Genomic DNA, 40,801 nt, shown 5'->3' with positions numbered 1-40,801 from the left:
CCGGACTCCGGGGCGGGCACGCCGCGGTGGGCCAGCGCGTCCCGGGTGTGCGCGGCGGAGAAGCGGATCGAGCCGGACCGCGAACGGATCTCGATGTCCTCGCTCACCGCGGCCGCGGCGGTGAAGCCGACCCCGAACCGGCCGACCCCGCCGGTCTTGCTCGACGCCCGCAGCGCCGTCAGCGCCTGCACGCCGGCTTCGTCGAGCGGCGCGCCGGTGTTCGCGACGTGCAGGTCGTCGCCGTCGCGCCACAGGCACAGCGCGCCCGGCACGCCCGCGCGCGCGGCCGCGTCGGCGGCGTTCTGCGCGAGTTCGGTGAGCACCCGGTCCCGGTAGCCGGCCCGGACGAGATCGGCCTCGGTGGCGGCATCCTCCCGCAGCCGCGTCGGGGACGACGCCCAGGCCAGCAGGGTGCCCTCGCGCAGCGCCGCGGTCCCGAAGGGGTCGGCGGGGTCGGGGCGCGGCATCCTCAGTCGGTCTGTTCCGGCGGCGCGACCGCGGCCGGCTCGGCAGTCGTGTCCTCGGTGCTCTCGGTGTTCTCGGTGCTCTCGGTGTTCTCGGTGCTCTCGGTGTTCTCGGCGCTCTCCGTGTCCCCGGCGCTCCCGGACCCGGTCTCCTCCGAGGCCTCCGGGACCGTGCCTTCCGCGTCCGCCGGGGCGTGCGCCTCCGCACCCGCCTCGGCCGGCGGCAGGGCGACGACCTCCACAGCGGAGTCGTCGTACGCCTCGTGGACCGGGGAGCCCGCGCCGGTCGGCAGGGTGGTGTCCGAGTGGGCGCCGCACCCGTACGCCGAGTGCACCACGTGGCCGTCGGCGGCGAACTCGTTGCCGCACACCCCGAACGCTGCCCGCAGGGAACCCGCGAGGGGAAGGTAGAACCCGCACAGCCGACACGTCGAGGGCGCGGCCTTGGCCATCTCCGAGTCGGGGCCGTAGTCGCCGTCGTACCAGCGCTGGGCTGCCTCGAGGCGGCCCTCGAGGCTCATGACCTGCGTGCGGCCGAGGCCGATCTCGAGGGCCGTCTCGTCGATCTCGGGGTCGCCGGTGGCGACGTAGCCGGGCACGAGGCGCGGATCCCCCGCCGGGGGCGCGAGCAGGTCGCCGGGACCGAGGTCGCCGGGCCGGATCCGCTCGTTCCACGGCACCCACCGCGGCGCGACGAGCGCGTCCGGTCCGGGCAGCAGCGCCAGCTCGCTCACCGTCACCCGGTCCGAGCCGGGTGCGGCGGCGACGACGACGGCCCACTGCCAGCCCCGGTACCCGGGCAGTTCCGCGGCGAACCGGTGGGTGGCAGCGCAGTCGTCCTCGGCCGCGACGCCGAGGTACGCGCCGACGCCGGTCTCGCCCGCGTCCAGCAGCGCGGCCCGCGCGACGTCGACGGCGTCGGCCAGCAGAGGCTGCACGAGCTGTTCGGTAGAGGCGGACGCGGAGCCGGACGCAACTGAGGAAGGCACACCACTCACGGACCCCATTCTGCCGCACGGAACCGCCACCGCGACCCTCGGCTGCCATCATGTGGGCATGCGCCGCCGTCCGCTCTCCGTCGCGGCCGCGGTCGCCGCCTGCGTCGCGGCGGCCGCGTGCGACTCCGCCCCGGCGGATCCGGGTCCGCCGCCCGAGCGCCTGCGGGCCGAGCTCGTGGCCGTGCATCCGCACGATCCCGCCGCGTTCACGCAGGGCCTCGAGGTGTCCGGCGACGAGTTGCTCGAAGGCACCGGCCTGTCCGGCCGGTCGTGGATCGCGGCGCGGTCGCTGGCCACCGGCGCCGAACGGGTCCGGGTGCCGGTGCCGGACGGCATGTTCGGCGAGGGCATCACCGTCGCCGGCACCACGGTGTGGCAGCTGACGTGGCGTGACGGGGTCGCGGTCGCCCGCGACCGGGACACCCTGGCCGAACGCGGCCGCGCCGGCTACGACGGGGAGGGCTGGGGGTTGTGCGCCCAGGACGACCGGCTGGTGATGAGCGACGGCACCGCGGAGCTGACGTTCCGGCACCCCGGGACCTTCGCGGAGACGGGCCGGGTGACGGTCCTGCGCGAGGGCCGCGCCGTCACCCGCCTCAACGAACTCGAATGCACCGACGACGGTGCCGTGTACGCCAACGTGTGGAAGACCGACGAGATCCTGCGCATCGACCCGGACGAGGGCCGGGTGACCGCCGTGGTGGACGCCGGGGCGCTGCGCGAGCGGCTCACCGACGGGCAGCGCGAGCGCATCGACGTGCTCAACGGAATCGCGCACCTGCCCGGTACCGATCGCTTCCTCGTCACCGGCAAGTACTGGCCGTCGGTGTTCGAGGTGCGGTTCGTGCCGTGATCGCGCCGCAGGTGGGGCACGCCACCGAACACCGATCCGCCCGGTGCGACAGAATTGTGCCGTGACCGATTCGGACGAGGAACGCGCACACGACGACGCGGGCCGTGGCGCCGACGTCGGCGGTCGTCCCCGCCGGTCGGCCCGGGCCCCGCACCCCGGCAACGGCAACTATCCGCCGCCGCGGCGCACGTCTGCGCGACGTACCCCCCTGCCGCCGCTGCATCCGGTCGAGGACGCCCGCAGGTACCGGGGCGACGACTTCTCCCGCGAGGAGCGCGCCGGCGCCCCGCGGGCCCCACGGATGCCGCGGAAACTGACGGTCACCCGCGTCGCGGCGCTGCGCAGCCGTGAGCTCACGAGCAAGGGCATCGCGACATTCCGCCGGGCCGCCACCGCGGACGGTGCGGACCGCTCGGGCCTCACGGCCCTGACCTACGCGACGATGGCGAACTTCGCGAGCGACGCGGCGGTCGCCGTGGCCCTGGCCAACACCCTGTTCTTCTCGGCGGCCACGGGCGAGGACAAGACCAAGGTCGCCCTGTATCTGCTCATCACGATCGCCCCGTTCGCGGTGATCGCCCCGCTGATCGGTCCGTTGCTCGACCGGTTGCAGCACGGTCGCCGGCTGGCGCTGGCCACGTCGTTCGCCGCGCGCACCGTGCTCGCCGTGGTGCTGGTGTTCAACTTCGACAGCTGGGGGCTGTATCCCGCCGCGCTGGCGATGATGGTGCTGTCCAAATCGTTCGCGGTGCTCAAATCGGCGGTGACGCCGCGGGTGCTGCCGCCCGAGATCGATCTGGTCCGGGTGAACTCCCGGCTCACGGTGTTCGGCCTGGTGGGCGGCACGATGGGCGCCGGGGCCGTCGCCGCCGCCGCGGCCTGGCTGTTCGGATCGTCCGGCGCATTGTGGCTGTGCGCCGTCATCACGGCGTTCGGCGCGTACCTGAGCATGCGGATCCCGTCGTGGGTCGAGGTCACCGAGGGCGAGGTGCCGGCCACGCTGTCGTATCACGGCGCCGAGGCCCGCACCGAGGTCACCGGGACCCGCACCGAAGTGATCGCGACGCCCGCGCGCGCCGCCGGCGGCGCGAAGAGCCGCCGGCAGCCGCTGGGGCGGGCCGTGCTCACCGGTTTGTGGGGCAACGGCACGATCCGGGTGCTGACCGGCTTCCTGACCTTGTTCATCGCGTTCGTCGCCAAGTCGAAGACCGAGCACGAGCCCCTGGTCCAGGCGGGGATGCTGGGTCTGGTCGGCGCGGCCGCCGCCATCGGCAACTTCACCGGCAACGCGACCGGCGCGCGGCTCACGCTGGGCCGTCCCGCGCTGATCGTGGTGCGGTGCACCGCGGCCGTGACGGTGATGGCGGCGCTGGCCGCCGCGACCGGCAACCTGATCACGGCGGCCCTCGTGGCGCTGGTGGGATCCTGCGCGAGCGCGCTGGCGAAGGTGTCGCTGGACGCGTCACTGCAGCAGGACCTGCCGGAGGAGTCCATCGCGTCCGGGTTCGGTCGCTCGGAGACGGTGCTGCAGCTGAGCTGGGTGTTCGGCGGGGCCCTGGGGGTCCTGCTGCCGACCGAGTACTGGCTCGGGTTCACCGTGGTCACCGTCGTGCTGGCCCTCGGTCTGACGCAGACGATCCTCACCTACCGTGGAGGCACCGTCGTTCCGGGCTTCGGTGGCAAACGCCCGGAACACGCCACCCAGGAGACCACCGGTCGCATCCCGCGGCCAGGCGGACGTACGACGAGAAACGGAACGTGATGAGACTGCAGCCCCGGACGAAGAAGACGATCGCGATCCTGGTGATCGTGGCGCTGGTCGCGATCGGCGGGCTCACCGCGGTCGTGGTCTCCCTCGTCCGTTCCGCACCGCCGAGCGTGCCCACGGTGACGGCGTACGCGCAGGGCCGTACGGTCACGGTCGAGCCCGGCCTGTGCAGCGCCGACGGCACGTGCGCCGGCCTCGAGGCCGTGATGCTCAAGGTGCCGGCGGGCCGGCCGCTGCAGCTGTCGTTGCCGTCGGAGATCACGGACTCGGACTGGCGGCTGAACGTCACCTACGGTGATCCCCGCACCGGCGAGATCTTCGAGGGGTTCCGCGACTACACGCCCGGTCAGGCCCGGGCCGTGACGGTGCCGTCCGACCCCGGCGCGCAGTTGCTGAATGTGGTGCTGCAGCTTCCCGCCACCGGGGAGCAGGCGCCGGTGTGGGCGATCCAGACGTTCTGACCCCCGTCCGGCATGCGAGAGGGGCCCTCCGGATGCTGTCCCGGAAGGCCCCTCTCGCGTCGGGTCGGCCCGACGCCGGGCGTCAGGAGTCGAGCTCGCGGGCGACGGCCCGCATCACCTCGGAGATCCGCTGGGCGGTCTTGCGCTCGGGATGGCGGCCCTTGCGCAGCTCCGGCTGCACGGTGGCCTCGAGCAGCTTGATCATGTCCTCGACCATGCCGTGCAGCTCGTCGGGCGTGTGCCGCTTCTGGGGGGCCGCCTCACGCCGCCCGCCCTGGCGCACCGACGGCAGTGGATCGAGCAGTTTCAGGCTGAGCGCCTGCGGTCCGCGACGGCCCGCGGCCATGCCGAACTCCACCCGCTGACCCGGCTTGAGGCCCTCGACCCCGGCCGGGAGCGCGGAGGCACGCACATAGACGTCCTCGCCCTCCTCCTGGGACAGGAAGCCGAAGCCCTTCTCCATGTCGTACCACTTCACCTTGCCGGTAGGCACTGCGTTCACCCGCTCCTCGACAGCCGTGCCCCGTGGGGCACGAGTGGATATGCAAAACAACGCGCCCCGCTTCGAGTGCGGGACGCGCAGACATGCGTCAGTGTACCCGCGGCGGAGTCCACCTTCGAAAGTCCGGCGGCGGCGCGGGCGGGTGGGGAAGCACTACGGTGGAACCCGTGGGCACCTCCAGTTCTTCCGCACCGGGCAACGGCCTGCTCAAGGCCGCGCTGGCATGTTTCCTGGTCGGGATCGTCGCCGTGGTGGCGATCTTCCTGACCCCCGCCGTCACCGACGGCCGGCCGGGCCTGGTGCTGTATCTGCTGACTCTCGCCTGGCCGCTCGGCTTCGTGCTGGCATTGACCTTCGCGCTGCGCTCCGGCCGGCGCTCCCGCGGAAGGGATCGCACGTGAGGATTCTGCTCAACATCATCTGGCTGGTCTTCGGCGGCCTGTGGCTGGCGCTGGGGTACTTCCTGGCAGGCCTGATCTGCTTCGTGCTGATCATCACCATCCCGTTCGGCATCGCCTCGTTCCGCATCGGCATGTACGCGCTGTGGCCGTTCGGCAAGACGGTGGTGGACAAGCCCACGGCGGGGGCCGGGTCGCTGATCGGCAACGTGATCTGGGTCGTCGTCGCCGGCATCTGGCTGGCCCTCGGTCACGTCGTGACGGCGATCGCGATGGCGATCACGATCATCGGCATCCCCCTGGCGCTCGCGAACCTGAAGATGGTGCCGATCTCGCTGCTGCCGCTCGGGAAGGACATCGTCCCGGTGGACAACCGCCCGAGTTACATGTGACGTTCCTCACATAACACGGGCATAACGGCGAGGTCGCGAACCGGCACCGGCGATGGACTTTGGTCCCTACCTGCGACTTCATCCCGCCACACGCGCCACTCACGCGCCGCCCTCGCCGCGCTCGGCGTTATCAATTGGTGACAATCCCCGCCTTGAGCCGTTACCGTCGTCTCCGGCCGGTTGGTTCGGCCACCCCGGGTCCGTCGCGCCAAATCCTGCTCCGCGGATTCCGGGTGTCCCGACGAACGATCCACGGGAGCAGGAAGCGGGGGACCCAACGGTCTCCCAGGGAACACCGATTCCCAGGAGGCACCCGGATCGCCGCCCACGGCGACGGTCCTTGGGGTGAAGCCGAATCGCCCACCGGCGAGGAGGCCGGGCTACCTCTTCAGCCCGAACCCGACAGCTGACCTCGTAGGCGCGTACGGAGAGGAACCGGAACCGACATGAGCGGACGCCATCGCAAACCCACCAACACCGGCCGCACCGTCGCCAAGTTCGCGCTGACCAGCGCGGTTCTCGGCGTCACGGGCGTCGCCTTCAGCGGCACCGCCAACGCCGCTCCCGACTCCGACTGGGACCGCCTCGCGCAGTGCGAGTCCGGCGGCAACTGGGGCATCAACACCGGCAACGGCTACCAGGGTGGCCTGCAGTTCTCCCCCAGCACGTGGAACGCCTACGGCGGCGGCGAGTACGCGGCGACCGCCAACCAGGCCACCCGCGAGCAGCAGATCACCGTCGCCGAGCGCGTGCTCGCCGGCCAGGGCTGGGGCGCGTGGCCGTCCTGCTCCTCGAGCCTCGGCCTGAGCAGCGCTCCGACGCAGCGCAGCGCCCCGTCCACGAGCGCCGGCACCGTCCAGAACACCCCGGTCGTCGAGGCCGCCCCCGAGGTGGCAGAGCTTCCCGCTCTGCCCGCGGAGGCCCAGGGCCTGCGGGCCGGCTTCGAACAGGGCCTCGACGCCCTGCGCCAGGCCGGCATCGCCGTCGACCAGAACCTCGTCGACGCGGTCAACGCCGCCCTGCCGAACTGACACCCGGCACAGACGCACGAAAGAGCCCCGCACCGTTCCGGTGCGGGGCTCTTTCGTGCTTCGATCAGCGGTTGATGACGGTGCGGGGGTGGGTGTACGGCAGGGAGTCGACCGGCAACGGGAACTCCATCTCCTCGCCGTACGGGGACAACGGGCCGGAACGAGTCGAGGACAACTCGGTGACGGCGTGGTCCCCGTCCGCCACCTTGGGCCACCCCGGATCGACATACTGCTTCTTCGAATTGTCAGCCATGCGCTCATTTTGGCAGGCAGGTTCACGGACAGCTACTTCAGGTCTCTAATCTGGTCTCGATGACCGCCACCGACCCCGCCGCGCCGGAGACCGGGCCGGAGTCGCTCGCGCGCTGGCTGAGCGACCGCCGCGACGCCGACCTCGCCGAGCTGCTGCGCGCGCGCCCCGACCTGGTGGTCCCGCCACCCGCGACGATGGCCGTCCTGGCCGGCCGCGCGCAGCAACGTGCCTCGGTGTTCCGCGCCGCCGACGAACTCACCGTCCTCGACTTCGGTGTGGTCGACGCGCTGACCCGGCTGGGCGCCGACCGGGAGCCGGTGACCCGCCGGGCGCTGCTCGACTCCGTGTCCGGCCGCGTCACCGCCAAGAACGTCGACCGGTCCCTCGACCGCCTGCGCCGCCTGTCGCTCGTGTGGGGTCCCGCCGACGGGCTGCGGCTGGTCAAGGCCGCGGCCGAGGCGGTGCCGTGGCGAATCGGCCGCAGTCCCGACCCCGAGCAGCTGCCGGCCCCGGCCGAGGTCGGCGCCCTGCTCGCCGACCTCGATCCGGCGCAGCGCAGCCTGCTCGACACCCTCGCGCGCACCTCGCCCGTCGGGCGTACCCGCGACGCCGCGGCGGGCACACCCGCCGACCGGCCCGTGCAGCGCCTGCTCACCGCCGGGCTGCTGATCCGGCTCGACGACGAGACCGTCGAGCTGCCGCACCGGGTCGGTCAGGCGCTGCGCGGCGAGGCCCCCTTCGACCCCGCCGCCCTCACCCCGCCCCGGCCGCTGCCCGCGACGCACGTCGTCGCCGAGGTCAACGCCACCGCTGCGGGCGCCGCCCTCGAACTGCTGCGGCACTGCGAGAACCTGATCGACGCGCTCGCCGCGCTGCCCGCCCCCGCGCTCAAGTCCGGGGGACTCGGAGTGCGCGAACTGCGCCGCCTCGCCAAGACCGTCGACGTCGACGAGCAACTCGCCGCGCTGCTCGTCGAGGTACTCGCCGCGGCCGGCCTGATCTCGCGGGGTGTGCCCCAGCCGCCGCCCCCGACGGACATCGACGACTACTGGGCGCCGACCACCGCCGCCGACGGCTGGTCGAACGCGCCGCCCGCGCAGCGCTGGGCCGTGCTCGCGGGCGCGTGGCTCGACGCGCCGCGACGTCCGTGGCTCGTCGGGCGCCGCGACGCGACGGACAAGCCGATCGCCGCACTGTCCGACGAATGCCAGTCCACCGCCGCACCGCGCGAGCGGCGCCTGCTGCTCGAGCTGCTCGCCGAGGTGCCCGGGTCGGCGCCCGGCGCGGATGCGGCGCGAGCCGTGCTGGCCTGGCGGCGGCCGCGGTGGGCGGCCCGGCTCGGCGCCGACACGGTGGCCGAGACGCTGCGGGAGGCGACGGCGCTGGCCGTCGTCGCGCACGGGGCTCTCGCCTCGCCCGGCAAGGCGCTGCTGCACGGCGGCGACCCCGAGGCGGAGATGGCCGCGGTCCTGCCGGAACCGGTCGACTACGTGCTGGTCCAGGCCGACCTGACGGTGGTGGCGCCCGGCCCCCTGGTGCCCGAACTCGCGGACCGCATCGCCCTCGTCGCCGACGTCGAGTCGGCGGGCGCGGCCACGGTGTACCGGGTGAGCGAGACCGGCGTGCGCCGCGCTCTGGACGCGGGCACCGGCGCCGCCGAGCTGCACGCCCTGTTCGCCACGCATTCGCGCACTCCCGTCCCCCAGGCGTTGACCTACCTGATCGACGACGTCGCCCGCCGCCACGGCCGGCTCCGCGCCGGGATCGCCGCCTCGTTCGTCCGCTCCGACGACCCGGCGCTGCTGGCCGAGGTGCTCGGTCACCCCGTCGCCGGCCACCTCGCCCTGCGGGCCGTCGCGCCGACGGTCGCGGTGTCGCAGGCGCCGCTGGCGGAGGTGCTCGCCGAGCTGCGCGGTGCGGGCTTCGCGCCCGCGGGCGAGGACGCCACCGGCGCGGTGCTGGACCTGCGGCCACGAGGCGCCCGGGTGTCGGTGCCGCGGGCACGGCCCCGCTACATCGGACCGACGCCGCCCACCGGGGAGCAACTCGACACCCTGATCCGCACGCTGCGCGCCGGGGACCGGGCCGCGGCCGCCCCGCGCGGCACCACCGTCCGCGGCGACGGCACCCGCACGGGCGGTGCCGCGACGATGGCGCTGCTGCAGCTCGCCGCGCACGGCAAGCGCAGCGTCCGGATCGGCTACGTCGACGCGCAGGGCGTCGCCACCCACCGCATCGTCGATCCCGTCGCCGTCGGCGGGGGGCAGCTCGAGGCGTTCGACCCCGCCGCGGGCACGGTCCGCAGCTTCGTGCTGCACCGCATCACCACGGTCGCGCTCGTGGAGTGACGGCGGCCGGTGGCGGGCCTGCCGCCGCACCTGGAGAATGGGGAGGTTCTGCCTGTTCCCGTGCTAGGAGGCGTCCGTGGCCGACGGACCGTTGATCGTCCAGTCCGACAAGACCCTGCTCCTCGAGGTCGACCACGCCCTCGCGAACGAGGCCCGGCAGGCCATCGCGCCGTTCGCCGAGCTCGAACGCGCCCCCGAGCACGTGCACACCTACCGGGTCACCCCGCTGGCGTTGTGGAACGCCCGCGCCGCGGGACACGACGCCGAGCAGGTCGTCGACGCCCTGGTCACCCACTCCCGGTTCGCGGTCCCGCAGCCGCTGCTCGTCGACATCGTCGACACCATGGCCCGCTACGGCCGGCTGCAGCTGGTGAAGAACCCCGCGCACGGCCTGACCCTGGTCAGCCTCGACCGGGCGGTGCTCGAGGAGGTGATGCGCAACAAGAAGATCGCGCCGATGCTCGGCGCCCGGCTCGACGACGACACTGTGATCGTGCATCCGAGCGAGCGCGGCCGGCTCAAGCAGATGTTGCTCAAGGTCGGCTGGCCGGCCGAGGACCTCGCCGGCTACGTCGACGGTGAGGCACACGCGATCAACCTCGACTTCGAGACCAACCCCTGGCACCTGCGGGACTACCAGGAGATGGCCGCCGACTCGTTCTGGGCCGGCGGCTCCGGCGTGGTGGTGCTGCCGTGCGGGGCGGGGAAGACGATGGTGGGTGCGGCCGCGATGGCCAAGGCGGGCGCCACCACCCTGATCCTGGTGACCAACACCGTCGCGGGCCGGCAGTGGAAGCGCGAGCTGATCGCCCGCACGTCGCTCACCGAGGACGAGATCGGCGAGTACTCCGGGGAGAAGAAGGAGATCCGCCCGGTCACCATCGCCACCTACCAGGTCATCACCCGCAAGTCGAAGGGCGAGTACCGCAACCTCGAGCTGTTCGACTCCCGCGACTGGGGGCTGATGATCTACGACGAGGTGCATCTGCTGCCCGCCCCGGTGTTCCGGATGACAGCCGACCTGCAGTCCCGGCGCCGGCTCGGCCTCACCGCGACCCTCGTGCGCGAGGACGGCCGCGAGGGCGACGTATTCTCGCTCATCGGCCCCAAGCGCTACGACGCACCGTGGAAGGACATCGAGGCGCAGGGCTGGATCGCGCCCGCGGAGTGCGTCGAGGTGCGGGTGACCCTGACCGACGCGGAACGGATGACGTACGCGGTGGCCGAGCCCGAGGAGCGGTACAAGCTGTGCTCGACCGCGCACACGAAGATCGCGGTGGTGAAGTCGATCCTGGACCGGCACCGCGACTCCCCCACCCTGATCATCGGGGCGTACCTCGATCAGCTCGACGAGCTCGGCGAGGCGCTGGACGCCCCGGTGATCAAGGGCTCGACCCGGAACAAGGAGCGCGAGGAGCTGTTCGACCGCTTCCGCGCCGGTGAGCTGAAGGTGCTCGTCGTGTCGAAGGTCGCGAACTTCTCGATCGACCTGCCCGAGGCGTCGGTGGCGGTGCAGGTGTCGGGCACGTTCGGCTCGCGCCAGGAGGAGGCGCAGCGCCTCGGCCGGTTGCTGCGCCCCAAGCACGACGGCGGGCAGGCGCACTTCTACTCGGTCGTCGCGCGCGACACCCTCGACGCCGAGTACGCCGCGCACCGGCAGCGGTTCCTCGCCGAACAGGGTTACGCGTACCGGATCACCGACGCGGACGATCTGCTCGGCCCCACCATCGGCTGACCGCCGGCCGGTTCAGCCGGGCGGGAGGCGGTACTCCTGTTCCGGTCGTCCCGTGCTGCCGTACCGGAGCTGCATCCGCAGCTGCCCCTTGGTGACGAGCGCGGCGAGATAACGCTGGGCGGTCGCGCGGGACACCCCGATCGTGGCCGCCACCTCCCCCGCCGACATGGGCGTGTTCGAGGACGAAAGAGCTTGCAGGACAAGTTCTTTGGTCACCGATCGGGGCGCCCTGTCGCCGGCGCCCGACGGCGCCGGGCGCAGCGCGGCGAGCGCCGAGTCGATCTCGGCCTGGGTGAGTTCGGCGCCGGCGACGAGACGCCGGTACTGCGCGTACGCCGACAACCGCCGCGCGAGTTCGGTGTTGGGAAACGGCTTGACCAGATACCCCGAGGCGCCGGCGGCCAGCGCGGCCCGCACCGTCGTGCCCTCGGCGGCTGCGCCGAGTACGAATGCGTCGCAGTCGAGTTCACGGATCAGGTCGATGCCGGAGCCGTCGGGCAGGTACACGTCCACGAGCGCGAGGTCGACCGGGGCCTCGCGGACCGCGGCGCGCGCGGCCGCGACGGTACCGGCGACCGCCGCCACGCGGAACCCGGCCACCGCGGCGACCACGCTCGCGTGCAGTTCCGCGACGCGGAAGTCGTCGTCGACGACGAGCACCGTCAGATCGGATCCGCCCACCCGGTGTCTCCTTGGTCGAGTACGTCGATCAGCGTGGCGACGAACACCGCGCCCCCGGTGGGATTGTCCGGGGTGCGCCGCCCGCCGGGATCGGCGAGGATCACGTCGCCGCCGTGCTGCCGGGCCACCTGCCGCGCCAGCGCCAGGCCCATTCCGCGACCGCCCGGGACGGCACCGTCGGCGTGGGTGGTGACACCCTCCCCGAAGACCTCCCCGGCGCGGCCGGCGGCGATGCCGGCACCGGTGTCCGCGACGGCCAGGTGCAGGTCGCGGCCGGCCTCGACGAGTTCGACCTCCACCTCGGCGGGGTCGTGCCCGTGCTCGCGGGCCGCCTCGATCGCGTTGTCGAGCAGGTTGCCCAGCACGGTCGTGACGTCCACGGGGCAGCGGACGGTGCCGCGCACCCAGGTGTTCTCGCCGAGGACCAGCGTCACCCCGCTCTCCCGCGCGTGGGCGGCCTTGGCGGTGAGGAAGGCGTGCAGGTACGGGTCGGCGACGGCGTCGAGCCCGTCGAGGGGCCGGCCGGTGGGCCCGGATCCGAGGAGCTGCTCGAGGTACTCGGTGGCCTGAGCGCTGCGGCCTTGCTGCAGCAGGCCGTAGAGCAGGTGCAGGCGGTTCGCGGTCTCGTGCCGCTGGGCCCGCAGGGCGGTGGTCAGCGACTGCACGGCGTCGAGTTCGCGGGTGAGCTTCTCGACGTCGGTGCGGTCGCGCACCGACATCACGGTGCCCAGGTCGCGGCCGTCGCGCAGGACCCGTCGCGCGACGGCCAGCACGATCCGGTCGCCCGCGGCGGCGGCCACCGGCTCGTCGCGGGGGTGGCGCGCGACGTCGAGCAGGCGCGGGGTGAGCCCGACGTCCTCGAGCCGGTCCCCCACTCCGCCGCGCAGGTCGAGCAGCCGCCGGGCCTCGGCGTTGACGACGGTGACCACCCCGTCGGTGTCGGCGCCGATCACCCCTTCCCCGATGCCGTGCAGCACGACCTCCTGCTCCCGGACCAGCTCGGCGAGCTGCTCGGGCTCGAGGCCGAGGGTCAGCCGCTTCCACCGGCGGGCCAGCAGCGCCGATCCCGCGGCGCCGCACGCCAGGGCGCCGGCCGCGACGAGCGCCGCCTGCGCGACGTCCTCGCGCAGCTCCGACCGGACGCGGTCGGTGGCGATGCCGACGCTGACCTCGCCGACGACCCGCTCCGAGCCGGGGGCGTCGACGGGCACCTTGGCCCGGACGGAGTCGCCGAGGGTGCCGCGCTCGCTGCGCACCACCTCCCGTCCGGCCAGGGCCTCGTCCGGGTCGGTGCTGACCCGCAGACCGAGCAGCCGCGCGTCGGGGTGAGCCAGCCGCAGTCCCTGCTCGTCGGTGACCACCACGAACAACGCGCCGGTGGCCGCGCGCACCGCCTCGGCGGCCTGCTGGACCGTGCCGGTCGCGAGCTCCGGGTTGCCGGGTGCGACGACTCCGTCGTCGGCGGCCGCGAGCCGGGCCACCTCGGCCCGGACCGTGGCATCGGCTGCGACGGTCCGGGCGACGGCGAGGGCGCGTTGTCCGTACTCGTCGGTGACGCGGTCCTCGGTGGTGGTGACGAACGCCGCGAACCCGAGTCCGAGCGCCACCGCCACCACGGCGGACTGCAACAGCAGCACCTGGGTGCGCAGCCTCACGACGCCTCCGGCAGTTCGGGGTCCGACACGTTGATCCGTTTCTCGCGACGGTACGTCGGTGCGGAGCTCAGCCGAGCGGGATCTGGCCCAGGAGGATGCCGACGGCCAGCATGGTGAGCGACACGAGCGTCGCGCGCCACAGCACCTTGCGGTGGTGGTCGGCGAGCTGGACGCCGGCGAGGGTGACGAGCAGCAGGATCGCGGGCACCAGCGGGCTCTGCATGTGCACGGGCTGGCCGGTGATCGAGGCGCGGGCCATCTCGACCGGTTCGATCCCGTACTGGGCGGCCGTCTCGGCCAGGACCGGCAGCACGCCGAAGTAGAACGCGTCGTTGGTCATGAAGAAGGTGAACGGGATGCTGAGCACGCCCGTGATCACCGCCAGGTAGGGGCCGAGCGCGTCCGGGATCGCGCCGGTCAGCCACTGCGCCATCTCCTCGACCATGCCGGTGCCCTGGAACACACCGGTCAGGACGGCGGCCGCGAACACCATGGCCACGACCGACACGATGCTCGACGAGTGCCGGACGATCGCCTCGGACTGCTCCGACACGCGCGGGAAGTTCACGGCCAGCGCCAGGCCTGCGGCGATCATGAACAGGACGGGGATGGGCAGGATGTCGAGCCCGAGGACGACGAGCAGGGCGACGGTGAGCAGCGCGTTGAACGGCAGCAGCCTCGGTCGCAGGGTCGCGCGGGTCGGGTCGAGACCTGCGACGAAACCGCCGGTCTCGTCGTCGCCGGGCGCGTCCGGGCCGGATCCGCTGCCGGCGCCACGCGAACCCGAACGACCCGCTCCCGTGGAGCCGCCGCGGCCGGCGCCGGCCAGGACCGGCTCAGCGGTCCACACCAGCTTGCCGAGGCGCCGGCGCTCCATGACACCGAGGTGCAGCGCGAACCCGAGCACGACGACCAGGCCGACGAGCAGCGACGGGATCATCGGGACGAACACATCCGACGGGGACAGGCCGAGCGCGCTGGCGGCGCGGACCGTCGGGCCGCCCCACGGGATGATGTTCATCGTCGCGTTCGACAGGCCCGCGACAACCGTCAGCACCACCGGGCTCACCCGCAGCTTCAGGTACAGCGGCAGCATCGCGGACGTGGTGATGATGAAGGTGGTCGAGCCGTCGCCGTCGAGGGAGACGACCATCGCCAGCACTGCCGTCCCCACGACGAGCCGCGCCGGGTCGTCCCGGACGAGCCGCAGGACGAGCCGCACCAGGGGGTCGAACAGCCCCACGTCGATCATGATCCCGAAGAAGATGATCGCGAAGAACAGCAGCGCGGCCGTCGGGGCGAGGTCGGTGACCCCGTCGACGATCATGTCGCCGAGATCGGCGCCCGCACCGGCGAACAGGCCGAAGGCGACCGGAACGAGGATCAGCCCGACGACGGGAGTGGCCCTCTTGGACAGGATCAGATACATGAAGACGGCAACCATGAGGAAGCCGAGGAAGACAAGCACGATCTGCTCGCTTTCGTCGGTGGACGGTGCGGAGGAGGTTCGAGAATCCGGGTCGTCACCCGGTGTGATCTCTGCTACACGGAAGTGTGGGGCAGGCCACTGCGGGTGGTCACCGTTGCGTGCGATAGCGCCGTTGTGCGCATTCTGCTCGAGTGCATTCGCCCCGGTCGGCGGGTTTACCGGGACCGCATGAGGGGTACGCCTTCCGCATGGGCGCACGGGGCGACAAGGGTGGCCGGACCGCATCCGGCAGCCCCGGCCGAACGGCTACCAAGGCCGCGGACCGGGGCAGCTCGACCAGGACGACCGAGCGGCCGCGTCGTGCGGCCCCGTCGTCCGGGACGGCGAAAAGGCCGACGGCGTCGGCCACCGCCGGCCGGGAACGAGCGCCGCGCAGACGCTCGTCCGCCACGAAACCGACCGCCGCGAAGTCGGCCGCCACGAAGGCCACCACGGAATCGACCACGGCGGCACCGCGGCGGACGGCGTCGAAGCCGCGCACCGAACGGGCAACGGCCCCCCGCCGATCGACGCCGGAGACACCCCGCCGCCCGGGGCAGGAAGCCGCCACGCGCCCGGCCCGTCCGCGGACGCGGACCGCCGCCGCGGGGGAGGCACGGCAGCGGCCCCGCGAGCAGTCCCGCACCTCCACGACATCCCGGCCCTCGTCGGCATCCCGGCCCTCGTCGGCATCCCGGCCCTCGTCGCCGGAGCGCACGCCCCGCCGGCCGGCCTCGACCTCGGAACGCCCCGGACCCACCGGGCTCGGCGACCCCCCTCCGAGCCGCAAGCGCCGGTCCGTCGCGGCTGCCCTCGAGTGGCTGAAGACCCACGTTCGCCGACTTGCAGGGGCGGTGCGGAAGCGGCGAGCCGCGGTGATGCGCGATGTCCCCGAGTGGACGGACCAGCTCACCGACTCCGTCACCAACGGCAGTGCGAGCAGAAAGGCCGTCCTGAAAGGGGTGGGGGCCGCCCTGACCGGCAGGAATCCCTTGTGGGCAGCGTTCAAGGGCCTGCTGGCCGGGCTGAGCATCAAGGCCAAGATCCTCCTTGCTCTCGCCGTCGTCCTGGTGGCGCTGCTGGCTCCGGTCCTGCTCGTGGTCGCCCTGCTGGCCCTGCTCGTCGCCGGGGTGATCGCGGCGGTACGGGCCGCTACGCAGTGATCCGAAGGTTCTCGTTTCGAAGGGGTGGATCCTGCGCCATCGCGCGAGAGGGCTCCGCAGCAACGCCCCCCTCACCACCGCTGCGGCCACCCCTACAGGGCTCCACCGCCGACCAGCCGGTCGCATAAGCTGACGGCGTGCGCCGTTTCGACTTCCCCGTGGACCTGCCCCACGCCAAGGCCGTCAATCAGACCGTCGCCGAGGTGCGGCGGCTGCGGGTCTCGGGGGTCGTGCTAGCGGTGCTGTTCGCGGCGGCCGCGGTGTGGCTGCTCCTGATCGGCCAGGCGTGGTCCTTCGTCGTCGCGGCGGTGGTGATCGTCGCCGCGCTCACCGCTGCGTGGGTTGCGGTATGGGCGCCGCGCAAGGTGGGCACGATCCAGCACCTGTACCGGGACAGTCCCCTGGTGCCGGCCGTGGTCTCCGAGCTCCGGCCGCGCGGGATGACGCTGCTCGCGCTCGTCGACATCGCCAAGCCGGAGACCGGCGTCCACCGCTATGCGCTGGTCGCCCGGGACGTCACGGCCGTACCGGGGCACCGGGTGCAGGTCGGCGAGCGCGTGCCGTGCGTCGCGGTGCTGTCGGACCGCACCACCCGCAACACGAGCGGCGCGTGGCAGATGGTCAGCCCGATGCCGATCGCGTGGGGCACCCGCGACGCCTCGGTGCTGCGGGAGGCCGCGGCCGCCATCGACGAGACCGAGTGGAAGGTGGTCGAAGGCAAGCTGTCCCTCTCGGACGAGGTCGCGGCCAGCGACGAGCGCCGGCTCGTGCTGGACCCGAAGGACCTGCCCCCCGACCTCCGCTGACCATGCGACCCGTCGTCCTCGCCGGAAGCACCGTCGTTCTCACGGTGCCGGGCCCGGACGACGTCGACGCGATCACGGCCGCCTGCCGGGACCGGTCGATCGTCCGGTGGACGACGGTCCCCGACCCCTACACCCGCGCCGACGCGCAACGGTTCGTCGGCGACGTGGTGCCCGCCGGCTGGGAGGGACACAGTCCGGTGTGGGCGGTGCGGACCACCGCCGACGGCCCGCTGCTGGGCACGATCGGGCTGATCGCGCGCGACCCGTCGGCCGCGGAGATCGGGTACTGGATCGCTCCGGCCGCACGCACCCGCGGGCTCGCGACGGCCGCGGTGAACGTGTTGTGCGACTTCGCCTTCCGCGCGGACGGTCTGAAACTGGGCCGTATCGAATGGCGGGCGCTGGCCGCCAATCTCGCGTCGGCGGCGGTGGCGCGGCGCGTCGGCTTCCGCTTCGAGGGGGTGCAACGGCGCGGCGTGCTGCAGCGCGGGGTGCGGCACGACGCGTGGGTCGCGGGTCTGCTGCCCGACGACCCACGCGTGCCGGCCGACGGGTGGCCGATGTGATCGGCACGGCCGCCGGCGACCCCGGTCAGCGCAGTTCGGGCAGGACTTCCCTCTCGAACAACTCGATGCCCGAGGTGTCGTACGCGGCCTCGGGGAAATAGAGGATCGCGTAGGTCATGCCCTGCTTCTTCAGCGCGGTGAAGTTCTCCACGATCTGCTCGGGAGTGCCGACGGCGGGCAGCCCCCGGAACGCGTCGAGCGCGCTGTCGGCCTTCTCCGGCCCGACGTACGGTTCGAGCCGCGCGCGCAGCGCATCGAGGCGCTCCTGCACCTCGGCCTCGGTCCGGCCGATCGCGACGTTGTAGTTCGCCGAGCGGACGATGGCGTCGAAGTCGGTGCCCACGTCGGCGCAGTGCCCGCGCAGGATCTCCGACTTGTGGGCGAAGCCCTCCGGGGTGCCGTCGAAGTTGGTGTACTGCGCGTACTTGGCCGCGATCTTCAGGGTCACCTTCTCCCCGCCGCCGGCGATCCACAGCGGGATGCCGCCGTCCTGCAGCGGCAGGGGGCGCACGACGGCGCCGTCCACCTGGTAGTGCCTGCCGTGCAGGGTCGCGGTGCCGGTGGTCCAGGCCTGCCGGAAGATCTGCACGCCCTCGTCGAGCCGGCGCAGCCGTTCGGCGGCGGGCGGGAAGCCGTATCCGTACGCGCGCCACTCGTGCTCGTACCATCCGCCGCCGATGCCCATCTCGATGCGGCCGCCGGAGATGATGTCCGCGGTCGCGGCGACCTTCGCCAGGTAGGCGGGGTTGCGGTAGCTCATGGCGGTGCACATCTGTCCGATGCGCACGTTCTCGGTGACCGCGGCGAATGCCGACACCAGCGACCAGGCCTCGTGGGTGGCCTCCTCGGTGGGCAGAGGCACGGTGTGGAAGTGGTCGTACACCCAGATCGATTCCCACGGGCCGGCGTCGGCGCGCTGCGCCAGGTCGCGCATCACCCGCCACTGCTCGGCGGGATCGATGCCGACGAGGTCGAGCCGCCAGCCCTGGGGGACGAAGAATCCGAAACGCATGTGGGTCCTAACTCGGTGTCGTGGTGTGTGCTGCCTTCTCGGACGCCGACGCCGGTTGCAGCGTGCGACGCGGCCAAGCCGAGTATCGCGGAATGTACCGGTACATGACGGCGGCACCGAGCATCGCGAGTCCTCCGACGGTCAGTGCGCCGGCCGCCAGCGACAGCGCGGCGACGGCTCCGACCGCGAACGGGCCGGCGAACATACCGCTGTCGTGCATCAGTCGCCAGGCCGCGAGAAACTCCGCACGCGTCCGCGGCGGGGCGGTGTCGGCCCCGAGCGTCATGATGACGCCGTTGCCCAGGCCGTTGCCGATTCCGAGGAGCACGGCCACCGCCACGAGGGAGATGAGATCGTCCGCGATCGGGAGCGCCAGAAACGCCACACCGATCACGAGCAGCGACGGCACCGCCACGACGCGGCGGCCGAAGCGGTCCATCATCTGTCCCGCCGGATACGAACAGAGTAGGTCGACGCCACGATCAACCCGGCCACGGACACCGGGCCCCGAGGTCGCGCGCGAGAAGCGCAACCACCGGGGCCCCGGCACCCTGCCCGATCCCGAAGATCGCGGACGGGACGAACACCGTCCGGACGAGCGACGTCGGTTCGAGGGGCGGACTCACGCCGTCGCGGCACCCGCGTATGCGGTGGCCGCGAGGCGACCGGCCGGGCGGTCGAGCCCGTAGTGGCCGCGCAGCGTCGTCGCCGTGTACTCGGTGCGGAACAGCCCGCGCTCCTGCAGGATCGGCACCACGCGGGTGGTGAAGTCCTCGAGTCCGCCGGGCAGATACGGCGGCATGACGTTGAAGCCGTCGGCGGCCTCGCTGTCGAACCACAGCTGCAGTTCGTCGGCAATCTGTTCGGGGGTGCCGGCGAAGGTGCGGTGCCCGCGGCCGCCGCCGAGCTTCCCGATGAGCTGGCGCACGGTCAGGCCCTCGCTCTCGGCGAGGTTCTTCACCAGTTCGTAGCGGCTCTTGTTGCCCTGGATCCGGTCGATCGGCGGCAGCGGAGGCAGCGGCGCGTCCAGGGCATACTCGGTGAGATCAACTCCCACCATCCCGGAGAGCTGGCGCAACGAGTACGCCGGTGAGATCAGGTCGGTGAACTCCTGCTCGAGCGCCTCGGCCTCGGCCTCGGTGTCGCCGATGAACGGCACGATCCCGGGGAGCACCTTCAGGGAGTGCGGATCCCGCCCCGCCTCGGCCACGCGGGCCTTCAGATCGCGGTAGAACGCCTGCCCCTCGGCCAGGGTGCGCTGCGCCGTGAAGACCGCCTCGGCGTACCGGGCGGCGAAATCCTTTCCGCTCTCCGAGGATCCGGCCTGTACCAGCACGGGACGGCCCTGAGGTGAGCGCGGGGAGTTCAGTGGGCCGCGCACCGTGAACCGCGCGCCGTCGTGGTCGATGGTGTGTACCTTGGCCGGGTCGGCGAAGCGGCCGCTGTCGACGTCCAGCTCGACGGCATCGTCGTCCCAGCTGTCCCACAGGTCGACGGCGACGTCGACGAACTCGGCGGCGCGGTCGTAACGGCCGGCGTGGTCCGGTGTCTCGTCGTAGCCGAAGTTGGCCGCCTCGTCGGCGCCACCCGAGGTCACGATGTTCCAGCCGGCGCGGCCGTGACTGATGTGGTCGAGCGAGGCGAACTTGCGGGCGAGGTTGAACGGCTCGTTGTAGCCGGTCGACGCGGTGGCGATCAGGCCCACCCGCTCGGTGACGACGGCCATCGCGGACAGCAGGGTGATCGGCTCGAAGACCGCCTGGATGTTGTGTTCCACGCGGGGACCGGTCGCGAGGCCGTCGGCGAAGAACACCGAGTCGAGCTTGCCGCGTTCGGCGATCTGCGCGAGCTCCTGGAAGTGTGCGACGTCGAGGACGCGGCGCTCGTCGGTGCGCGGGTGCCGCCAGGCGGCCTCGTGGTGGCCGACCCCCATCAGGAAGGCGTTGAGGTGGAACTGCTTCGGAGACTGGGACATGACAACCTATCCGAGTACGTGGGAACGGACGGACTACTGGTCTGCGCGCCAGCGGGACAGTCGGCGCTCGACTGCGACGAGGATCCCGTTGAAGGTCAGACCGACGAGGGAGATGGCGACGATGCCGGCATACATGTTCGGGATCTGGAAGTTGAGCTGCGAGGCGGTGATGAGATAGCCGAGACCTGCTTTGGCGCCGACCATCTCGGCCGCAATGAGCACGAGGATCGACGAGGCCGCAGCCATCCGGATGCCGGTGAAGATCGTCGGCACGGCAGCCGGCAGGATCACCTTCTGGAACAGGCGGTAGGAAGGCAGACCGAGGGAACGGGCCGATTTGACCAGCAGCGGATCCACGGTGCGCACGCCGGAGATGGTGTTGAGCAGGATCGGGAAGGTGCTCGCGTAGATCACCAGCGCCACCTTCGAGGTCTCGCCGATGCCCAGGATCAGGATGAACACGGGCAGCAGTGCGAGCGCGGCGGTGTTGCGGAACAGCTCGAGGATCGGGTTGAGGAACTCGGCCACCGGCCGGTACCAGCCGATCGCCACCCCGAGCGGGATCGCGACGAGCACTGCGATCACGAATCCGGTGACGGCCCGGGACAGGCTGGCGCCGAGGTGTTCGGCGAGCTGGCCACTACCGATCAGCTGGGTGAAGGCCTCCGCGACCACGGTGAAGGGCGGCAGGAACACCTCGTCGACGAGCCCGAGCCGGGGCGCGGTCTCCCAGACCGCGAGGAAGGCGAGGATCGCGAGGGCCGGCTTCACACCGCGCCATACGACGGCACCGACCCGGCGTCCGGTCCCGGCGCCCGGGGCGGGCACGGCCGGCGCGGGTCGCTGCTCCGCGAGGGCCCCGTCGAGCTCGACGGGGTCGATCAGCGTGGCGCTCGGACTAGACATGCTGCACCTCCTGGGTTGCGGCACCGAACTCGTGGTGCTGCGCGCGCTCGACCTCCGAGTGCAGCAACGACCAGATCCGGTGTCGATAGTGTCGGAACGCCTCGCCGGACCGGACGTCGTCGACGGTGCGATCGATGTCGATGTCCACGACGGTCTTGATCCGCCCGGGCCGGGACGTGAGCACGGCGACGCGCTGTCCGAGGTAGATCGCCTCGTCGATGCCGTGGGTGATGAACAGGATGGTCTTGCCGGTCTCGTGCCGGATCCGCAACAGCTCGTCCTGCAACGACTCCCGGGTCTGCGCGTCGAGGGCGGCGAACGGCTCGTCCATGAGGAGCACCTCGGGGTCGAACGCCAGGCTCCGGGCGATCGCGACGCGCTGTTTCATGCCGCCGGACAGCTCGTGCGGATAGCGATCGCCGAACCCGCGCAGCCCCACCAGCTCGAGGTAGTGCTCGGCCAGCGCGCGGCGCTGACGCCGGGGCAGGCCCTTCGCCTCTAGGCCGAATTCGATGTTGTGCCGCGCGGTGCGCCACGGCAGGAGCGCGTACTGCTGGAAGACGATGCCCCGATCCAGGCCCGGCCCGGAGATCGGCTGTCCGTCGAGCAGGATCCGTCCCGACGTCGGGCTGCTCAGCCCGCCGAGAAGGTCGAGCAGCGTGGACTTGCCGCAGCCGCTGGGGCCGACGAGGACGAGGAACTCACCGTCGGCCAGGTCGAGGCTGACATCGTCGAGGGCAGTGAACGCGGTGTCCGTACCGCGGACCGGGAACTGCTTGGTCACGTGCTCGAGACGGAGCTTCGGGGTGGTGCTCATTTCGCCTCCTCGACGGGTTCACCGTTCGGACCGCTCGACGGTTCGTAGGTGCCGTTGGCGTAGGGGTTGAATTCGTTGGTGTAGATGTCGGCCGGGGTGAACGTGCCCTCGGGCAGTTCGCCGTTCCGGGCGAGCCAGTCGAGCCAGGTCTGGATCTCCTGTTCGGTGATCGTCCCGCCCGGGCCGGCGACGCCGGGGCTCTTGTAGAACTCGACGAGGTTGGTGTTCTCGTTGCGGCCGCGGCCGTTGATGATCTCCTTGTACTCGGCGATGACCTCGTCGCGTGGGGTGGTCTGCGCCCAGCGAATGGCCCGCGCCGTGCCCTGCACGAAATCCGCCACCGCGTCCCGGTTCTCGGCGATGAAGTCGTCTCGGAAGACGTACGTGCCGTAGCTGAACGCCCCGAACAGGGACTCGTCGGTGAACAGCGGACGGATCCCGCCGCGCGAGACCGCGGTCTCGCGGAACACGCTGCCGAGGGTGCCGACGTCGATCTGCCCTTCCCGCAGCGCCTGCTCGGTGTTCACCGGGGGCACGACGATCAGTTCGACCTGCTTGATCTCGTCCGGGATCAGTCCCTGCTGGGCGAGCCATTCGCGGACGAGGAACTCGTGGTGGGCACCGAGCGTGTTCATCCCCACCTTCTTGCCGATCAGATCCCGGGCGGTGCGGATCGGGCTGTCCTCGAGCACGTAGTAGCCGTTGAACGACTCCTTGTCGGAGCCGTAGTAGCTGATGACCGACGTGATCGGCGAGTTGGCGGCGGCGAGCTTGATGACGGCGCCGTTGAATGCGCCGCCGAACTCGGTCTGGCCGGTGGCCGCGGACTGGATGTCCTGCGGACCGCTGGTGGTGTCGCCCACCCAGTCCAGCGCGACGTTCTCGTAGTAACCGAGGTTCTCCGCGAGTTCGGGATAGGTGACCTGGCCGGCCGAGCCCTGGTAGCGCAGGACGGTGCGACCGTCCTCGGTGGTGGTGGTCTCCGACCCCGAGGAGCAGGCCGCGACCCCCGCGGCGAGGGTGACGAGAGTGGCTGCGACCGCAGCCGACCGGACCAGTCGGCTGCGCAGCGTGGAATACGACATCGCGAGAGTTGTCCCTTACGTTCGACGAAGAGGCCCGGCACGGCGGGCACGGAGAAATGCGGCGCGCGGCGACAGTGAAGGCGTACGCGACACCGGGATTCGCGGTGCGGCAACGGAAGATCGCGCGACGGCGGCCGGCCGGACGGGCCGGCACGCCGGGCTACACCGGGAGGGTCAGCGACAACAGTCCGGACACTCGTACACGGTGGACTCCTTCTGCGGCGATCGGACTCCGGAAGTCTGTCCCGGGCCGCCGCGACGGGTCAACGCTTCGGCGCATCCGTGTGCGGATCCCTTGACATGTTCGGTCCGGTGCCGTACCGGTCGCGATCGCGCCGTCGGTCGGTACGATCGCCCCATGCGCACCGCCGTGCTCGCCGACGCCTTCGAGCAGCATCGGCCGCACCTGCTCTCCGTCGCCTACCGGCTGACGGGCAGCGTCGCCGACGCCGAGGACGCGGTCCAGGACGCGTGGCTGCGCCTCGACGGCGCCGACACCGACCGGATCGACAATCTGCGGGCGTGGCTGACCACCGTCGTCGGACGCCTGTGCCTCGACCGGCTGCGGTCGGCGACGGCGCGCCGGGAGAACTATGTCGGCCAGTGGCTGCCCGAGCCGATCGTCACCCCGCTCGGCGGATCGCCGGCCCCGGATCCACTGGAAGCCGTGGTGCGGCAGGAGGACAGCAGGATGGCGGCGATGGTCGTGCTGGACACGCTCACCCCCGCCCAGCGCGTCGCCTTCGTCCTGCACGACGGGTTCGCCGTGCCGTTCGACGAGATCGCCGGCATTCTCGACGTCACGCCGGCGTCCGCGCGCCAGCTCGCCTCCCGCGGTAGGCGGGCCGTCGCGGCCGCGCCGCCCCCCGTGCCGGCCGCCGAGCACGTCGAGGCGGTGCAGCGGCTGATGACCGCCCTCGCCTCCGGGGACCTCGCGGCGGTGGTCGCGGCGCTCGATCCCGATGCCCGGGTGATCGGAGACGCCAACGGGGTGACCCGCACGGCCGTCAACGTCGTCGTCGGCGCGGAGCGGTTCGCCCGGTTCTTCCTGGGCCTGATGCAGCGCTACGGCGCCGAGGCGTTCCTGGCCGGCACACCGGCGCTCGTCAACGGCGAACTCGGGTTCGTCAGCGGGGGCGGCCCCGGCGACGAGACCCACCGGGCCTTCGCCGGCCGGGTCGTCGGCTGCACGGTCCGCAACGGGCGGGTCTGGGCGGCCTACGACATGGCGAATCCCGACAAGCTCCGCGGCGTCCTGCTCGCCCGCGGGGACGGCGACCGAGCGTAGCGAACCGGGCCGAATCCGCCGACCGGACGGTGCGATCGGTTTCACCCCAGGTGCAGCCATCGGCCGATCGACGGCACCTCGTGCTCGTCGACCGCGAACACGAGGTACCACCCCGGCGGCGCGAGGTCGGGGTCGGTGGGCAGATGCAGCGTGACCGATCCACCCGCCCCGGCGGTGAACGCGACGTCGATCAGGCGTTGCTCGCTGTCGCACGAGTGGGTGCAGGCGCCCGGACGGACGAGGCCGACGGTCTGTACGGCGCCGCGCGGGTGCACGGTCGCGGCAACGGTTCCCCCGTATCCGCCCTCGGCGGCGGCCAGCTCGAGGGTCGGCCGGTCGCCGTGGAACAGATACGGGGGCCAGTAGATCTCGATGCGCAGGTCCTCCGTCTTGCGGGCCGGATTCGAGCCGGCGGTGACCACTTTCCCGTCGGGGGTCAGCAAGGCGACCGAGTGGTAGAGCCGGGGCACCCGAGAGGGCGCGGTGTGCGTCCACACGCCGGTGGCGGGCCGGTAGATCTCCGCATGGGGCGGTGCGCCGTGCGCCGTCTCCTCCACCGCCGAACCGCCCGTGGCGAGCACCGTGCGGTCCGGGAGCAGCACCGCGCTCAGATGCATGCGGGCATGGGCCATCGGGGGACCGGGCCGATAGGTGGGCTCCGGGTCGGTGAGGTCGACGATCCGCGTGTCGGCGAGTGCAGGGGCGGGACTGTGCAGGTCGAATCCTCCGCCGCCGAGGATCATGACCCTCTGCTGCTGGGCCGGCGGCAGCAGCACGCTCGCCGCCTGATTGCGGGAACCGGGCACGGCCAGGCCGGCCACGGCGGTGACGTGACCCGTATCGGGATCCCACACGGACGGCCGCATGCCGTTGTTCCCGCCGTATTGACCTCCGGAATAGAAGATCCGGCCGTCCGCGAGCAGGAACAGGTGCGCATACATCGGGATCGGGCCCGGCGACGGCAGTTCCGACCACGTCGCGGTCGCCGCGGTGTAGCGCTCGGGGACGACCGAAAGATGGTTGTCGGCGCCGAGTCCGGACACCGCGACCACGTTCCCGTCGCCGAGGGTGAGCAGCGTCGGGTACCACCGCCCGTACGTCATGTCGGCGGTGGCCGACCACTCCCCCGTGACCGGATCGAAGACGAGCGCGTCCTTCAGACCGTAGAACGGGTCGTACCGTTCGGTGCCCCCGGCCGCGAGAAGGCGCCCGTCGGGAAGAAACGCCTGCCCGACGCAGAACAGGTCGATCGGTGTGGCCGGAGCGTCGAGTTCGGGAGCGGGATAGTGCCAGACTCTGGTGCGGAATCGATGGGCTGCATGGTGGTCGGGATCGTTCCCGGAGCCTGCGAAGAAGAGCACGTCCCCGGTGTGCAGCAGCGCCGCGTGCACGGGATTGATCTCGGTGCCGAAGTCGAGCAGCCGCCAGAGACCCATGCCGGGCGCCTCGTCGACGTCCGTGACGAGTTCGACTACGCGGAGGTACCCGGTGTTGCGCTGCGGTGGGTTGTCCGTCGCGAGCACGACCAGTTCGGGCCGGGAACCGTCGCCGCGATCCAGCACTGCGGCTGCCGCACCCTGGTTCTCCCAGAAGCCCCACGCCGGGATGGTGGACCACACGCTCCAGCCGTCGAGGGCGTGACCGGATCCGTCCAGACCCCAGCCGATCGTGTAGTGACCACCGTTCTCCCCCGGCGGATTGTCGACGGCGAGCACGATCAGTTCGGGCCGGCCGTCGCCGTCGAGGTCGGTGACGGCGATGCCCGCACCCTGGTTCTCCCAGCCGTACCAGTCCGGTACGGGCACCCAGGGCGTCCAGCCGGCGGTCAGCGTTCCCTCGGGAGTCAACCCCCGGCCCAGCCGGAACTGTCCGCTGTTCTGGCCGGGCGGGTTGTCGACGACGAAGACCACGAGGGTGGGCAGGCCGTCGAGGTCGGCGATCGCGATGTCGGCGCCCTGGTTCTCCCACCCGTACCAGTCCGGGACCGCGATCCACGGCGTCCACCCTCCCGTGACCGTTCCGTCGGCGGCCAGGTCGCGGCCGATGCGGAAGTATCCGGAGTTCTGACCGGGCGGGTTGTCGACGACGAAGACGACGAGGTCGAGCGTGCCGGTACCGCCGAGGTCCGCGACGGCGACACCGGCGCCCTGGTTCTCCCAGCCCCACCAATCGGGAACGGGGATCCAGGACTCCCAGTTGCGCACCGTTCCGTCGGCGGCCAGCCCGTGTCCGACCCGGTACCAGCCGGTGTTCTGCTCTCGCGGGTTGTCGATCATGAGAGCGACGACGTCCGGTGCGCCGTCACCGTCGATGTCGGCGACGGCGACGCCGCAGTCGTGATTCTCCCAGCTGAACCAGTCCGGAACAGGCACGAAACCACCGGCCATGGCGCCTCCCAGTATCCGTGTCCCGCCGCGGTCGGGTCCGCGAACGAGACACCACGAACAGTGTCGCCCATCCGCACTCGCGTGTCCGGGACGGACACGCCTAGGCTTCGGCCATGGAGCAACGACTGAGCTTCGTCACTCTCGCCGTCGCCGACCTCGAGCGCACCCGGCGCTTCTACGTCGACGGACTCGGCTGGACCCCGGTCGTCGACGTCCCCGGCGAGGTGGTGATGATCCAGGTCGGCCCGCACCTCGTCCTGTCCCTGTGGGACGAACGGCAGTTCGCGGCCGAGGTCGGCCCCGTGCAGCGGGGCGGCGTCCCGCCCGTGACGCTCGCCCACAACGTCGCCGACCGAGCGGACGTCGACCGGGTGCTGGACACCGCCCGCCGCGCCGGAGCCGATCCGGTCTCCGACGCGGTCGAACGTGAGTGGGGCGGCTACACAGGGTATTTCGCGGACCCCGACGGATTCCGGTGGGAGATCGCCTGGAATCCGGGTCCCATCGGTCAGCTCGTGCTGCCCTGAGCCGCGTCGTCCTGCAGCCACGGCACCCGGCACGCGTCGGTGCTGAATCCCTGCTCGTGGATGCCCAGGGCCGAGTTCATCCGGGCCCGCATGTTCTCGAGCGCGATCTGGTACGTCAGTTCCACCACCCCGGCCCGCCCGAAGCGACGCTCGAGGTCGGCGACCTGCTCGTCCGTCACCGCGACGGCCGCACCGCCGGCTCCCGTCATCGCGTCGGCGTACGCGATCGCCGCACGCTCGTCGTCGCTGTAGGCGTCGGAGGTCGCGTAGTCGGCGATGTGCTCGAGGCGGTCCACGTCGAGTCCGTCGAGCCGCTGCAGCATCGCGCCGAAGTCGACGCACCAGGAGCACCCGACGCTCCAGGCCACCCGGTACACCGCGAGCTCGCGGACGTGCGCCGGCAGCACCGTCGAGGCGCGCTCGACGAGCATCTCGTGCACGGCGCTCGCCCGCATCAACGCCGGATGGTGGGCGTAGACGGCGAACGGCTCGGGCACCTCCCCGAAGCGGCGCCGGGCCACCCGGTAGGCGATCTTCGTCGTGACGCCGGCCTCGGCCGGTGTCACCGCGGGAATGCGCGCCATGACCTTCTCCGTTCCTCGGGTCCCGAGCGGGACCGTTCATCCTTTGGACGAGACAGCCCCGCCGGATGTGACACGACCGCTGCCGGAGGCCGGGAAGGGCGCGGCTAAGCTGCAGAAATGGCAGAAATCGCGTCCTCACATCGGGTCCGCACCGTCCGCAGGCTGCGCCCGTTCGCGTCCACGATCTTCGCCGAGATGACCGCCCTGGCCGTTACGCACGACGCCGTGAACCTCGGCCAGGGTTTTCCCGACACGGACGGCCCCCGCGCGATGCTGGACGTCGCGCGCCAGGCCATCGCCGACGGCGTCAACCAGTACCCGCCCGGGCCGGGCACGCCCGAGTTGCGCCGGGCGATCGCGGCGGACCGCGCCGCCCGGTACGGGCTCGAGCACGACCCGGACACCGAGGTCCTCGTCACCGTCGGCGCCACCGAGGCGATCAGCGCCGCCATCCTCGGTCTCGTCGAACCCGGCGACGAGGTGCTGCTCACCGAGCCCTACTACGACTCCTACGCCGCGTCCGTGGCGCTGGCGGGGGCGAGCCGCCGCACGGTGCCGCTCGCCCGCGCGGGGTCCGGGTTCGTCCTGGACGTGGACGCGCTGCGCGCCGCGGTCACCGAGCGCACCCGCATGCTCGTGGTCAACACCCCGCACAACCCGACGGGCACGGTCTACGACGACGCGGCGCTCGGCGCGGTCGCGGCACTGGCCTGCGAGCGGGACCTGCTGGTGCTGTCCGACGAGGTGTACGAGCACCTGGTGTTCGACGGCCGCCGGCACCGCCCGCTCGCGTCGCTGCCCGGCATGGCCGAACGCACCGTCACCGTGTCCAGCGCCGCGAAGACGTTCAACGTCACCGGCTGGAAGATCGGATGGGCGCTCGGCCCCCGTGAACTGATCGACGGGGTGCGCGCGGCGAAACAGTTCATGTCGTTCGTCGCCGGGGCGCCGTTCCAGCCCGCCGTCGCGTACGCGCTGACCCACGAGCAGCCGTGGATCGCCGCCCAGCGCGACGATCTGCAGCGCAGGCGCGACCTGCTCTCCGGCGCCCTCGCCGACGCCGGATTCGGTGTGTTGGACTCGGCCGGCACGTATTTCGTGTGCGCGGACATCACCCCGTTCGGCGCGACGGACGGTGTTGCCTTCTGCCGGACCCTGCCCGAACGCATCGGGGTGGCCGCGGTCCCGGTCAGCGCCTTCGTCGACGACCCCCAGCAGTGGAACCATCTGGTGCGCTTCGCGTTCTGCAAGCGCGACGACGTCCTCCTCGAGGGCGTCCGGCGGCTGCGCAGCCTGCGGGAGCACGGCTGAACATGACCGCCCCCGCCACCATTCCCTCCGACTTCGTGCGCCGCTCGGTGGTTCTCGCCGCGGCGAACGGCGTGGATCTGGCCCCGGCCCTGGACGCGGCCCGGATCAGTCGCGCGGTGCTCGCGCACCCGCACGCGCGCCTCACCCCCGAACAGGTCACCCGGTTCACGCAGAAGACCTGGGAGCTCACCGGTGACGAGTTGTTCGGCCTCGGCCCGGGGCCGGTGCCCCGCGGCACCTTCCGCGTGATGTGCCTGACGCTGATCCACTGCCGGGACCTCGCCCAGGCCCTCGAACGGATGATCGAGGTCAACCGCGTGCTGCCGACGCTGCCGAGACTGCGGCTGACGCCGGGCCCGCAGACGACCCGGCTCGAGGTGGTGCTGCCGGAGCCGTGCGACGACAAGACCCGCGTCATCATCGATTTCCTGCTCATCCTGCTGCACCGCTTCGCGGCCTGGCTCGTCGGCGGACGAGTACGGCTGGCGTCGGTCACGGTTCCCTACGGCGAGCCCGATCCGGTGCTCGCGAAGAACTACGACGCGATCTTCGGGGTGCCGGTCACCTTCGACGCCGACGGGGCGGCGCTCGAAATCGACAACGCGGCACTGCGGTCGCCCATTGTCCAGACCGAGGAGACGCTCGAGGACTATCTGCGCGAATCGCCGAATCTGATGATGTCGGAACGCGACTACGACTCCACCGCCGCGTCGCAGGTGCGGCGGATCTTCGAGTCGGGCATCGAGGGACGCACGGCGACCGCCGAGGAAGTCGCGGAGATGCTGTCGGTGAGCGCACCGCATCTGCGGCGCCTGCTTCGGCAGGAGGGCACCTCGCTCGGGCAGTTGCGCGAGGAGGTGCTGCGCGACACGGCGATCGCCGGGCTGCGCCGCGGCGAACCGGTGGACGCGCTGTCGGCCCGCCTCGGCTTCTCCGAGCCGAGCGCGTTCCGGCGTGCCTTCAAGCGATGGACGGGCAAGACCCCGCGCGCGTATCGGTAGGTCCGCCGGTTCACCCGACGCAGAACTCGTTGCCCTCCGGGTCGGTCATGGTGATCCACTCGCTCGGCCCCTGCCGGCCCCGGTGCAGGACGGTCGCGCCCGCCTCGACGAGCCGCCCGGCGAGCGCCTCACGTTCCTCCCCGGCCCGGATGTCGAAGTGCAGCCGGTTCTTCACCGTCTTGCCCTCGGGCACCCGCTGGAAGAGCACGCGCGGACGCGCGGGCACCTCGGGATCGGAGATCGCGGCGCCCGCCTTCCAGACCAGGACGCCCTCGAAGATCTCGGTGTCGTCCTCGCGGGCGTGGCCGGCCGCGACCAGGCCGCGGATGAAGTCCTCGTTGCTCGGCTCCACCCGCCAGCCCAGCGCGGCCGCCCACCATTTCGCCAGCGTGTGCGGGCTGTTGGAATCGACCGTCACCTGGAATTCGTAACCCATGCGGCGACGGTACGACGAGACTCCGACAGGTCAGGGCTGAACGAGGATCCGGATCGGATCCCCGATGTGGTTGTGCAGCTTCTCGATGCCCTCGGCGATGTTCTCCAGCGGCACGATCTCGCTGATCGAGCGGGAGATGTCCAGGCGGCCGCGGGAGACGAGCGCGGCGAGCGTTTCGATGTCGACATTCTTGTAGCCGAGGTGGCCCATCACGTGCTTGCGCGACAGTCCGAACGTGGCGGTGGGGCCCAGGGAGGCCTCCTGCCCGCTCAGCCCGACGACCACGACGCGGCCACCCGTCATCACGCACTGCAGGGCCTGGTCGAAGGTGGCCTTCACGCCCGCCGAGTCGAAGGCCACGTCGAGCATCTTCCCGCCGGTCGCCTCGGCGACCCTCTGCACCAGGTCCGGGTCGCGGGAGTCGAACGCATAGTCGGCGCCGAGTTCGAGGGCCCGCTCCCGCACCGCGGGGTTGATGTCGAACGCGAGGACCGGCACGGCACCGATCAGCCGGGCGAGCTGCACGATGTGGGTGCCCACTCCGCCGACCCCCCACACGCCGACGGCCTCGCCCACCTGCACCTGCCCGGTGCGCACGACGGCGCCGAACGGCGTGGACACCGCGTCGGCGAGGATCGCCGCCTGCTCGAGCGGGACGTTGTCGGGCACGAGGGTGAGACCGCCCGCCTGTGCGACGGTGTACTCGGCCCAGGCGCCGTCGTACGCGAAGGCCATCAACTGGATGTTCAGGCAGTTGGTCAGGTCGCCGCGCCGGCACTTGCGGCACTGCATGCACGGTCGTCCGGCCGAGGGCACGACGCGGTCCCCGACCTCCCACCCGGTCACGCCGTCCCCGACGGCGGCGATGGTCCCGGCGGCTTCGTGGCCCTGGGTGACCACCGGCAGCAGGGCCGGGAAGGTGCCGTCGAGCAGGCTCAGGTCCGAGTGGCAGATGCCGCAGAAGGCGACCTTGACGAGCACCTCGCCGGGGCCCGGCGACGGAATCGGAACATCTTCCAGCACATTGGTTCTGGTGTCCGCATGAAAACGCGCGGCGCGCATCGTCTCGGTCATGATCCCCTCATCCTGTTGTGCGGCGGCAGCCAGGGGCGACCCTACTCCCGGCGCATGCGGCGTTGCGCATGTTTGTGCCGCGGATCTCCGCGACGGGTTGCATCCGCCCACGGTGGGTGAGAGCGTCGGAAGGAACCGTCATCGACTTCGAGAGGGTGATTCGCAACAATGCAGACGGCCGTCATCGACGACTACCCGACCCGGAACCGCACGAACTGCGTGAGCGTGTCCCGGCCGGATCCGGTGGTGTGGGGATCGGCAACGGGGCCGCTGGACGCCCCGGCCGTCGCCGAGTACGACCGGCGCGGGTTCCACACCGTCGACGCGCTCCTGCCGGCGCACGACGTCGGAAATCTGCTCGACGAGACGGCACGTCTGGGCCGGGATCTGGCCGACGACGAGCGGGTCGTGCGGGAGGCGGGAAGCGGGGACGTGCGCTCCGTGTTCGACGTGCACCGCCTCTCCGGCACGGTCGCCGAGATCGTCCGGCGACCGGAGATCGCCGGTATCGCCCGCCAGCTCCTCGGCTCGGCGGTCTACATCCACCAGTCGAGGCTGAACGTCAAGCCGGGATTCCGCGGCGGACCGTTCTACTGGCACTCCGATTTCGAGACCTGGCACGCCGAGGACGGGATGCCGCGTCCGCGGGCGCTGAGCATCTCCGTCGCGCTGACCGAGAACTACGGTTACAACGGCGGTTTGATGATCATGCCCGGTTCGCACCGGACCTTCGTCTCGTGCGCCGGTACCACCCCCGACGACTACTACCGGCAGTCCCTCGTCACGCACGTGCCCCCCACCGGTTCGCCCGACGAGGACACGCTGACCTCGATGGCCGCCGAGCACGGCATCGCCACGTTCACCGGCTCGGCCGGTTCGGCCACGGTGTTCGACGCGAACTGCATGCACGGCTCGAACGGCAACATCACCCCGTTCCCCCGGTCGAATCTGTTCGTGGTGTTCAACAGTGTCGAGAACGCGCTCGTCGAGCCGTTCTCGGCGCCGCGCCGGCGGCCGGACTACCTCGGCAGCCGGGACTTCACTCCCCTGCACTGACCCGAACGGACGTGCTGACACGAACGGACGCGGGGTGCGACCGGCGCGGGCCGGGCGCACCCCGCATCGCGGCGCTCACACGCGGGCGGTGTCCGCCACGTCGATCGGCAGCGTGCGGGCACGCGGTGTGCGCAGCAGCCGGGTGAGCGTGAACCGGCCCAGCTCCGGATCGTAGGGCCGGTAGGCCAGATACACGAGCACGTGGAACGCCCAGTGCGCCCGCAGGATTCGGCGAAGCACCGGATTCATCCGGCCGTGCAGTTCGAACGTGGCGGTTCCGGAGCGGATGTACTTGGTGTACTCCCGCGGCGGCGTCAGCGCACGCCGTGGGGAGATGTCGACGAACAGCTCGGAGAGCTGGGCGATCTCGATGTCGGCCTCGCGCAGGCACAGGGCCAGGTCGAGGTCTTCGTGGATCCCGGCATCCGTGCTGACCGCGTCGCGGACGCGCTGCCAGGCCGACCGGCGCACGGCCATGTTGGCACCGTGCAGGTTGTCGATGCGGCGCTCACCGCCGAAGAAGCCCTTGCGCACGCGCTGCTCGATATACCGGCGCTTGAGCTCCCGGTACGGCGAGTCGTAGGAGTTGCTGAGTCCGCTGACGGCACCGACGCTCTCGGTGTCTGCACGCGCGAAGAAGTCGAGGATCGCGCGGGCCCATCCGGGCCGCACCCGCGTGTCGGCGTCGATCCGGCCGAGGAGATCTCCTGTCGCCGAGTCGAATCCGGCATTGCGGGCGAATGCGACGCCGGGGCGGGGCTCGACGATCCGGCGGACGATCGGAGACCGCTCGGCGATCGCGTCGACGATCTCGCCCGTCCTGTCCGTCGAATTGTTGTCCACTACCACGATTTCGCGGATGTCCGCTTCCTGCTCCAACAGCGCCGCCAGGCACGGACCGATGTAGCGTTCCTCGTTGTACGCCGGCACGACCACCGACAGCGTGTGCTGATGCATGCCTCCGACGCTACCGCGACCGGCCGCGCGCCGCGGGGCGCCGAGGGCGGGAACCGTTCCGGGACATCCCCCGAAACGGTTCCCGGCACCGGCGTCAGGGGCGCCGCGGGCCTCAGGCGCGCCGGCGGCGCACCGCGGGCCTCAGGCGCGCCGGCGGCGCACCGCGTCGGCCAGCCGGTCGAGCTGGTCGGCCGTGGTGGCCCAGTCGAGGCACGCGTCGGTGATCGACTTGCCGTACTCGAGCTCGTCGGACCGGCCCAGGGTCAGGTCCTGACGGCCCGCCGCGAGGAAGCTCTCCAGCATCACACCGACGATGCCCTTCTCGCCCGCGACGAGCCGCTCGGCGATGTCGGTGACGACGTCGACCTGCTTCTCGTGGTTCTTGCTGCTGTTGCCGTGGCTCGCGTCGATCACGACGCGCTCGGGCAGACCGGCCTTGCGCAGGCGGGCCATGGTGTCGGCGACCGTCCCGGCGTCGTAGTTGGGTCCGGCGGAACCGCCGCGCAGGATGACGTGGCAGTCGGGGTTGCCGACGGTCTCGATGAGCGCGGCCTGCCCGTCGAGATCGGTGCCGGGGAACACGTGGCTCGCGGCGGCGGCGCGGGTGCCGTCGACGGCCACCTGCACGTCACCCTCGGTGGAGTTCTTGATGCCGACCGGCATGGACAGGGCGCTGCACAGTTGCCGGTGTACCTGGCTGGCCGCGGTGCGGGCACCGATCGCGCCGTAGGTGACCAGATCCGCGTAGTACTGCGGCAGGATCGGGTCGAGGAACTCGCACCCGACCGGCAGTCCGAGGCCGGACACGTCGAGCAGCAGCTTGCGGCCGATGCGCAGACCGGTGTTGATGTCGTAGGTGCCGTCGAGGTGCGGGTCGTTGAGCAGGCCCTTCCACCCGAGGGTGGTGCGCGGCTTCTCGAAGTACACCCGCATCACCACGTGCAGGTCGTCGCGCAGATCGTCGGCCTTGGCGGCGAGGCGGCGCGCGTAGTCCATCGCGGCGGCGGGGTCGTGCACCGAGCACGGCCCGACCACGACGAGCAGCCGGTCGTCGGTGCCGTCGAGGATCGCCACGGTGTCGGCGCGGCCCGAGCGCACGGTGGCGGCGGCCACCTCGTCGGGGGCGTGCTCGCCGCGGACGACGGCCGGGGCGACGAGCGGGCTGATCCGCACGGTCCGCTGTTCGTCGAGATTCGCGGTGGAGATGGAAGTGCTGGTGGTCATCGGGGTTCGGTTCCTGTTCCCGGGCCGGCCCTGGCTGAACCTGAAAGATCCCAGCGAGCCGGTCCGTGTCCGGCTCGTAGGTGGAAGAAGTCAGCGCGCGGTTACGCCGACCGACCCACCCCGGGCCGGCCTGCTAAACCAGAAATATGCACGCTGCATGACGGACACCCTACCCGAGCCCCCGCGGGGGTGCACATCGGGGGCCCGGGGCGAGTCCGCATTGCCAGCGCGACGGCGCCGACCCCCCTACGATCGGAACGAACCGAGAACACTGCCCGTACCGCCGAGACGATCGCCGAGGTGTTATGCCGCTCGAAGGTTCACACGAGTCCAGGGACCGGTCGAACGAACCGGAACACACAGCCGACGGCCATCTCGTCGAGGCCCAGTCCGAGGACTTCTCCCATGCCAGAAACCTCGCGGTGGATCCCGACTGGTTCAAGACCGCGGTGTTCTACGAGGTCCTGGTGCGCGCCTTCAACGACTCGAACCACGACGGGACGGGTGATCTGCGCGGGCTGACCGAGAAGCTCGACTACATCGCCTGGCTGGGCGCCGACTGTATCTGGCTGCCACCGTTCTACGACTCCCCGCTGCGCGACGGCGGGTACGACATCCGGGACTTCCGGGCGGTGCTCCCGGAGTTCGGCACCGTCGACGACTTCGTCACGTTCCTCGACGAGGCGCACAAGCGCGGTATCCGCGTGATCACCGACCTGGTCATGAACCACACGTCCGACACGCACGCGTGGTTCCAGGAGTCGCGTACGGACCCGGACGGCCCGTACGGCGACTTCTACGTGTGGTCCGACACCGACGAGCGCTACCCGGATGCGCGCATCATCTTCGTCGACACCGAATCCTCCAACTGGACGTGGGATCCGGTGCGCAAGCAGTACTACTGGCATCGGTTCTTCTCGCACCAGCCGGACCTGAACTACGACAATCCCGAGGTGCAGGACGCGATGATCGACGTCCTGCGCTTCTGGCTCGACCTGGGGATCGACGGGTTCCGGCTGGACGCGGTGCCCTATCTGTTCGAGCGCGAGGGCACCAACTGCGAGAACCTGCCCGAGACACACGCGTTCCTGAAGAAGTGCCGCGCGGTGATCGACGCGGAGTATCCGGGCCGGGTGCTGCTGGCGGAGGCGAACCAGTGGCCCAGCGACGTGGTGGAGTACTTCGGCGAGCCGGAGGTCGGCGACGAGTGCCACATGGCGTTCCACTTCCCGCTCATGCCGCGCATCTTCATGGCGGTGCGGCGCCAGAACCGGTTCCCCATCTCCGAGATCCTCGCCCAGACACCGCCGATTCCGAGCAGTGCGCAGTGGGGCATCTTCCTGCGCAACCACGACGAGCTGACCCTCGAGATGGTCACGGACGAAGAACGTGACTACATGTATGCCGAGTACGTCACCGACCCGCGGATGCGGGCGAACATCGGCATCCGGCGCCGGCTGGCCCCGCTGCTCGAGAACGACCGCAACCAGCTCGAGCTGTTCACGGCTCTGCTGTTGAGCCTGCCCGGCTCGCCGGTGCTCTACTACGGCGACGAGATCGGGATGGGCGACAACATCTGGCTCGGCGACCGCGACGCCGTGCGCACGCCGATGCAGTGGACACCCGACCGCAACGCGGGCTTCTCGCGGGCGGACCCCGCGCGGCTGTACCTGCCGACGATCATGGATCCGACCTACGGCTACCAGTCCGTGAACGTCGAGCGGCAGATGAACTCGACGAACACGCTGCTGCACTGGACGCGCCGGATGATCCAGGTCCGCAAGCAGCATCCCGCGTTCGGCAAGGCCGCCTTCACCGAATTGGGCAGCGCCAACCCGGCCGTCCTGTCGTACCTGCGGGAGATGCCGCTCGGCCCGGACCGCAACTACAGCGACGTCATCCTGTGTGTGAACAACCTGTCCCGGTATCCCCAGGCCGTCATCCTGGACCTGTCCCGGTTCGCAGGGTGGATTCCGGTGGAGCTCACCGGTTCCGTCCCGTTCCCACCGATCACGGAGGAGGGGTACATGATCACCCTGCCCGGTCACGGTTTCTATTGGTTCGCGCTGCAGCCCGATCCGACGAGGGAAGGCGTCGGCGAACATCCGGTGAGCAGCGAAGCCGAGGCGGCGGTGCAGCCATGAGGGATCCGAACGTGCAGCACTACTCCGATGCGGAGCTCGAGGCCCTGCTGGCCGAGTGGCTTCCCCACCAGCGTTGGTTCGCCGCCAAGGGCAGAACCGTCGCCGCCGTCCGGATCATGCTGCGGGAACCGCTCACCGACACCCCCGCGTTCGGAGCGGACCACCTGCTGGTGACCGTCGAGTTCGAATCCGGCGCCGAGCAGATCTACCAGGTGCCGCTCGGGTATCGCCCGCACCTGCCCGACGAGCTGGCACCCTGGGCGCTGCCGCGGCCCGACGGGAGCGGCGACGACCGCCCCCACGCCTACGACGGCCTGCGCGACCAGGAGATCATCGACCTGTACGCGCACTCGATCGCTACCGGGCAGGTGTATGGCCCGGTCGAGCTGCACACCGTGCCCGGCACGGTCATCGAGGAGGGACTGCGCGGGCGGGCGCTCAGCGCCGAGCAGTCCAACACCTCCGTCGTGCTGGGCGAGCAGTTGCTGCTCAAGCTCTTCCGCCGGATCACGCCGGGCGTCAACCCCGACGTGGAACTGCACCTCGCGCTCGGCGAGGCGGGCTGCCGGTCGGTCGCCCCCGTGCGCGCGTGGATCGACGCCGAGATCGGCGGCGTGCGCACGACGCTGGCGATGGTGCAGGACTTCGCGGCCAACTCCGCCGACGGCTGGTCGATGGCTCTGGGCAGCGTGCGGGACCTGCTGCTCGAGGCCGACCTGCGGGCGGACGAGGTGGGCACGGACTTCGCCGGCGAATCGCAGCGGATGGGCGCGGCCGTGGCCGAGGTGCACGCGCTGCTGGCGCAGTCCCTCGGGACGTCGCAGCGACCCGTCGGCGAGATCGTCGACGGCATGCTGCGCCGCCTGGACGCGGCCGGTGCCGTCGTACCGGAATTGGCGGAATTCGCCCCGGCGGTGCGGGAGCGGTTGGCGGAGGCGGCGGCCACCGGCACGACCACGGTGCAGCGGGTCCACGGGGACCTGCACCTCGGGCAGGTGCTGCGCACCCCGGAACACTGGCTGCTCATCGATTTCGAGGGCGAGCCCGCCAAGTCCCTCGACGAACGGCGGGAACCGGACAGCGCCCTGCGCGACGTGGCGGGGATGCTCCGCTCGTTCGACTACGCGGCCCACCACTCCCTGCACGATGCGACGTCGGAGGCCGCCGCCGCGCAACGCGAGTTCCGGGCGCAGGAATGGGCGCAGCGCAACTCCGCCGCGTTCTGCGACGGCTATGCGGGCGCGTCCGGCGCGGATCCGCGCGAGTCGGCCGCGCTGCTGCGCGCGTACGAACTGGACAAGGCCGTTTACGAGGTGGTCTACGAGGCCCGCCACCGGCCACAGTGGATCCGGCTGCCGCTCAACGCGATCCGTCGGCTGGTGCAGGCGACGTAGGGCTGTGGCCGTCGGTGGTATCCGCCAGGGGATCCTCACCCGAGGGTGCCGGGTCGTCGAGTCCGCCCCGATGCGGCCGGTGGACCGGGTCGATCGCGGCCGCCCCCCGGTCCGGGGAGGACCCTTTCCGGGGTGGTCGGCGCAGGTCCACGGAGGACCGGTGCCGGCCCGCGGCGGGTGTCGACCGGCCTCCCGCGGTGGCCCGGTGGCGCGGGCCCCGGCCCTCGGACCATCCGTGCATGATGCGTCGGTGCAGGCGTGCCAGGGGTGCCGGCGCCCACCAGTTCGCGTCGCCCATCAGCTTGATCAGTGAGGGAACCAGCAGCATGCGGACCAGCGTGGCGTCGATGACGAGGGCGAAGATCATTCCCAGTCCGATGAACCGCATGATCGTCATCGGGGAGAGCGCGAAGGCCGCGGTGACCGTACCGAGTATCAGCGCGGCGCAGGTGACGACACGACCGGTGAGGGCGGTACCGGTGTGCACCGCCGTCTCGGTCGACGCCCCCGCAGCATGCGCTTCGACCATCCGCGACATCAGGAAGATCTCGTAATCGGTCGACAGGCCGAACACGACGGCGAGGATCAACACGACCAGGGTGGGCTGGACGGGCTCCGGAGCCACGCCGATGAGACCGGCGCCGTGTCCTTCCTGGAAGATCCAGGTCAGCAGCCCGAAGGTCGCCCCGAGGCTCAGTCCCGCCATGGCGACCGCCTTGACCGGCAGCACCACCGTGCCGAAGGCCAGGAACAGCAGCAGCAGTGTCGCGCCCACCATGACGGCGATCATGGTGGGCAGCGCCTCGGTGATCGCGTGATTGTTGTCGGCCTCGAGGGCGAACGGTCCGCCGACCTCGATCCGGGTTCCTGCCGGCGGCGCCAGCTCGCGCAGTGCTGCGACGGCCGCGTTCGCGCGCTCGACGTCCGATCGGTCGGTCACCGCCGCGGAGATGACGGTGAAATCCGAGGTCGTGGCGATGGGCTGCGCACCGGTGACCCCGTCGACGGCATCGGCCTGTGCCACGAACCCGAGGCTCGCATGCAGGGGCGGGGGCGAGCCGGCTGTTCCGTGCACCAGGACGGTGATGTCGCCACCAGGTGACCGAAATTCCTGGACCAGCTGTTCGGTGGCCGCGCGAACCGGATTGCCGGGCGGCAGCGAGGTGTAGCTGATCGAGCCGAACCGCGTCAGAAGGACCGGGGCCGCGAACACCACCAGCACGAGGGTGATCGGGACTGCGACGCGCAGCGGATGGCGCATCACCCGGTCGGCGACGGCTCCCCAGAATCGGTGGGCTCGCACCTCGCCGCGCTCGACCGCCCCGCGGCGCCAGGTCAGACTGTTGATCCGGGCACCCAGAACGGCCAGGGCCGCGGGCACGGCGGTCAAGGACAGCAGGGCCGCGCTGAGGGCGGCCGAGATGGCGCCCAAACCCAGCGACCGGATCACCTCCTGGGGAAAGACGAGCATTCCGGCGAAGGCACATACGAGCAGCAGCGCGGAAAAGCACACGGTGCGGCCCGCGGTGAGAACGGTCCGCCGAACCGCGTCGTTCGGCGAGGCGCCGGAGCGGAGTTCTTCCCGGAACCGGCTGACGATGAACAGTCCGTAATCGATGGCCAGACCGAGACACAGAAGAGAGGTGACGTTGAGGGCAAAGGCATTGACCTCGGTGAACATGGTCAGCAGCCGAAGCGTCCCGAGCGCGCTGAGCACCGACAGCGCGGCGACGAGAACCGGCACCGCCGCGGCGGTCAGTCCGCCGAAGATCATCACCAGCAGAATCAGGGTCAGCGGAAGCGATACCGACTCGGCGACGACGAGGTCGGTCTTCAGTTGTGTGTTGAACGAATCGTCGACCACGGTCTTGCCGGTCAGCTGGGTGTCGACTCCGGGAACCTGCAGCACGGACAGCAGATCGTGGTACGGCGGCCGATCACCCGACCCGGAATGCTGCAGGGTCACCGTCGCGAGCGCTCGGGTGCCATCGGCGGAGCGCAAGTACGGTTTCTCGACCACGGGCACCGTCCAGTAGGTGTCGACGCGCTCGACCCGGGTGCGATCGAGAGCGGCGAGGTGC

Annotated in this window: 37 protein-coding genes, 1 pseudogene and 1 riboswitch; of the genes and pseudogenes, 18 read left to right on the top strand and 20 right to left on the bottom strand. The window is 71.3% G+C overall.

Annotation, left to right across the window (positions count from 1 at the left end; translation table 11 throughout):
- Both AIIKEEIJ_RS21875 and AIIKEEIJ_RS21870 read right to left on the bottom strand, forming a co-directional pair.
- A partial coding sequence (locus AIIKEEIJ_RS21875) for a sacsin N-terminal ATP-binding-like domain-containing protein (RefSeq protein ID WP_443217117.1) occupies window positions 1-467 on the bottom strand: 467 nt, incomplete at its 3' end.
- 2 nt (window positions 468-469) lie between these two features.
- Complete coding sequence (locus AIIKEEIJ_RS21870) at window positions 470-1,471, bottom strand: DUF3027 domain-containing protein (protein WP_202917411.1); 1,002 nt, start codon at window positions 1,469-1,471, stop codon at window positions 470-472.
- Window positions 1,472-1,520: 49 nt separating this feature from the next.
- Here AIIKEEIJ_RS21870 and AIIKEEIJ_RS21865 point away from each other — a divergent pair, with 49 nt between their 5' ends.
- From AIIKEEIJ_RS21865 to AIIKEEIJ_RS21855, 3 genes are all read left to right on the top strand, one after another.
- A complete protein-coding gene (locus AIIKEEIJ_RS21865) occupies window positions 1,521-2,315 on the top strand; it encodes a glutaminyl-peptide cyclotransferase (RefSeq protein WP_006936156.1) in 795 nt (264 codons plus the stop codon).
- Between the two features lie 61 nt (window positions 2,316-2,376).
- Window positions 2,377-4,077 carry an MFS transporter gene (locus AIIKEEIJ_RS21860; protein ID WP_006936158.1) on the top strand — a complete coding sequence of 567 codons (1,701 nt, stop codon included), beginning with the start codon at window positions 2,377-2,379 and terminating at the stop codon, window positions 4,075-4,077.
- On the top strand, window positions 4,077-4,544 hold the full coding sequence (locus AIIKEEIJ_RS21855; RefSeq protein ID WP_161996541.1) for a DUF2771 family protein: 468 nt from the start codon (window positions 4,077-4,079) through the stop codon (window positions 4,542-4,544). Before AIIKEEIJ_RS21860 ends, AIIKEEIJ_RS21855 begins: the two co-directional genes overlap by 1 nt.
- 82 nt (window positions 4,545-4,626) lie before the next feature.
- Here the strand turns inward: AIIKEEIJ_RS21855 and AIIKEEIJ_RS21850 are convergent, their stop codons facing one another.
- Window positions 4,627-5,037, bottom strand: coding sequence for a cold-shock protein (locus AIIKEEIJ_RS21850; RefSeq protein WP_029541805.1), 411 nt, complete (start codon window positions 5,035-5,037; stop codon window positions 4,627-4,629).
- Window positions 5,038-5,204: 167 nt separating this feature from the next.
- Here AIIKEEIJ_RS21850 and AIIKEEIJ_RS21845 point away from each other — a divergent pair, with 167 nt between their 5' ends.
- The 3 genes from AIIKEEIJ_RS21845 (at window position 5,205) to AIIKEEIJ_RS21835 (ending at window position 6,867) form a co-directional block, all read left to right on the top strand.
- Complete coding sequence (locus AIIKEEIJ_RS21845) at window positions 5,205-5,447, top strand: hypothetical protein (RefSeq protein WP_006936164.1); 243 nt, start codon at window positions 5,205-5,207, stop codon at window positions 5,445-5,447.
- Window positions 5,444-5,836 (top strand): YccF domain-containing protein, encoded by a 393-nt coding sequence (locus AIIKEEIJ_RS21840; protein WP_006936165.1) that lies wholly within the window; start codon window positions 5,444-5,446, stop codon window positions 5,834-5,836. Before AIIKEEIJ_RS21845 ends, AIIKEEIJ_RS21840 begins: the two co-directional genes overlap by 4 nt.
- A gap of 211 nt (window positions 5,837-6,047) precedes the next feature.
- A riboswitch (cyclic di-AMP (ydaO/yuaA leader) is annotated at window positions 6,048-6,273 on the top strand.
- A 9-nt stretch (window positions 6,274-6,282) separates the two neighbouring features.
- Complete coding sequence (locus AIIKEEIJ_RS21835; protein WP_161996540.1) at window positions 6,283-6,867, top strand: resuscitation-promoting factor Rpf1 domain-containing protein; 585 nt, start codon at window positions 6,283-6,285, stop codon at window positions 6,865-6,867.
- A 64-nt stretch (window positions 6,868-6,931) separates the two neighbouring features.
- Here the strand turns inward: AIIKEEIJ_RS21835 and AIIKEEIJ_RS21830 are convergent, their stop codons facing one another.
- On the bottom strand, window positions 6,932-7,120 hold the full coding sequence (locus tag AIIKEEIJ_RS21830) for a hypothetical protein (protein WP_006936172.1): 189 nt from the start codon (window positions 7,118-7,120) through the stop codon (window positions 6,932-6,934).
- Between the two features lie 59 nt (window positions 7,121-7,179).
- On the opposite strand from AIIKEEIJ_RS21830, the gene AIIKEEIJ_RS21825 reads away from it, so the two are divergent.
- Together AIIKEEIJ_RS21825 and AIIKEEIJ_RS21820 are read left to right on the top strand one after the other, a co-directional pair.
- A complete protein-coding gene (locus AIIKEEIJ_RS21825) occupies window positions 7,180-9,468 on the top strand; it encodes a helicase-associated domain-containing protein (protein WP_050034706.1) in 2,289 nt (762 codons plus the stop codon).
- A 76-nt stretch (window positions 9,469-9,544) separates the two neighbouring features.
- Entirely contained in the window at window positions 9,545-11,203 is a 1,659-nt protein-coding gene (locus tag AIIKEEIJ_RS21820; protein ID WP_006936177.1) for a DNA repair helicase XPB, read from the top strand.
- A 12-nt stretch (window positions 11,204-11,215) separates the two neighbouring features.
- On the opposite strand, the gene AIIKEEIJ_RS21815 is transcribed toward AIIKEEIJ_RS21820, so the two are convergent.
- From AIIKEEIJ_RS21815 to AIIKEEIJ_RS21805, 3 genes are all read right to left on the bottom strand, one after another.
- Window positions 11,216-11,884: a response regulator gene (locus AIIKEEIJ_RS21815; protein ID WP_029541800.1), complete on the bottom strand. Its 669-nt coding sequence runs from the start codon at window positions 11,882-11,884 to the stop codon at window positions 11,216-11,218.
- Complete coding sequence (locus AIIKEEIJ_RS21810) at window positions 11,866-13,539, bottom strand: ATP-binding protein (protein WP_161996539.1); 1,674 nt, start codon at window positions 13,537-13,539, stop codon at window positions 11,866-11,868. Before AIIKEEIJ_RS21810 ends, AIIKEEIJ_RS21815 begins: the two co-directional genes overlap by 19 nt.
- Window positions 13,540-13,606: 67 nt before the next feature.
- Window positions 13,607-15,007, bottom strand: coding sequence for a CitMHS family transporter (locus AIIKEEIJ_RS21805; protein WP_065922944.1), 1,401 nt, complete (start codon window positions 15,005-15,007; stop codon window positions 13,607-13,609).
- A gap of 854 nt (window positions 15,008-15,861) precedes the next feature.
- On the opposite strand from AIIKEEIJ_RS21805, the gene AIIKEEIJ_RS21800 reads away from it, so the two are divergent.
- The 3 genes from AIIKEEIJ_RS21800 (at window position 15,862) to AIIKEEIJ_RS21790 (ending at window position 17,542) form a co-directional block, all read left to right on the top strand.
- A complete protein-coding gene (locus tag AIIKEEIJ_RS21800) occupies window positions 15,862-16,170 on the top strand; it encodes a DUF1676 domain-containing protein (RefSeq protein WP_338021001.1) in 309 nt (102 codons plus the stop codon).
- A 137-nt stretch (window positions 16,171-16,307) separates the two neighbouring features.
- Complete coding sequence (locus AIIKEEIJ_RS21795) at window positions 16,308-16,976, top strand: DUF3239 domain-containing protein (RefSeq protein ID WP_338021000.1); 669 nt, start codon at window positions 16,308-16,310, stop codon at window positions 16,974-16,976.
- 2 nt (window positions 16,977-16,978) lie between these two features.
- Window positions 16,979-17,542 (top strand): GNAT family N-acetyltransferase, encoded by a 564-nt coding sequence (locus tag AIIKEEIJ_RS21790; protein WP_006931131.1) that lies wholly within the window; start codon window positions 16,979-16,981, stop codon window positions 17,540-17,542.
- Window positions 17,543-17,567: 25 nt separating this feature from the next.
- Here AIIKEEIJ_RS21790 and AIIKEEIJ_RS21785 read toward each other — a convergent pair whose 3' ends face one another.
- From AIIKEEIJ_RS21785 to AIIKEEIJ_RS21760, 6 genes and pseudogenes are all read right to left on the bottom strand, one after another.
- Window positions 17,568-18,554 carry an LLM class F420-dependent oxidoreductase gene (locus AIIKEEIJ_RS21785; RefSeq protein WP_006931130.1) on the bottom strand — a complete coding sequence of 329 codons (987 nt, stop codon included), beginning with the start codon at window positions 18,552-18,554 and terminating at the stop codon, window positions 17,568-17,570.
- A 7-nt stretch (window positions 18,555-18,561) separates the two neighbouring features.
- A pseudogene (locus AIIKEEIJ_RS21780) lies at window positions 18,562-19,041 on the bottom strand (MFS transporter); the annotation flags it as partial.
- A gap of 135 nt (window positions 19,042-19,176) precedes the next feature.
- Window positions 19,177-20,529 carry an NtaA/DmoA family FMN-dependent monooxygenase gene (locus tag AIIKEEIJ_RS21775; protein ID WP_161996538.1) on the bottom strand — a complete coding sequence of 451 codons (1,353 nt, stop codon included), beginning with the start codon at window positions 20,527-20,529 and terminating at the stop codon, window positions 19,177-19,179.
- 33 nt (window positions 20,530-20,562) lie between these two features.
- Complete coding sequence (locus AIIKEEIJ_RS21770; RefSeq protein WP_006931126.1) at window positions 20,563-21,435, bottom strand: ABC transporter permease; 873 nt, start codon at window positions 21,433-21,435, stop codon at window positions 20,563-20,565.
- Window positions 21,428-22,252 (bottom strand): ABC transporter ATP-binding protein, encoded by an 825-nt coding sequence (locus tag AIIKEEIJ_RS21765; RefSeq protein WP_029541783.1) that lies wholly within the window; start codon window positions 22,250-22,252, stop codon window positions 21,428-21,430. The genes AIIKEEIJ_RS21770 and AIIKEEIJ_RS21765 overlap by 8 nt, the downstream gene beginning before the upstream one ends.
- Window positions 22,249-23,337, bottom strand: a complete 1,089-nt coding sequence (locus AIIKEEIJ_RS21760; RefSeq protein ID WP_161996537.1) for an ABC transporter substrate-binding protein — start codon at window positions 23,335-23,337, stop codon at window positions 22,249-22,251. Before AIIKEEIJ_RS21760 ends, AIIKEEIJ_RS21765 begins: the two co-directional genes overlap by 4 nt.
- A 358-nt stretch (window positions 23,338-23,695) precedes the next feature.
- Here AIIKEEIJ_RS21760 and AIIKEEIJ_RS21755 point away from each other — a divergent pair, with 358 nt between their 5' ends.
- Window positions 23,696-24,625, top strand: coding sequence for an RNA polymerase sigma factor SigJ (locus AIIKEEIJ_RS21755; protein WP_161996536.1), 930 nt, complete (start codon window positions 23,696-23,698; stop codon window positions 24,623-24,625).
- A gap of 41 nt (window positions 24,626-24,666) precedes the next feature.
- On the opposite strand, the gene AIIKEEIJ_RS21750 is transcribed toward AIIKEEIJ_RS21755, so the two are convergent.
- A complete protein-coding gene (locus AIIKEEIJ_RS21750) occupies window positions 24,667-27,012 on the bottom strand; it encodes a galactose oxidase-like domain-containing protein (protein WP_161996535.1) in 2,346 nt (781 codons plus the stop codon).
- Window positions 27,013-27,125: 113 nt separating this feature from the next.
- On the opposite strand from AIIKEEIJ_RS21750, the gene AIIKEEIJ_RS21745 reads away from it, so the two are divergent.
- Complete coding sequence (locus AIIKEEIJ_RS21745) at window positions 27,126-27,539, top strand: VOC family protein (RefSeq protein ID WP_006931112.1); 414 nt, start codon at window positions 27,126-27,128, stop codon at window positions 27,537-27,539.
- On the opposite strand, the gene AIIKEEIJ_RS21740 is transcribed toward AIIKEEIJ_RS21745, so the two are convergent.
- The gene (locus AIIKEEIJ_RS21740) at window positions 27,521-28,123 is read right to left on the bottom strand and encodes a carboxymuconolactone decarboxylase family protein (RefSeq protein ID WP_006931110.1); all 603 of its coding nucleotides are present in this window, start codon (window positions 28,121-28,123) and stop codon (window positions 27,521-27,523) included. The two genes, AIIKEEIJ_RS21745 and AIIKEEIJ_RS21740, sit on opposite strands and share 19 nt — an antisense overlap.
- 117 nt (window positions 28,124-28,240) lie before the next feature.
- Between AIIKEEIJ_RS21740 and AIIKEEIJ_RS21735 the strand changes: the two genes are divergently transcribed.
- On the top strand, window positions 28,241-29,434 hold the full coding sequence (locus tag AIIKEEIJ_RS21735; protein ID WP_083662405.1) for a pyridoxal phosphate-dependent aminotransferase: 1,194 nt from the start codon (window positions 28,241-28,243) through the stop codon (window positions 29,432-29,434).
- Between the two features lie 2 nt (window positions 29,435-29,436).
- The gene (locus tag AIIKEEIJ_RS21730; RefSeq protein ID WP_006931106.1) at window positions 29,437-30,435 is read left to right on the top strand and encodes an AraC family transcriptional regulator; all 999 of its coding nucleotides are present in this window, start codon (window positions 29,437-29,439) and stop codon (window positions 30,433-30,435) included.
- 10 nt (window positions 30,436-30,445) lie between these two features.
- On the opposite strand, the gene AIIKEEIJ_RS21725 is transcribed toward AIIKEEIJ_RS21730, so the two are convergent.
- Together AIIKEEIJ_RS21725 and AIIKEEIJ_RS21720 are read right to left on the bottom strand one after the other, a co-directional pair.
- Window positions 30,446-30,871: a VOC family protein gene (locus AIIKEEIJ_RS21725; protein ID WP_006931104.1), complete on the bottom strand. Its 426-nt coding sequence runs from the start codon at window positions 30,869-30,871 to the stop codon at window positions 30,446-30,448.
- A gap of 30 nt (window positions 30,872-30,901) precedes the next feature.
- Complete coding sequence (locus AIIKEEIJ_RS21720) at window positions 30,902-31,945, bottom strand: zinc-binding dehydrogenase (RefSeq protein WP_072634501.1); 1,044 nt, start codon at window positions 31,943-31,945, stop codon at window positions 30,902-30,904.
- Window positions 31,946-32,113: 168 nt separating this feature from the next.
- On the opposite strand from AIIKEEIJ_RS21720, the gene thpD reads away from it, so the two are divergent.
- Window positions 32,114-33,001: an ectoine hydroxylase gene (gene thpD, locus AIIKEEIJ_RS21715; RefSeq protein WP_043799864.1), complete on the top strand. Its 888-nt coding sequence runs from the start codon at window positions 32,114-32,116 to the stop codon at window positions 32,999-33,001.
- A gap of 75 nt (window positions 33,002-33,076) precedes the next feature.
- Here the strand turns inward: thpD and AIIKEEIJ_RS21710 are convergent, their stop codons facing one another.
- Both AIIKEEIJ_RS21710 and AIIKEEIJ_RS21705 read right to left on the bottom strand, forming a co-directional pair.
- Window positions 33,077-33,958, bottom strand: a complete 882-nt coding sequence (locus AIIKEEIJ_RS21710; RefSeq protein ID WP_029541766.1) for a glycosyltransferase — start codon at window positions 33,956-33,958, stop codon at window positions 33,077-33,079.
- A gap of 141 nt (window positions 33,959-34,099) precedes the next feature.
- On the bottom strand, window positions 34,100-35,182 hold the full coding sequence (locus tag AIIKEEIJ_RS21705; protein ID WP_029541763.1) for a 3-deoxy-7-phosphoheptulonate synthase: 1,083 nt from the start codon (window positions 35,180-35,182) through the stop codon (window positions 34,100-34,102).
- Between the two features lie 305 nt (window positions 35,183-35,487).
- Between AIIKEEIJ_RS21705 and treS the strand changes: the two genes are divergently transcribed.
- Together treS and AIIKEEIJ_RS21695 are read left to right on the top strand one after the other, a co-directional pair.
- Entirely contained in the window at window positions 35,488-37,326 is a 1,839-nt protein-coding gene (gene treS / locus AIIKEEIJ_RS21700; protein WP_006946891.1) for a maltose alpha-D-glucosyltransferase, read from the top strand.
- Window positions 37,323-38,720: a maltokinase N-terminal cap-like domain-containing protein gene (locus AIIKEEIJ_RS21695; RefSeq protein WP_029541761.1), complete on the top strand. Its 1,398-nt coding sequence runs from the start codon at window positions 37,323-37,325 to the stop codon at window positions 38,718-38,720. Before treS ends, AIIKEEIJ_RS21695 begins: the two co-directional genes overlap by 4 nt.
- Here AIIKEEIJ_RS21695 and AIIKEEIJ_RS21690 read toward each other — a convergent pair.
- Window positions 38,686-40,801, bottom strand: a 2,116-nt coding sequence (locus tag AIIKEEIJ_RS21690; RefSeq protein WP_161996534.1) for an MMPL family transporter, incomplete at its 5' end; no start/stop codon positions are given. The two genes, AIIKEEIJ_RS21695 and AIIKEEIJ_RS21690, sit on opposite strands and share 35 nt — an antisense overlap.

The sequence above is a fragment of the Rhodococcus sp. YH1 genome (assembly GCF_009939605.1).
GTDB classification, from domain to species: Bacteria; Actinomycetota; Actinomycetes; order Mycobacteriales; family Mycobacteriaceae; genus Rhodococcus; species Rhodococcus aetherivorans.
This window is presented reverse-complemented; position numbering and strand designations above follow the sequence as displayed.

Bases quoted from the DNA above. Each gene is read 5' to 3' on its own strand.
- thpD (WP_043799864.1), top strand. From the start codon at position 32,114: ATGCAGACGGCCGTCATCGACGACTACCCGACCCGGAACCGCACGAAC.
- AIIKEEIJ_RS21720 (WP_072634501.1), bottom strand. From the start codon at position 31,945: ATGACCGAGACGATGCGCGCCGCGCGTTTTCATGCGGACACCAGAACC.
- AIIKEEIJ_RS21785 (WP_006931130.1), bottom strand. From the start codon at position 18,554: ATGCGTTTCGGATTCTTCGTCCCCCAGGGCTGGCGGCTCGACCTCGTC.
- AIIKEEIJ_RS21755 (WP_161996536.1), top strand. From the start codon at position 23,696: ATGCGCACCGCCGTGCTCGCCGACGCCTTCGAGCAGCATCGGCCGCAC.
- treS (WP_006946891.1), top strand. From the start codon at position 35,488: ATGCCGCTCGAAGGTTCACACGAGTCCAGGGACCGGTCGAACGAACCG.
- AIIKEEIJ_RS21830 (WP_006936172.1), bottom strand. From the start codon at position 7,120: ATGGCTGACAATTCGAAGAAGCAGTATGTCGATCCGGGGTGGCCCAAG.
- AIIKEEIJ_RS21740 (WP_006931110.1), bottom strand. From the start codon at position 28,123: ATGGCGCGCATTCCCGCGGTGACACCGGCCGAGGCCGGCGTCACGACG.
- AIIKEEIJ_RS21775 (WP_161996538.1), bottom strand. From the start codon at position 20,529: ATGTCCCAGTCTCCGAAGCAGTTCCACCTCAACGCCTTCCTGATGGGG.
- AIIKEEIJ_RS21770 (WP_006931126.1), bottom strand. From the start codon at position 21,435: ATGTCTAGTCCGAGCGCCACGCTGATCGACCCCGTCGAGCTCGACGGG.
- AIIKEEIJ_RS21695 (WP_029541761.1), top strand. From the start codon at position 37,323: ATGAGGGATCCGAACGTGCAGCACTACTCCGATGCGGAGCTCGAGGCC.
- AIIKEEIJ_RS21855 (WP_161996541.1), top strand. From the start codon at position 4,077: ATGAGACTGCAGCCCCGGACGAAGAAGACGATCGCGATCCTGGTGATC.
- AIIKEEIJ_RS21825 (WP_050034706.1), top strand. From the start codon at position 7,180: ATGACCGCCACCGACCCCGCCGCGCCGGAGACCGGGCCGGAGTCGCTC.
- AIIKEEIJ_RS21705 (WP_029541763.1), bottom strand. From the start codon at position 35,182: ATGACCACCAGCACTTCCATCTCCACCGCGAATCTCGACGAACAGCGG.
- AIIKEEIJ_RS21730 (WP_006931106.1), top strand. From the start codon at position 29,437: ATGACCGCCCCCGCCACCATTCCCTCCGACTTCGTGCGCCGCTCGGTG.
- AIIKEEIJ_RS21735 (WP_083662405.1), top strand. From the start codon at position 28,241: ATGGCAGAAATCGCGTCCTCACATCGGGTCCGCACCGTCCGCAGGCTG.
- AIIKEEIJ_RS21745 (WP_006931112.1), top strand. From the start codon at position 27,126: ATGGAGCAACGACTGAGCTTCGTCACTCTCGCCGTCGCCGACCTCGAG.
- AIIKEEIJ_RS21865 (WP_006936156.1), top strand. From the start codon at position 1,521: ATGCGCCGCCGTCCGCTCTCCGTCGCGGCCGCGGTCGCCGCCTGCGTC.
- AIIKEEIJ_RS21835 (WP_161996540.1), top strand. From the start codon at position 6,283: ATGAGCGGACGCCATCGCAAACCCACCAACACCGGCCGCACCGTCGCC.
- AIIKEEIJ_RS21765 (WP_029541783.1), bottom strand. From the start codon at position 22,252: ATGAGCACCACCCCGAAGCTCCGTCTCGAGCACGTGACCAAGCAGTTC.
- AIIKEEIJ_RS21760 (WP_161996537.1), bottom strand. From the start codon at position 23,337: ATGTCGTATTCCACGCTGCGCAGCCGACTGGTCCGGTCGGCTGCGGTC.
- AIIKEEIJ_RS21710 (WP_029541766.1), bottom strand. From the start codon at position 33,958: ATGCATCAGCACACGCTGTCGGTGGTCGTGCCGGCGTACAACGAGGAA.
- AIIKEEIJ_RS21725 (WP_006931104.1), bottom strand. From the start codon at position 30,871: ATGGGTTACGAATTCCAGGTGACGGTCGATTCCAACAGCCCGCACACG.
- AIIKEEIJ_RS21790 (WP_006931131.1), top strand. From the start codon at position 16,979: ATGCGACCCGTCGTCCTCGCCGGAAGCACCGTCGTTCTCACGGTGCCG.
- AIIKEEIJ_RS21750 (WP_161996535.1), bottom strand. From the start codon at position 27,012: ATGGCCGGTGGTTTCGTGCCTGTTCCGGACTGGTTCAGCTGGGAGAAT.
- AIIKEEIJ_RS21870 (WP_202917411.1), bottom strand. From the start codon at position 1,471: ATGGGGTCCGTGAGTGGTGTGCCTTCCTCAGTTGCGTCCGGCTCCGCG.